This window comes from Rathayibacter sp. AY2B5 (assembly GCF_002931645.1).
Classification (GTDB): Bacteria; Actinomycetota; Actinomycetes; order Actinomycetales; family Microbacteriaceae; genus Rathayibacter.
On sequence record NZ_PSUE01000025.1, the window covers coordinates 1 to 49736 of the forward strand.

Genomic DNA, 49736 nt, shown 5'->3' on the forward strand with positions numbered 1-49736 from the left:
GAGAAGACCTGCGGTCGACCCTGGCGGCATCACCAGCACGCGCCGACAACGCCAAGCCCCTCCGAGCGGTCCGCTGAAAGCGTCCCGCAGATCGATCCCGATACGGGACGCGCGCCAGCACTGTGATACCTCGCGCCACGGTGACCGAACGACGTCGGAACCGACGAGGATCCGAGGCGTGAAGAACAGCAGTGACGGTGAGCACTACCTCCTCCTCAGGACAGCCCTCTGGGCAGACGCCACCGACGTCGTTGGAATCTATGGCAGCGAGCAGCGCGCTCGGGAAGCAGCAGGTTCCTCTACGGGACCCGATCGGTGGACGCTCGAGGAGTGGAGAGGAGACGTGCGCCGCAGCAGTCTCCAGCTCCAGGCCGCTACGCGCTCACGCTGACGCAATGGAGTTGCACGGCTACAGTCACGAAGGAGGGTCGCGATGCGGCGACCGCTGGGGAGGTCGCTGTGGGCGAATCGAATGATGGCCGCTTCAAGAAGCTGCCCGATCGGATCGAGCCGGCTCAGCAGACCGTGAGCGTCCCGGCCAGCGAAGACGACTCCACGACGCCACCGCAACCGCCGGCCGGCGTTCCTGACCTCGTGATCGCGACTCGCGTGGCGGACGCCGCCACGATGACCGGCCTTCTCCGCCGTACGGCGGGGCGCGTTGCACTGACGGTCGTCGTCGTCGCGGCCGGCCTCGTCACCGTCCTCGCCGCGCTCAACCTGCGCTTGTAACCAGACCAATCAGCCGTGAGCGAGGACGGCGCGTCCGACAGCGGCGCCTCTCGACTCGCCCACCGAACATTCCGGGGATCCCATGCTCAGAGCACTTTCGTCCACTTCCATGTTCTGGATCGGTGTCGCCGGGATTCTCCTGGGCATCGTCTTCGGCACGATCGTGCCGTTCTGGATCGCCCCCTACCAAGCCAACGGATCACCCACCGTCGAACAGATCATCAGCACCATCCCGGTCCTCACACGAATCGCGGAGGGCATCGGCTACTCGTTCGTCGCAGGAGCCTTCGTCGTTCGCCACTTCGAGAAGCGCGAACTCGTCGACGCTCGACGGTCCGTGCACTTCGTCGGCCGAGCAGCCCGGAAAGACGAGCAGTAGCCCCTCCGAGCAGTCCGCTGAAAGCGTCCCGCGGATCGATCCCCTTACAGGACACTCTCGGTCGCGAGTCGGTAGCTCCTCGTGGTGAGAGCCGCGTCACGCCTACTGTTCTCCCGTGGGAGAACTCAAGGTAACGAGCTCGGCGGCGGTCGAGGCCGCTTCACGTCGCGCCGAGGGGTGGATACGCCGTGGTTGAACGCCTGGACAGCTGGGACCCGAGCAGACTCTCGCCGGACCGGCAGACACCACCCCGCCAACGACGGTTGGTGAGACTGTCGATCGCGCTGGGAGCTCTAGCTGTCGTGGCGGCCGCGGTTCTGTGGGTGGGTGATCTGCTGTTCGGAGTGCATGGCCCTTCCCACTACGTCAGCATCACCAACGACACCGGAGCCTCACTCACCTGGTCCTGCTCCTGGTCCGATCTTCACCTCGCCGCCGGGGAGACGGGTCAGCTGCGCATCCTCGACCAGCCCGACCAGGACTACGGCTGCGTCCCACAAGCAGCGACCCCCTTCGTAGCGGCGGCGCACAACAACGACATCTGCCCGTCACTGACCTCTATGACCGAGGGAAGGCAGTTCACGGCAACCGACTTCGCGAAGACCTACCGCTGCCCGTAGCTGGATACGCGACCGGTGAACGATCCCCATGCGGGACGGTCGGATTACCGGGGTTGATCCGCCCCTCCGAGCCGCGGAAGCACGCCCTCTACGCGCGTGTCCCGTCAAGCAGTCTTATGTGCTCCTCCTCGCTGGCCCTCCGCCAGCCGTAGGGCGCGACAACCAGGTACGTCACGCCGCCCTCCTCAACTCGGAGTCGTCCGCCGGAAAGCCCACCGGTCCCCACCTCTTCATCGATCCACACGAGCAGCTGCGAAGTCCAGTCCGCAGCATCTCGCGGGGTGGCATAGATCCAGGGCTGATCATTTCCCGACGACGGCAACGCGATCCTGATCCGAGCCGTGTGACCGCCGACCTGCACAAGCCGAAAGTCGAGCAGACCAGCGACCAGCCGCACGTCATCGATCCGGTAGTCGTACTCCGAAACCGGATGACGCCGCCGCATCCCGACAGCCTCGAGCGCTGCGGCAAGCTCGGCGTCCAGCAACATGCGCTGATCCTCCCAGACGCCCGGCCAGCGATCCTCTTACGGGACGTAACGCCTTCCGTGGGATGGCTCAGTCGGCAGATGCCGCGACTGTCGGCGGTTCGAGGCCGAGTCCTTCGCAGAAGGGGCCGGTGGGCTGGCCCGCTCTGTTCGGGAAGACGCCGAGCCTGGTGTCCGCGAGGACGCAGACCGTCGGGTTGGGTACGTCGATGGGTCCACTTCCCGGGTAGGGCTCGTCGGGGACGGCGCTCCAGCTCGCTTCGCATCGTTCGAGGGCGGCGGCGACCCGCTCCGACAGTGGAAGCAGCTCGAATGTGTTGCGGTCATCGTCCACGAGGCTGCTCGTGCCGTGGTCCGCGCGGACGTCGGCGACGGAGTAGCAGTCGAAGCTCGTGTTCGCTTCGTCATTGCTGGCCTGCGTGACGGCAATCGCGGCGGCGCTGGTGCCGGTCGCGACGACGGCCGCGAGGCCGAGACCGACGAGGCGGCGGCGCTTGGTGGAGCGGTGGCGGGCAGCGATGTCGGTGAGGATGGTGGCGCGCATCCTGGTGAGCTGTTCCGTGGTCGGGCCGAGGTCGTGGGTCATCAGTTCTCCCTTTCAAAGGGGCGCAGGGTGGTGCGGAGTGAGGCCCGGAGCCTGCTGAGCCGGTTACGGATGGAACCGTGGGTGGAGCCGAGTGCTTTCGCGGCGTCGGCGTAGCTGCTGCCCTGCTCGATGCACAGGTAGTACAACGCTTGATCGGTGTCGGAGAGCTCGGAGACGGCTTCCTTGATCGCCGCGGCGAGCTGGCGCCTCGCGACTTCCTCGTCAGGGGTGCCGCGTCGATCCGGGTGCAGGGACAGGTCCGCGTCCTCGGTGCGGTTCCGTGCACGGGTCTTGGTTCGGATGAGGTTGAGGGCGGTGAACCGTGCGGTGGTAAGCAGCCACGGGAGGGCGGATGTGTCTACGATCGCGACGTCGTTGATCCGCGTCCACGTGGTGAGGAATACGTCTTGCACGACGTCTTCGGCGTCGGCGGGCGCGCGGACGATACTGAGGGCATAGCGGTAGGTCGTCGCCGCGTGCCGGTCGTAGAGCCGGCCGAACGCCGCCCGGTCGCCTCGGCGCGCGCCGTCCATCAGGGCGGCGTCATCGGTGCGCGCCGCAGCGTCTCGCGCGAGTGCTGCTGCTTCTGGTGGCGTGCTCATGCTCAGTGGTGTCCGATCCGAGCCGATCGTCTCAGACGAGATCCGCTTCGCAACTGTCCGGTCAACCATCCCCATACGGGACGCGCCCCGCACCTGCGTAACCGGCGACCAGCCCCCAGGACCTAGCCTCTGCCTATGCCTTCGCAGACATTCGATCGTGACGACCGCCGGCATCTAGCTCACGCGCTGCAGGCCGGCATGACGCACGGCAACATGAACACTTATCAGGAAACGTTCAACCTCAACACAACTGGCAATCTGCCTACTCGCAGCGCCGCGATCATCAGGCACATCTTCGAAAACGAAGCAGACACCGATCGGTACGTTCTGGATCTGCTCAACGCGCTCTACGTCGATCATCCTGCCTCCGAGTTCCGGATGGACTCTGACGCCTACCGCACTCTCGAAACCAGAGTGCTGAACCGCCACGGTGTCACGCGGACGTCTCAGGGGTACGTCCTGCCCGACCAGGGACAGCCGACAGCCGCAGCTCCCGCGTCCGCTGCTGAACCGGCGCCGCCCGCCACCCTTCCCCTCCCACCTCGGCCAACCGCTCCAACTGACCTCGATGCTCGCAAACGCGTAGCGGTGATCTACGGGCAGGATCAGAGGGCGCGGACGGCGATGTTCACCTTCTTGCGAGCGCTGCACCTGGTGCCGTTGGAGTTCGAGACGATCGTCAACGACTCAGGAGAGGGCAGCCCCTTCACCGGGGCCGCGATCGACTTGGCGTTCACTCGGGCTCAGGCCATCGTCGCGCTCATCACGCCTGACGAATGGGCGGCGCTTCACCCAGACCTCGGCGTGTCGATCCGACGACTTCAAGCTCGACCCAACGTGATCTTCGAAGCCGGGCTTGCTTTCGGTCGTGTTCCGAGCCGGACCATCATCGTCACCTACGGGGACAGTGATCTGTGGAGCGATATCGACGGTCGACACCGCGTGGCGATGGACAACTCCCCTGAGCGCCGACAGGCGCTTCGGGATCGACTGCAACAAGCAGGATGCCTCATCACCCACGTCAGCTCGGACTACCTGTCCGCCTCAGGTGGCGGAGATTTCTCCGACTTCGCACGTTTGAGGTGACGGTCGGCGCCGACCGCGTCGCCACGGCATTGCGGCTGGGGTGGGCCGAGCCTGCGCTTGCAGTCAACCAGCCGGGGTCGCGTCCGGATAGTGCGCTCAGGAGAGGTCGGCCGCGCCGTCTCCAATGAAGCGAACGACGGCCGTTTCTTGCATGTCCTGGGGCTGCCAGAACAGGTAGTACGCCTGATCTCGGCCCCGCACTCGGACAGTGACAACGAAGGCGTTTGCTGGGCGGATGAGCTTGTTGCGCAGACGCCAGTGCCCCGGATCGGCGGGGTCATCTCGTTCGAGGAGGTCAAAAATCTCATCGAACGCGTCCGCGAGGTCGGGATCCTGCGCATCGTATAGGGCGAACTGCGCTGTTACTCGCGGGTCCATCTTGAGGTGCATTCACTCATCCTACACCCGTTTGCCCCATTACCCCAGCTCCCACTTGCGGCGCGACGGTTTAGGGGTAAACTGGCACGCACAAGACGGTCCCAGAGCGGACCACACAGACACAGACACAGACACAAGAACTGAAAAGTAGGCGACCATGAGCACCCTCATCCAGGTCGACGGAAGGAAGCGCGTGAGCCTCGGCAAGCTTGCGCAGCACGGCCAGTACCTCGTGACCGAGGAGCCCGGTGGGCGCCTCGTTCTTGAGCCGGCTGTTGTCCTGACCGTCGCTGAACAAAACTTCCTCAACGACCCCAGGCTCGTTGCGGCCCTTCAGGAGACCGCAGATACGAGTACGGCAACCGATGGGCGGCCCGCGCGCCGTCACAACGCATCTAGGGCAGCCTGATCGCGATGCCAAAAGGCCGGAGTCCGCTCGGGCTCCGGCCTTCCTCGCCTAAGGCGCAAGCCAAAGCCAAAACACCTGCTCAGCGCGCGTCGAGGGTCGCTACCGTAGCTGCATGAGCGACGAGCCTGATGGAACTGACGCACCTGAAACGCTGACCGGATCGACGTCGAGCACGAGGGGTCCTCGTTCGGAGTCTCCGAAGCAGCGTTACCTCGACCAGCTCATTGCTGAGGACTACGACAGCATGGGCGAAGGCGCGCGCCGAGAGATGCTCGAGGACTGACCTCGGATCTCGTGCCTGCGCGTCGCGGGGTACCGTCGTAGCCAGCAATGTCCGCGGTCGAACCTAGGGTGGGAAAGTGAAACTGCTGCCCGGCGACTCCGCGGAACTGCGCAAGGCGCGGGGCGCGTTCTTCACGCCGCCTGCGATTGCTGAACACCTGGCCGAGTGGGCCATCCGTGGGGATGCGGGCGCGAGTGTCCTCGATCCCACCTGCGGCGAAGCGGTGTTCCTCATCGCCGCAGGCCAGGAGTTGAAGCGCCTCGGGCAGACCGCCGGCGACCTCGACAGCCAGCTCTTCGGCGTTGATCTTCACGAAGCGTCCCTCGTTGAAGCGATGACGCTACTGGAGGACGAGGGGCTGGACGGGACGCTGATCGCGTCTGATTTCTTTGCCGTGCAGACCCCAGACATGCTCGGCGCGACCGTCCCGTTCGTTGACGCGGTGATCGGAAACCCGCCGTTCGTGCGCTACCAGGAGCACGTGGGCGTGTCCCGGCGCCTGTCGGCGGAGGCGGCTCTGCGAGGCGGCGTCCGCCTCAGCGGCCTCGCGTCCTCATGGGCGGCGAGCCTGGTGCACTCGGCCGGGTTCTTAAAGCCCGATGGACGGCTGGCGATGGTTCTGCCGGCGGAGCTGCTGACGGTCGGATACGCCGAACCGATCCGCGCGTGGCTGCGGAGCCGATTCGAGCGCGTGAGCCTTGTGCTCTTCGAACGACTTCAGTTCGAGGGTGCACTGGCCGACGTCGTGCTCCTGCTGGCCGAGGGTCGCGGTGGTTGCGACTCGTTCTCGCTGTATCACGTCGACTCCGCCGACGACCTCGCTCAGCTCCGCCCGTACACGCACACGAACGTCACCCCGCCGACGTCGGGTAAGTGGACTGACATCCTCATCCCCAAGAAGCAGCGGGGCCTGTACCGCGAGGTCATCGGCAGCCACTTCTCCGCACTCGGTGACTACGGGCGCGTCGAGTTGGGTGCCGTCACCGGCGGCAACTCGTTCTTCGCACTGACTGAGGCGACGCGGCTTGAATACGGGCTCGCGGAGAGCCAGCTCGTCAAGATCAGCCCACCCGGAACTCGCCACTTCCACTCGTCCGTGTTCACCGCGAAGCACTGGCAGGAGCTGCGCGAGCGCGGTGAGCGCGTGTGGCTCTTCCGGCCCGCGCCCACCGACGACTCCGATGCGCGCCGCGCGTACACCGCCTACGGCGAATCCCTGCACGTCAACGAGGCGTACAAGTGCCAGATCCGATCGCCGTGGTGGCGTCCTCCGGTCGCGGCTCCGCCGGACCTCTTCTTCACCTACATGAGCCACAACTACCCGCGGCTGATCACGAACACGGCGAAGGTCGGGTTCCTGAACTCCATGCACGGCATTCGGCTCCACGCTGACGCTTCGGCGGACGCCGCGGCCGCGCTGCCCCTGCTGTGCTTGAACTCCGCGACCATGCTCGGCGCGGAAATCAACGGCCGCTCCTACGGCGGCGGCATCCTGAAAATGGAGCCGCGCGAAGCAACCAGTCTCCCCGTCCCCAACGCGAGCGTCCTGGCCGCCGCATGGGCGGAACTGAAACCGATGAAGTCGAAACTGGAGAAGCAGCTCGCCGCCGGTGAGTGGACCGAAGTCGCGAAGCGCGTCGACGCCGCAGTGTTGGGTACCGGCGTCGGACTGGCCGAGGCCGAGATCGCGGAACTCCTCGAAGCAGCACGGCAGCTTCGATCCCGCCGACTCAACCGAGGAGAGTGACCCCATCGCGGACATCGATTCCCCCGAAGACCTCGACGCGCCAGGAGATGTGGCTGACGCGCGGCGCGCATCCCGGGACCCTGCTGATCAAGCGCGAGTCGAGGCCCTGGTCGGGAATCCCGCCCAGAAGCTCCTCCTCCTCAAGGAGCGGATTCAGGACGAGCACATTCGCGAGTTCAGTCGCGTCGAGGTCGACTTCCTCGACCTGCTGTGGTCGATCGACACCTACCGGCGCGAACACGTCATCCCCCGCACCCCGCGAGCGGTCGGAGCCGCCGTCGACAAGGACGAAACCGGCGAAGGCCTCTACCGCAGCAAAGGCAACTGGTTCTCCGAAATCATGGCCCTGATCCTCGGCAACAAGACCACCAGCGTCCTCGCGTCCAGGAGCAAGATCGCCGGCTTCTCGCAGAACCACCAGATCGACATCGCCTGGCCCGACCGCGACACAGCAGTTTTACGCGATCCCCTCATCTGCTGTGAAGCGAAGCTCACCGGAGCACCTGGAGTGAAGGGCGGCAAGCCCCGCGGTGGTCTCGCCGACTGGACCAACCGGCGCAAAGAACTGAAGTTCCAGGCAACGGACCTGAAACTTGCTCGGCACAGCACCAGCATCCACAACTGGAACGCGTGGAGGAAGAAAGCCGATCCTCGGGTATACACCCTGTGGGCCGCGCGACTCGAAAGCGTCACCGGTAACCATGATGAGGCGAAGCAGTACGCCCGCATGGTGAAAGAAGCACAGATCTTGACCGCCACCTACTCCGATGGAGTGGGTATCTACGCATTCAAACCCGACGACCTCAACCAGCGGTACGTTCCGGTGACAGTTTCGACCGATGCCGCTGCCCGGGTTACGACCTTGGATGAAGTACTGGATGAAATTGCGGGGGAAATCAAAGAACGGATGGAGGAGCACGGCAACCGTGTCCCACCTCCCCGCCCGTCACAGCCTCCTCTCGCCATCGACATCTCAGACGACGACTCCGACCAACTTCCGTCGTCCTGACTGGTGTCGGGGGAGCGTGAGGGGGTCGCCCCTCACGGGCCGGCCCGGGAGGCCGGCCCGCACCGCTCACTGGCGCGACCTGGCGCTCGAAGCGTCGATGGTCCCGGCAAGGCGGCGGATGATTTGCAGGGCGTGAGCGTGCTGCTCGGCGGTGATTCCGACGCTCTTGGTCGGGGAGTAGTCGAGCAATCCGGGCGATCGGAGCCAGTTTGCGGCGACCTGCGCCTGTGGCTTCCGCAGGAGTCGGGCAGTCTGGCGGAGGTCGCGCAGGATCGGGTTGTTCCGCTGAGCGCTCATCAGGCGTCCGTCTCGGTCGTCGCAGGAAGGCCGAGGAGGTCGCGCACGCGCGCTTCCTGCTCCGGGGTGAGGGGCACGGTGTCTCCCGTGTCGGCGTTCCCGCCGAGGACCACGGCGCTCCCGTAGACGGGGCTGGGGTAGCCGAGGAGGTTGGCCAGGAACGTCGCGGGGCGGTTAATGGTGCTCCCGTTGATCATGCCCTCGTCATCGACCCATAGATCGATCCCGTGCTTGCAGCGGATCACGTCAAACCAGTGGCAGCCGATCGCCGCCTGCAACTCAGCGACGTGCGCTTCCTCTCCCGGGTCCGCAATGCTCACCGTCTCGAATTCATCGGCCGTGATGCGAATGGCATCCATCTCTGCTCTCCCTTACTGATCGTTTTTCTTTGCCTCTCCGGCGAGTGAAAACCAATTGAGTGGAGCTGGCGGAGTGCTGGCTCTCTCGGGCGAAATAAGGGAGCTTGCGACCGCGTCCGAGAGAGACGGCACGCAGCCGGCGGAGCGAAATAGGTTGAAACCGCGGAGAGGTGAAGAAAACAGAAAAAGAGCCGCGTAGCGGCTTCCTCTTGGCGGTGCTCCGTCACCGCTGCGCGGGCAAAGCTCGCGCCTGAAAGAGAAAGCCAGAGGAGCTGGACCGAACTTGCCAAGTTCTTACGTGGACTAGGCAAAGCCAGTGGCGGCTGAGTTCAAGCGCCTGTGTGGTGTCTCACGGGCCTACAGGTTCGAGCGGGAGACTCCATCCCTCGGGCTTGTCGACGGCCTGGCCGTCGCGGTCGGTGAACACGTAGAAGTAGAACGTCGAGAGCCGCTTGTCGTTGTTGCCCGACAGGGCGCCGGCCGAGTAGAGCCGGCTCGCCCACGACTCCCCCACGGCCGCCTGCGCCCATGCGGCGTACTCGTCAGTGTCGAGGATCTCTGAGTTCCCGACGAGGAGATTCGAGCCCTTCACGGACACGCTGACGAGCGAGAGTGCCGGGTCGACGCCGGAGTCGGGTTCGAGCTGCGCGGCTGGGCCGCGGTCCATAATGACCGACACCTCTGCACGCCGGTTGGTCAGTGAGCGACCGCGCAGGCGCGGGAGGCTCGACGCGCGCGCTCGCGCTGCGGCGATCGCCTGGGCGTCGGTCATGCCGGCGCCGGCTATCCGCTCCCCCGCGTCGGTGAAGAGGGTGCGCTGCATCGCGCGGATGTCGCGCTCGTGCTTGTTGACGATCTTGCAAACAAGTGCCGAAACCATCCTCGGATTTTACGGAGGAGGACGCGCGCCCCTCAGCCGAGCGTGGCACGCTGGCGACATGAGTACTCCCCGGACTCCTCGGACGCCGCTGGCGTGGACCGCGTCGATCGCGAACGGCGGGGTGTGGGGCGGGCTGTCGCTGATGTTCCTCGGAATCGCAGGCGAGCAGACCTACGCGGCGTTCAGCGGTGAGTGGTTCAACGTCCTGGGCTGGGTGCTGATCGTCGCCGTCGCCGTGGGCCTGGCGGTCGTCGGCGTGATCGAGAACCGGAACATTCGAGCGGGGAAGACCTACAAGCCGCGACCCCGCCGCTGACGGCCGTTCGGGCGCGCCTGGCCGTTCCGGGCGTGCGGCGAGCGGTCGAGGGGGCTCTCCTCCTCGGGGCCGGTCCGACGAGGGCCGGCCCTGCATGTTCGGTGGGTCACTCCCCCATCGGTCGGCCCTGGGGCAGCTCGCGCGCTCCAACGGACGGGAACGGCTGGCCTCCGTTGTACTGAGCTTCGAGCCTCGCCACCTTCTCCATCACCGCGTCATTGATGAACTGCGAGAGAGTGCGGGTGCCTTCTTGGACCTGGGTGTGTCGGATCGCGCCGCGTACTCGAGACGTGTCCACGGGGTCCTGGTAGAAGCTCACCTTGGGCGGGTACTTCGGCTTCGTCATCGGCTTCGCGGCCGGCGTCTCCTGCTGTTCGATCGCGGGGGCCGGCGGCGCCGACCGAGCCGGGCTGTCCTGCGGAGCCGGCGGCTCTGCTGCCGGCTCCGCAGCCGCGATCTGAGGCGGGGTGATGGGATTTGCTCCGGCCAGGCTGGACTTACGGGGTGCGGGGCGGTTCACGGGCGTTCTCCTTCGATGCTGGCCAGGTGGTCGGCGTAGATGGCGCCGAGTGCGGATGCTTCGGCGCTCCCCCACTCGTCCAGGCCGCGGGCGGCCTCGGTCGCGTCCGCGATGACGACGCGCTTGGGGATCGGCGGGAGTAGGACACTGAGGCCCCGGGCCTCCGCGGCGCTGCGCAGCTCTTCCAGCCACGTCGCGCCACTGACGGTGCGCTCTTCGTGCTGGTTGACGATGATTCCCGCGACGCGCAGCTCGGCGTTGTAGTAGCCGCGAACGTTCTCGATGGTGTCGAGGAGCTGCGCGAGCCCGTTGGTGCTCCACAGCTTCGAGTGGGTGACCACCACGACGCCCTGGGCGGCCGTCAGGCCGTTGATCGTGAGCTGATCCAGCGACGGGGCGCAGTCGATGAGGATCAGGTCGTAGTCGTCCGCTACGGCCGCGAGAGCGCGGCGCAGCCGCCCCTCTCGCCCCGCTCCGGCGATGACCAGCTCGTCGCGGACGTAACCGAGAGTGACGCCGGTGGTGGGCACGACATCGAGCCCCGGCCAGACCCCCGCCACGATGACGTCGCGCAGTGTCTCTGGCGCGCGCTCGCTGAGCGCGTCTGCCAAGCCTGCCTGGTCGTCTGCGACGCCCTCGGCGGCGGCCACGGCGGTGAGGTTGCCCTGGGGGTCGTTGTCGACCACCAACACTCGCTGTCCGCGCAGCACTGCGGCGCGGGCTAGATGGAACGTGGTGGTGCTCTTGCCCACACCGCCCTTCTGGTTGCAGAGGGCGAATATCTGAGCGGTCATGGTGGTACCTCCAATGAGGAACAGTACTGTTACCGGGAGCCTAGCGGCAATCCCGGTAACAGTACCATTCGGGTTAGTTTGCGATAAGGGCCGCGTCGCCAAGGATCGCGGCCTGCGCCTGCTGCGCGAGTGCCCACCGGTCGGCCAATGCGGCCTGGTCTTGGGGTGAGTAGTCGCCGTGCTCGGCCTGGTACTTGAAGTCCTCGTAACCGCGCTCAGCGAAAGCCAGCAGCGCCTCCACACCCGCGCGCAGATCGTCGGAGACGACGAGCGTCCGCGCGTCGTCGACGTCGATCGTCAACGGGTCGTAGAGGTTCGTCAGGCGCAGCACGTACCCGGCGGGCGTGAGGTCGACGTGCGCGCCGAACACGGTGCGCTCCTCGTTGTCCTCGAAGTCGACGCGCCCGAACGTCTCGCGCTCGCTTGTGGGCTCCCAGAGCTGCGGCTGAAGCCGCTCCCCCGTGTCGTAGGGGGTAAGTGCCGATGCGGTCATGGCGTGATCCTCTCTCCTTTTACTACTAATAGTACTATTCGAGTTATTGTGAGTCAAGCGCGAGCGGGGGTGAGGAACGCGACCAGCGCGGCGGCGTAGGCGGTGCCGTCGTCAGTGACGGGGAACCCGCCCGGGCCACCCTCCCCGGGGAGGGCGAGCGTGTTGCGGACGTGCGCGAGGATCGCCGCATCCGAGTCGGACTCGAACGACTCGGGCTCGTCCTGGCGGTGGGTGGCACAGATGAGCGCGAGCTGGTCGGCGCTCGCGCGCCCACCGTCGACGGTGGACGCGCTGCGGTCGGTCTGAGGCTGGTTCTTCATGATGCTCCAATGCTGGTAAAAGTACTATTTAGGTCGGCTGGGATGAGCGGTGCTATCCGAAGGCGCCAGCCCAGCACGCGGGGTGGGTACCCGAGATGAGCAGCTCGCGCTGGTCCGCCGGGACATCCGGCAGCACGTCCTGGATGGGCGTTCCGGTCCGGTAGAGCGCCGCCTGATTGGCGGTCAGCTCGACGCGGCTGGCCTCGCCGCAGAACATGCACTTGCGGGTGGTCACTGTTGTGGTGGTCATGTGGTCCTCCAAACCTTCTACCCCTAATAGTACTATTGCCGCCACCGGATGGCAACGGCAATAGTACTATTGGGCTCAAATTTCTTCGGTGTCGGCGTCCTCGTCGGCGGTCAGCGCGTCGGCCAGGGTGTGTGCAGCGCGCAGCACCCGGGCGGCGGTGCTCTTGATCGTCTCGGGCTCGCCGTTGCTCCAGTTGGCGACGTATCCGATGCTGTAGGCGCTGGTGTCGAGCCCGAGAATCCCAGCGACGACGTACGCGACGCTCTCGGCCTCGGTCTCCTTGATGCCGCGGTGCTCGATGTACTCTTCCTCGTCCTCCTCGGCGTGGAGGATGACGTGCGCGGCCTCGTGCAGCGCAGTCTTGGCGGCCTGGGCGGGGGAGAGGTTGGCGTCGATCACGACGCGGCACGTGCCGTCCGTGGTCGTGTAGCCGTTGGCCTCACCGGGGATGTTCTCGCGCTCGACGGTCCATCCCTCCTCGGAGAGGTAATCCTCGACGGCCGCCGTGATGCCGAGCAAGTCGTCACCCGTGAGCCGCTGTGCGAGCGCCTGGGGGTCGCCCGCCTCGGGGTCGATGAGGTCCGTCTGGCTGATGTCGAACACGGAGAGGATGGGGAAGAACCGAACGACCTTCTGCCCCTCCTCGTCGGTCGTCGTCTCCTCGCCCTCTGCGACGTCCTCGGCGGCTACCTTCTTCTGACGGAAGCCGAAGATTCGGATGCCGCGCTCGCCCTTCCGCACCTGGCGGCCGAGCGCCTGCCACTTGCGGAACCCGGCGACGCGGCTCGCGGTGGGCATCTGGCTGAGTATCAGAAGAACGTTGTTGAGCGAGTAGGAGTGGAACGCCTGCGCGAAGGTCAGGAAGCGCGTCCACTGCTCCGTGCCGCGCAGCTCCTCGACCTGCTCAGCGATCGACGCTTGCAGCGCCTCGGCCTGCTCGCGGCGCTCTTCGGCGGTCTTGGTGCTGGTGATCTTGCGGGCCATTTCGGTTACCTCCGTTGATGGTATTAGTACTGTTAGCTCTCGCTGTCCCCCACGTTTTTTTGCCGTGGAGGCGGTTTTCCGCCTTAGCAACCGGAGGGCGTAGTGCAACCCGGAGGGCGGCGGGGGAGAGAGTTTCGGCGCGAAATAAGGGAGCGCAGCGACCGCGTGCCGAAAGTCTCGGAGGAGCCGGTGGCGGAGCCACTTGAACGGAGCCCGTAGGTGGCTACGAGGGAGCGCAGCGACCGAGCCGCCGAAGGCTTCACGGCAAAGAAACGGCACCCGAAGGGTGCATTTAGTCGGCCGGCTCGCCGGCCGTCCCTCACGACGCGCAGCGTCGAGGCTCTATAGAGCAGCCGGCGCCGACCTGGCTTCGACGGCAGAGGCCCAAACCCAGAGCCGGCGGCTGGTGTCGCGGTCCTGCCACTCGACCATGACGGCTCGGGCGGTCCAGGCGATCGCGAAGCCCTCAACGCGAACGGGGGTGCCGGGGTAGCGGACCCAAGCCCAGACGGGCAGGGGAGTGGCGGCCCAGGTGGGCCGCTGCCGGGTCTTGTCCAACTCGTCGTCGGTCAGGCCGATGGGGTGGCCGCGGCCGGCCGTCTCTTCGATGCGTCGATCGATCTGTGCGCCGACGTGGCGCTCGTAGCGTCGGTTCGTTCCCACGCCGCCAGTAGAACATATGTTCGAACGCGTGCAATCGACGTCATGCGGCGGTCGAGGACCACCAGAGCGAGCCGGGGGCGAGCATGCCGGTGCGTCCCCAGTGCAGCGCCTCGCGGTGATCGCCGCGGCCGGCGGCGTCGCGGGGGTAGAGCGGCCAGACGCGCTCACCAGCGGTGCTGTCCTCGAAAAGGGGACGGCTCGACACGTGTCGGCGTCGCGGTCGTTGCCTGGGGGAGGAGGAGCGGTGGGCGAGCTCGGCTAGCCACCAGGCCCAGACTTCGCGCTCGACGTCGTAGCGGTGCGCTCGATCCTTCAAGGCTCCGTCGACGCCGATCGCGCGAGCGGCGGCGGTTCGGAGGTCACGCTTGGCCTGGGTCCAGCCGTTGGTGTGCTTGATGATCAGGCGGTGGGTGCGGAGGCGGGAGAGGGCTGTGGCGGCGGTGCGGGTAGTCACTCCCAGCAGCGTGGCGGCGGCGTCGACGGCGAGGGTTCCTTCTCGGCGCAGCAGCGCGTACGCCTTCCCTGCCAGGTGTCCGAGACCGCCGCGGGTGAAGAGGTCGTGCCGAGTGTCCGTGAGGTCGGCCTCGAGCGTGGTGAGGAGCATGGTTCGTTCGGTGAAGAGCGGCCCGGGGGGGCGGGGGTTATTAGTGGTTGTGACCGGACCTTGCAGGGAGCCTGTGGAAAAGTGTTCGGAGAGTCGCCATTCGCTGGCGTTGGATCCGTCTGCGCGGACGGCGAGCTGCACGTAGCCGTCCTCGCGCAGCGTCCGCAGGGCGCTGGCGGCCGTGGTGCGGCCCAGGCCGGCCAGGAGGGCGAGGTCACGGATAGATGCGGCGACGGTGCGCTTGCCGGTGTGCAGGGTGAGGTAGGCCAGGGCGGTGAGGATCGTCTTCTCCGACGTCGCCCGCTCGGTCCTGCCCCACCGGCCCGGGCTCACCCGGAACCGGTCGAGGAGGGCGCTGACGGCGCCGACGAGGCTGTCCAGCTCCGCCAGGTCGCTCGGCTCGCGCTCGGGCGGGAGAACGGCGTGCAGCGCCGCGTACTGGCGGGCCTTCTCCCACTGCCGCGCCAGGCGCTCGGCGGCCTCGTCGCGGGCGCGGGGCCGGCGGTGGCCGCGGCCGGTGTTCTTGGTGCGGTAGTGCTCCATCCCGGGAGCGGTGCGAGCGGCGTGCTCGACGTCGGTCAAGGACCAGCCGGCGTGCGCGGCGGAGAGCAGGCACATGAACGCGGTCCACGACGGATTCGCGCCGCCTCCAGGCGTGGCCATGTGGGCGGCGCCGGCAGCGCTGAGCGCTCGGTGCGTGTGGTGTGCGGTGGCGGTGGGTACTGGGGGAGTGGCGTCGACGCGCCGCGGCGGCCGGGACGCTTCGAGGGCGTCCGTGACGGCCTCGATCGCGGCCGCGGTGACGGTCTTGTCCAGCAGCTCCTCTGCGCGGCCGCGGAGGACGCTCGAGAAGCTGCCGTCGCGGTGCGGGGACAGCGGCGGGCGGGCGGCGCCGGTGCGCGGGTTGCGGAGCATCCCGTGGTCCAGGGTGCGGAAGTTTGCTCGAGCGGCGATCGCCAATCGGGCCACCAGCTCGGCCGGAGCGCCTTCCGCGAGAGCGACCCACAGGTGCCGGCCTCCGGTGCCGGAGGACTGGCACACGACGTGAGCGACCTGGTGCGCGTCGAGGACGGCAGAGAGGGCGTCGCAGTCGTCTGCGGCCTGCTCCATGAGGTCGGCGTCGACGCCGTGGGAGTCCTTGCCGTCGAAGTCGAAGCACAGCAGCCGGAACGCTCCGGCGTCGTCGGTCAGATAGATCGCCCACGGCGCGGCCGGCGCGACGGCGGAGACGGGGAACGCGGCCGGATAGGCGTTCTCGTCCAGGCGCCCGTAGGCGTCCGGACGCATCGTGCGCACCGCGGCACGGGGGCTCAGCCTGCGCGTCAGTGCCCAGGGCGCCGAGAAGGAGTCAACTTCGGCGTTTTGGGCGTGCGCAGACACAGCAATGTGGCTTACGATGAGGTCACTTCTCCTCCCTCGGGTGGGGATGACGAAGGCCCGGCCTGAGAAACCGGTACTTCTGGAACTGCTTCACACCTGTTAGCCCTGGTAAGCGAGGGTGTGAAGCGAGAGCTTCTAGGCCCGTCGCGTGAGCGGCGGGCCTAATGCGTTAAGTCGTGGTGATCGGCAACTCCTCGTTCGGCTCGGTCTCAGAGGTCCACCACACCGGCAGCCCCCGAGAATCGACCTCGATGCTCTCCACCAGCCGTTCGAAGAACACAGCCGACGACACGTTGGCGTGACGCGCGAGCTGATCGAAACGATCCTTCGCCGCGCGCTCAACCTTCCAGCCGGTCGCTACGGCGTCATTGAGCGAGCCGCGAGGTCGCCTGGGAGTAGCCATGCCTGGAAACATACCGCTGTCGCTAGCGATCGCGAGACGCGCTGCCCGGTGTGTCGCCGTCACAGGTCGAGCGAGCGTCGCGCGGCGACCACGAACGACGCGATCGAGTTGGGGTCGACGCGGAGGTCTTCGCCCAGATGGATCAGGAGCCCCAACCGGTCGAGCGCTTCGACTTTGAGGCGCACCGCGGACGGCCGCAGGCGAGTAGCGCGCGCCAGCAGCGCCGGCGATGCCGCCGTGTCCGCGAGGAAGCTCAGCACACGGGTCATGTCCGGCTCGACAAGCGTCTGGATAGCTCCAAGCGCATCAGTGCCGTTCCCGGGGCCAAAGGCCTTCGTGCTCATCATCGATGCGCCCCCAAATCTGTCAACGAATATCCGTGCGGGTACTGGGCCGACCCCGTTACGCCTTGCATGAATCGCGGGCTTGCGGGACGGGGGGCGCGCGCCGTGAGGCGATTCCGCACGCTCATTGCAGCAGCGGAAAGCGCCGAGACAACGGCGTTGGTTCGAGGAAGTCCCAGCGCCTGACTCACGCGCTCATCGCCAATCCATGTGCTGAGGATCAGCCGCGCAAAGGGGCGGACAGGCTTCGGCATAGTGGAGCGGATGACTCCGACTGTCCAGTCGGTCAGCTCTTGCCCCTCACGCGACCAGGCAATCCGATCCTCCTCATAGGAGCAATAGAAGGAGGTCGCGGCGTCGACGTCCCCTGGAACATTTCTGAGACCCATTACGCGGCCAAGGTTCGCGTAAAAGTCGATTGTTGAAACCTGCTCCGCCGACGTCAGCTCACGCCACCCATGCTTCTCTATCCACCGAATCGGTACTATTGCAAGACTGAAGAGAACGTAGAGGAAATCTTCGCTAGGCGCTTTCACATGGCGATGAGCCGAGACAAGTAGGTCGATCATCTCGAGCGCGCGATCTGACTGAAGTTCTCCGTCGATGAGCTCGTAGAGAATGAGCGCAGTGTCTACTGAGCGTTTTCTGGGATCCGACTTGATAGCGCCTGAACGGTGGAGCGTCCGGGCGATCGACGGGACAGCGAAGGACCGGTAGTAGCTGAGCATGAGACCGATCTGCGCGTCGCGAGGCAGATCGAACATCACGAGCTGACGGTAGGTGTCGGCCCATGCCTCGCGCGGCGCAGCCGCGAGCGCACGGAGCCGTGCGGCGTGCGATGCGTGCATGGAACCACCCCCCGTCTGGCCGCTAACGACCGGTGTTGTACGTGTTCAATGAACCATAATGTGTCCGTGTGGTCAAAACAGGTACGCGCCCTCGTGTCGAGGGTGATGCTCGCTGCAAAGCTTCCGCGACCCCTGACCGCGGAGAGCCTGCTCGCCTACATGGAGGACCTCTGCGGAAGAGACATCGTGTTTCGTGACACACCTCCTGCTCTCCTGCATGGGGGAGTGGTGAGCTACTGGCAGCGGACAAGTAGCAATAAGAACGTCATGTATATTCCCCACGACACGACGCGTCTACACCGCAAGCACAATCTGCAACATGAATACGGACACGTGCTGATGTGGTTCTTTCTCGATCAACAGGAGGTAACGATTGGGGTCGATCGGGAGGACCTAGCGGAGGCCATCGCAGACGCCCTCGCGAAGATACAGGCGGCCGACGCGCTGGACCAGTCAATGCAACGCAATATCGGTTTTGGCGGAACGCTATGGTGACCATTCTCGAGTGGGTCATCGTTGCAGCAAGCGCTCTTCCAGTCATCGCCCTAATAGCGACACGGAATGCCTTCAAATATCCTTTGTTGACGATCGGGTGCGTGGGCTTTGCGATACTCCTCGCTCTAAAGAATACGCTCCTTTACACAGGAGTCGATCATGCTTTAGGTGGTTACAACCGAGCCGTTCTACTAATGCATATGGCTGGACTGGTAGCAACCATCATCTTTGATGACATAATCATGCGTTCTGTCAGCTCTACGAACAATCGGATGCGTCGGCGGTTCACTGTCTACTCGCTTGGTCTAGCAGGCGCGTGTCTACAAGTGGAAATTTTCGCAGCCAGCAACTGGCCCGTTACTGATGTCGAACTCATCCACTATGACCACGAAACGTCGGCGCTCGCCTTCAAATCGGTGCTCTGGCTTTCTCTCATCATGACAGCAAGCATGGGACTCGTTGCCTGCCATAGGAATCTCCGTGTTCATTCCGGTTTCCATCGTCGGCTGCCTATCTACCTGATCGCCCTCGGTTGTCTCGGAGTGCTGCTGGTAACTCTGCTCGTTGCTAGAGGCTGGGTGGATTCGGACCACATCTCCAAAGGGACGGATCTGACCCTGTCACTGGCGGGCGGTGCCTTCCTCGCGGCCGGCTTCAGCTACGCGCCGATTACTGACCGGTGGCGGGCTCGTCAGCAGCACCAGCGCGAGCGATACCATTTGGTCAAACTGAGGCCAATCTGGACGGACCTTACGACACAAGTTCCGGCGGCGCGACGCCGAAACGGTGGTCCGGATGATGACTACAGCGAGCTGTACGGCTACCTCTCCGAGTGCGAGGACGCCCTACTGCTGCATGCGAATCTCTCTGGCGACCAGTACAGAGTGTTAGAAGAAGCCCGCGCCTACGTGCACGAACGACAGGGAGTACCTCATGACTGATTCCGAGTCAGGAGCGGGCACCCCCACGAGCCCGGGCGGGATCACCGTCTCGAAGGAGGAGCTGGCGCAGCGTCTGCGACTCGCAACCGACCGCTACGAAACCATGCACGGGCGTCAACCGTCCTGGGCCGTGGTGGAGGAACACGTCAAGGCCGCAGGGGTCGACCTCTCTCGCACCAAATGGCACTACATGCTGTCCGGCTCTCACGTCCTCGCAAAGGACATTGGCGTGTTTGAGGCGCTGGGCGATCTGTTTGACATTCCTTCCACCTTCTTCTATCGGGCCGAAGAAGATGTGCCGCCGCGTCTCCATGAGGCCATGCCGGCCATCCTCGACCTTCGGAGAAATCGAGTTCGAAGAGAAATGCGCTCTATCGGGGAGATTTCACCCGAAGCAGAGGCGGCAATGGAACGCATCCTTGCGGAGCTTGAAGCGGAATAAGCCAGCTACGGCGTGTGATTGCTCTTGATCCACGACGTGAAGCCGTTAAGGACTTCATCAAATCGCTCGGTGTCTATCGAGTACATGACCGACACCCCGCGACGTCCGCCGGGTGGAAGATGAGTACTCACGCGGACGATACCGGCACTTTCGAGCGTTGAGAGACAGCGCGAAAGTGATGCGTCGGTCATATCGACGGAACGTTTCAGATCTCCGAAGTACATGCCGGTTTCGCCCCACAATGCGCGGATGACTTCGCCGTTTTTCTTCGCCAGAACGGCTTGAGTCAACAGAACCTCCGGTGGCAAGGCAGGCACATCGGGGGCGCCGGGCTCGGAGGTCATCACAACATCATGGCGTATGGGGTCCCCGCCGAGACATCTTCGGGTATCGATGTGGAAGCAAGACTGCACTGAATGAGTTCAGGATGTCAACTCGTGCAATTATGACCCCATAGAGTGATATCTTCGAGGTGTGGGGGTGGCTGTCGCTCCTGCTCATCTCGCAGGGGGCACAACTTGGGTGGAGTTCACCAGCGGACCGTAGGTGAGCAGCGCGCACGCGCACTGCTGCTTGGGGTGTCCGTCTCGATCGCAGGACTCCTCTCTGCATGCTCAACACCCGCTGACCCTCCGGCGGCGGAGACCTCGCAAGCTCAGATGCCGACCGTCCTGGCCAGTCCTGACGCCACCGAGGGTTCGCCGGCGCCGGTCCCATCAGCGACCGAAGCGGCACCAGTCGACGCCGAGCCGGCGCCGGCTCTGAACGTCGAGGCTGACACTCTTGCGATCGCCACGGCCGCTGTCGCGGCATTCTGCCGCCCCTCCGTGGACTACGACATGTGGATCGCTGAGCTGTACCCGTTCCTCAGCCAGCAAGCGGCGGTCGCCTATGAAACGGTCGACCCGGCCAACGTGCCCTGCACGAGCCTCACGGGCGCTGCGACCGTCCGTGACGGCGACGGCGCGTTCACGATGCGCATCCTCGTGCCCACGGATGCAGGGGAGTACTCGGTTTACGTCCACCGCACCGACGAGGCAGGCCCCTGGGCCGTCGACCAGATCACTCCTCTGGCATCGGAGTAATCCAGTGGCGAAGGGGGGACTGGGGGTACTGGCGTTCGTCATGGTGCCGGTGGTGGCCATCGCGATTCTGTTGTACGTGTTGCTCTTCGGCGGCGCGGCTGTAGCCGCATGCCTGCCAGCCGGGGGACCGGTGAACGTGTCCGCGATCCCCGCGGACGCGAAGGTCGGCGCCTACGGGCACGACCAGCTCGTGAACGCAGCACTGATCGTCAACGCGGGCGCCGCGAAGGGCCTCGGCGCCGATGGGCAGACGCTCGGCGTGCAGACGGCGATCGGGGAATCCTCGCTGGTGAACATCAACTACGGGGACGGTGCGATCAACCCGGACGGGTCGGTTGCTGACTCGATCGGCTTGTTCCAGCAGCAGTCGAGCTGGGGCACCGTCGAGCAGCGCATGGACCCGACGACCTCGGCGGGCTTCTTCTACGACCGCCTCGTCGCGGTCGAGGGCTGGCAGTCGATGGAGCCCTCCATTGCGATCAACAAGGTGCAGCGCAACGCCGACCCGAACCACTACACGAAGTACCGCGCCGACGCCGTGGCGATCATGACGTACCTCAACGGCCTCGGCAGCAGCGCGACCGCACCCACGGCCACCACTGCGCCGGTGAGCGTCCCGTCGACGCCGACGAGCACCGCGACGTCGACGGCCGCGCCGGTCGGCGGATGCGTCCCCGTGTCCGGCGACGCGCAGGCACTCGCGGCCGGCCTCGTGACGGCGATGGAGGAGGGCCGGCTGCGGCTGCTCGAGGACCGCTACGCGCAGCAGATCCGCGACATGGCCGCCGGGACCGCCAAGGAGAACTGCGGCATCGACGTCCGCATTCTCCAGATCATCACGATCGCGCTCAACACGTTCGAGCACGTCGGCGTCTCGGACCTCAACCGCCAGTGCACCGGCTCCCTGCTCGGAGCGGGCACGGGCTCGTCGCACTGGATGAACGGCGGCGGCAACGCCGTCGACTTCTTCTCCTTCAACAACACCGCCACCACCGGCTGCGACGCGAACGCACTGCAACTGCTGACGGTCCTGGACCCGCAGGTACCCCAGGGCTCTCGTGCCGGCCAGATCCAGTGCCGCTCGACCACGTACCAGCACATCACCCAGTTCGGTGACACCCCGAACCACCTGCACTTCGACGTCGCCTACGCCGACGGCCCCCTCACCACCGGATAACCGGACCCCGTCGACGTCGCGACCGCGGCGGCGATCACCCCGCACCACCCAACACAGAAAACGGAGCACACCATGTCTGCACTGCTCGCAGCAACGACCGACATCCTCACCACCGCGGGCGCGCTCGGCGCGGTCGTCCCGGACCCGGGTCCCGGCGGCATGCCCCCCGGGTTCGAGGCCTTCACCACCGTCATGGGCTGGGCCAAGTGGGTCGGCCTCGGCGTCGCCGTCGTCGGCCTGATCATCCTCGGCGTCACCATGACCGTCTCCGCCCGCCGCGGCGAAGGCGGAGAGATCGGCGGCTGGCTCGGCCGACTCCTCGTGGGTGTGATCGTCATCTCCGCCGCGTTCACGATCGTCGGGTTCCTGATGGGCGCGTAGCGTCCCCGGGAAACCGACACCACCAACAGAAAGGCAAGGGACATCATGAACGACTCCGAACCGCGTAACCCATTCACCACGAAGGGCTTCATCGTCGGAGCCGCCATCGTCGGAGCACTCGCCGTCGCCGGCATCGTGCTCGGCGTGACGTCCCTGGACGCCGGGGGAGGCGGCAACACCGCCGCCACCCCCGGCGCCTCCACCCCCAGCTCGACCATTTCGGCGGACGCCGCGAGCGTGTGCGGACTCTCCGGATACGACGAGACCGGGACTCTCACCGCAGCACCGACGACGGAATGGACCATCGTCGGCACGATGGCCGCTCCGAACTCGGACACGGCCGGACCGGGAGCTACTGATGACGACGGCGTGCGACGCTGCTACGCCCACACCGTCGACGGAGCACTCTTCGCAGTCGCGAACCTGTGGGCGATGGGCTCCAACGCACGCTTGTCCGATCCCGTCATCGAGAAGCTGACCGTTCCCGGCCCCGGACGGGATGCAGCACTGGCGAGGGACGTGGCGCAATCGAACACGGGCCTGAGCGCTCAGATCGCGGGCTTTAAGACGCTGTCCTACAACGGAGACAGCGCGACGATCGACATTGCCTTCCGGCTCAACGACGGGACCCTCGCGAGTATCGCGACGGACGTTGCCTGGTCGGACGGCGACTGGAAGATGCAGCTCACCGATGAGGGCCAGTCGGCCTACAACCCGGTGCGGCTCCAGAGCCTCGGCGGCTACGTGCCATGGGCAGGTGTTGCATGAGCATCCTCGCCACCACCACCGCTCCGCCCGAATCGGAATGCGGCCTCCTCGACTTCCCCTGCAAGCTCAACGAGGGCATCGGCGACATCGTGTCGGTCGCCGCGAACGATGCGTTGCAGCAGTTCGTCAACAACATCATGGAGGGCTACGGGAAGGCCCTCGCCTCCCTCGGCACCCTCTGGGTGCGCGTACCTTCGCCGGTCACGGTCGTGGACCAGGGCGGCGGAGTGAACGGTGGCGGGACTCCGCCGCAGCCGGAGGCGTTCGAGACGATTCTCGGCTACGTGACGTGGGTGTCCGCGGGCCTGGCCGTCATGTCCCTCATCATTGCCGGAGTGATGATGGCCTCCCGGCGCCGGCACGGCGACGGCGAGGCTCACATGGGCCGTATCGGTGTGATCATCATGGCCGTGCTGCTGCTGTCCTCGGCATCAGCGCTCGTGACCGGGTTCCTGCCTCTGGCGATGCACCTCAACGAGTCCTCGAGCGTCGTCGGCTGGGTGCAAGGTCAGTTGCAGTGGTACACCGGCGGTATCGCGATCCTCTCGATCCTCGTCGCCGCCGGCCGCATGGTCTGGACGCAGCGCGCGATGCCGTTGCGCGAGCTCGCGGGATCGGTCCTGACGCTGATCGCCGTGGCCGGTGCCGGCCTCGTCGTGATCCGCCTCGCGACGTCCGCGGGAGATGCGTTCTCCGTCTGGATCCTCGATAACTCGACCGACTGCAGCGTGACCAACGGGGAGTCGAACTGCTTCGGCACGACGGTCGGAGCGATGATCGGGATGACGATGGCGTCGCAGAACTCCATCGGCCTGATCGGCCTGTTCCTGCTGGGCATGCTGGCGGTGTTCATGACCTACGTGCAGATCGCCCTGATGGTGTTCCGCGGCGCGATGCTCGTCGTCCTCGCCGGGATCTTCCCGATTGCCGCCGCCGCGACGAACACGGAAATCGGGCGGCAGTGGTTCAAGAAGGCGATGGCCTGGACTCTCGCCTTCATCCTCTACAAGCCCGCCGCCGCGATCGTCTACGCGATCGCGTTCCGGATGACCGGCACCGACCTGTTCAAATCGGACGGCACCGGCCTCTTCCAGATCGTCACAGGTCTCGCGCTGATGCTCATCGCGCTCGTGGCTCTGCCCGCGCTGATGCGCTTCCTCGTCCCGGCCGTCTCCTCGGTCGGCGGCGGCGGTGCGGCAGGCCTACTGCTGGGCGCCGCGGCGCTCTCGGCCGCAGGTGACGTCGCGACGGGCGCGATCCGCGCCAGCAACAACGGAGGCGGCGGCGGCGGGAACGGCGGCGGCGGAGGCGGCAACACCTCGTCCACGGACGGACCGTCCGGCAGCACGTCGACGCCGGGCTCGCCCGCGTCGTCGCCGGCCGCTGACCCGTCCGGGTCGGCGTCGACGGCCGGCAGCGGCGCCGGTGCTGGTGCCGGAAGCGCGGCGACGAGCGGTGCGGGAGCTGCCGCGTCGAGCGGCGCCGGGGCCGGGGCAGCCGCGAGCGGCGCCGCGGCCGCGGCCGGACCGATCGGCGCTGGTATCGCCGTCGCCACGAAAGCCGCGGAGGGCGCGAAGCATGCCGCGCAGGCCGTGAAGGCCGGCACCGAAGAGGCGACCGGCAGCAACGAGAGCGGGAGCTAACCCATGTCCAGCACAGCAACCGAGCCGATCAAGGCTCGCACCTATGGCAACTGGCGAAAGCCTCAGACCGCCGGCCTCGGTGGGCTCGGACAGCTCGCCACCCTCGTGATGTTCGTGGGCATCGTCGCCTCGATCATCGCGTCCATGTTCTCCGGCCTAGGTCCGGCACTCATCGTCGCCGCCATCTTCGGCGGCATCCTCCTGACCGTCTCGGTCAAGGACAAGCACGGGCAGAGCGCCCTCGGAAGGATGGTGGTCCGCGTGAACTGGTGGCGTACCAAGAGCAAGGGAGCGAACGTCTACCGCTCCGGTCCGATCGGCCGCGCGAAATGGGGCACGTTCCAGCTCCCAGGCCTGGCCGCACCCTCGCAGCTCACCGAGCACGAGGACTCCCACGGCCGCCGGTTCGCGCTGATCAGCACCCCGATGACAAAGCACTTCACCGTCGTGCTGGCGACGGAGCCGGACGGCGCCGCGCTGGTGGATCAGGAGCAGATCAACAACCAGGTCGCGGAGTACGGCATCTGGCTCGCCAACCTCGGAGACGAGCCCGGCATCGAGGCGGCCTCCGTGACGGTCGAGACGGCTCCCGACACGGGCACGCGCCTGCGCGGTGAGGTCGAGGGTTCGATGGACCCGGACGCCCCACTCTTCGCGCGAGCGATGCTCCAAGAGGTCGTAGAGACCTACCCGGTCGGATCGGCCACGATCCACGCCTACATCGCGCTCACGTTCACGGCGACCGCGCGGATCAACGGGAAGCGCCGCAATGCCAAGGAGGTCGCCGCGGACCTCTCCGCCCGCATCCCTGGCTTGACGTCTTCTCTCGCGGCGACGGGTGCGGGCGCAGCGCGGCCCCTGAGCGCGCAGGAGCTGTGCGAGGTCATCCGCACCGCGTACGACCCCGACGCGGCGCTCCTGATCGATCAGGCGCGCGCAGAGGGCGAGACGGCGGACCTGTCCTGGACCGACGTCGGCCCCGCGGGCGCCGAAGCGCACTGGGACTCCTACCGTCACGACGGAGCGGTGTCGACGTCGTGGACCATGACCGCCCCGCCGCGCGGCGTCGTCCAGTCGAACATCCTCGCCCGCCTGCTCGCACCGCACCGCGACATCGCCCGCAAGCGCGTCACCCTGCTCTACCGGCCCATCGATCCCGCTCGAGCGGCGGCGCTGGTGGAGGCGGACCTGAACGCGGCGCAGTTCAACTCCTCGGCCTCCACCAAGCCCACCGCCCGCTCCACGTTATCCACACGTTCTGCACAGGCGACGGCCGCGGAGGAAGCCTCCGGCGCCGGGCTGATGAACTTCGGCCTGATCGTCACGGCGACCACGCTGCAGCGTGGTCAGGAGCCCGAAGCGCGCGCCGCGATCGACTCCCTCACCTCAGCCGCCCGCCTGCGGATGCGGCCCGCGTTCGGCTCGCAGGACTCCGCCTTCGCCGCCGCCCTTCCGCTGGGGCTGGTCCTGCCTCGGCACCTGCGCATTCCCAACGAGATGCGGGAAATCCTGTGACGCACCCCGCCACCACCAGGACGGCACTGGACACACGTCCGGTGCCGTCCCGGCTTAACCCTCAGCCCTCACCCGTCTTTGTCGCCGTTCCGACCCTTATTGGAGGCCCCCAGTGAGCATCACCACCAAGCTCTTCTCCCGCCACCGCGACACCGAGCCCGTCGACGTCCCCGCCGACGTCGACGGGGACGAGCTGCCCACCGGCGCCGTCGACGTCGACCAGAGCGAAGAGGCCGGCGACGTCGACGCCCCCGACTCGGCCACGCCCACGGGCGCGGTCGGCTCCCCGTCGACTGACGCTGCCGCGTCAGCAACGGCGGACAGCCGGGCCGGGTCTCGCCGCGCTCGGAAGGTGCAGGAGGAGAGTGCCGCGGCCCGCGCCGCGGCCTCGCCGCTCGCCCGCGAGACGCCGTCCAAGCGGTCGCGGAAAAAGCGGGCGATCCCGCACCAGGGCGGGAAGCAGAAGACCGAGAAGGAATCGGCGCCGAAGCGACCGATGCGGCCGACGTCGACGGGATGGCTCGGCCGCGGCGGCGGACAGGTCGTCTCGATCCAGCCCGCCGATGAATTCCGCGCGACGACTGTGCAGGTGTGCGGCCTGTACCCATTCTCGGTCGGCACCGGCACGCCCATGATCGGCGTACCGCTGGGCAAGAACCTCACCACCGGGGCCTCCGTGTTGTGCGACCCGATTAGCTGGTTCCAGCGGGCGCAGCTCATCTCCAACCCGTCGATGTTCGTCCTCGGCAAGCCGGGTCTCGGGAAGTCCTCGCTGACCCGCCGCATGGCGACCGGGCTCGCCGGGTACGGCACCATCCCGCTGGTCCTCGGGGATCTGAAGCCCGACTACGTGGACCTCATCCGCGCGATGGAAGGACAGGTCATCACCCTCGGCCGCGACCGCGGCTACCTCAACATCCTCGACCCCGGCGAGGCGACCAGCGCGGCAAAGCGCCTCCGAGACGACGCCGACCAGGCGCTGGAGCAAGCCGCGGAGCTCGACGCCCGCGGCGGCGACTCCAAGGAGCTGCACCTGCGTGCGGTGAAAGCGCAGCGCCTCGCCGCTCAGGTCCTCGCGGACGCTCACGGCCGCCGGCACACGATGATCGCAGCGCTCCTGACGATCCTCCGCTCTCAGCCGCCCACGGACCGGGAGGAGACGATCATCGACCGGGCGTTGAAGTACCTGGACGAGCACCACGAGGGCATCCCCGTCCTCGCGGACCTGCTCGCCGTGATCCAGGCCGCGCCGGACGAGATTCGACAGGTCGCGCTCGACCGCAACGACCTCAAGCGGTACAAGGAAATCACCGAGAACCTCGAAGCGTCGCTCATCGGCCTCACCTCCGGTGGCCGGCTGGGCGAGATCTTCTCCCGCCAGACGACGACCCCGATGCGGCGGGATCGGCCGGTGGTCTACGACGTGTCCTCGATCGATGACTCCGAAGGCGACCTCCAGGCGGCGATCCTCCTCGCGTGCTGGTCCGCGGGGTTCGGGACGGTCAACGTCGCCGCGGCGCTGGCCGATGCGGGGATCGAGCCCCGCCGGCACTACTTCGTGATCCTGGACGAGCTGTGGCGGGCTCTGCGCGCGGGCAAGGGCATGGTCGATCGCGTCGACGCGCTCACCCGCCTCAACCGTGCCCGCGGTGTCGGCCTGGCGATGATCAGCCACACCATGTCCGACCTCCTCGCGCTTTCCAGCGAAGAGGACCGGATGAAGGCCCGCGGCTTTGTGGAGCGCTCCGGCATGGTCATCTGCGGCGGCCTTCCCGGTGCGGAGATGCCTCTGCTCACGTCGGCGGTGCCGCTGTCCGCGAAGGAGCAGGAGATGCTCACGAGCTGGCAGGACCCGCCGGCCTGGGATGGCGTCTCCGGGAAGGAAGCGGACCCGCCCGGCCGTGGCCTGTTCCTGATCAAGGTGGGCGGCCGTCCCGGCATCCCCGTCCGCGTCCACCTGACCGCAGCGGAGAAGGACGTCAACGACACCAACAAGCTCTGGCACACCACGAGCCGCGCAGGCCGCGCGAACGAGCCCCTGGCGACCGATCCGGTCATGGTGGAGATTCTGCCGTGAGCGTCCTCGTCGCCCTCGGCGCGAGCTGCGTCGCGCTCGGCGCGGCCGGCGCCGCGATCGTCAGCGTGATCGCCGCCCGCCGTCAGGGGGCGGCGGAGCGCGACCGGTTTCTGCTCACGGGCTGCTGGACCGGGGTCGCCCTCATGGCGGGCTTCGTCGCCTGGGACCAGTGGGACCGGGTGATCGCATGAGCTGCACGTCGACGGTCGTCTACGACGGCTACCTCTGGGGCTGCTCGATGACGACGACGCTCCCGCACACCGACCACATGACGGACCTGCCGGTCGAGTACGTCGACAACGGCCAGGCCGTCCTCACCTGGGGCACCAGCCGGCAGGCGACCAGCGACGACACGACGGCCCCCTACGACGGGCCGATCTATGAGCGATGCGAGCCGCGCAGGTTCCTGCCGGCATCTGTTCCGTTGCTCGAGCGGGCGATGTCGTGATCGCCGCCCGCGCCGGGGGTGCGCTGCTGCGGGGTCCGCTCGGCCAGGTCGGCGCGGTCGCCGGGCTCCTGGCTGTCGCGGTCCTCGTGGCCACGGCCGCCACCCTCGCGTTCACCGCGCAGGTGCAGCACGCGATCCCCGCCCAGACCACTCTCACCAGCCCAGCACCGACCGAAGGAGTTGCACCATGAGCCTCACGAACAACCGCCGGAAAGAGCCCGGGAAGGCCAGTAACGGCTTCGGGGTCGCGTTCGCGGCCGGCGGTGTCCTGATCATCGCCCTGGCCATCTACATCGCGGTCCGCGTCGGGTCCCAGGTCGACGGTGTGAATCCCGACATGGACACCGACCCGTCGAACTTCTTCTCCGTCGTGGTCGACGTGTTCCGCGGCCGACTCGTCTGGCCGGGCACCGCGACCCTCATCGTCGCCGGGATCGGCGCCGTGGTCGTCTTCTTCGGCACCCTGTTCCTGATCGCGAAGAACGGCGGGAAGAAGAACCGGACCCCGATCGACTGGACCGCCCGCCACACCGCCACCTCCGCGGAAATGAGCCACATGCGCGGCAAGGAGGCGAAGGAGAAGTCGGCCCGACTGGGCGTGACCGACTCGTTCGGCGTCCCTCTGGGTGACCTCCTCAGCGACGGTCGACCTATCTACGCCTCGTTCGAGGACATGGTGCTGCTGCTCGCCGGCCCCCGCGTAGGCAAGTCGACGTCGTTCGTCATCCCCGCGATCGTCAACGCTCCCGGGTCCGTGGTCACGACCTCGAACAAGCGCGACGTGCTCGACGCGACCCGCGACCTCCGCGCAGCACGGGGGCAGGTGTGGGTGTTCGACCCGCAGCGCGTCGCGGTCGAGCCGCCGTCGTGGTGGTGGAACCCCCTCTCCTACGTCACCGACGACACCAAGGCAGCGAAGCTCGCGCAGCACTTCGCGTCCGGATCCAGCGAGGTCGGCGCCCGCTCGGATGCGCACTTCGAGCCGTCCGGTCGCGAGCTGCTGGCAGGCTTCCTGCTCGCCGCGGCCCTCGATGGCCGCCCGATCACGGACGTCTACGAGTGGACGACGAAACCCGGCGACGAGACGGCCGGAGACATCCTGGCCTCGAGCTATTTCCCGCTGATGGCCAAGAGCTTGCAGGGCGCGACGCGGTTGGAGCACCGGGAGCGCGGATCGGTGTACTCCACTGCCCGGCGCATGGCGTCCTGCTTGAAGGACTCCGGGACCCGCCAGTGGGTGAACCGCACCGGCGAGAACGACACCCGGCCGGAGTTCAATCCCGGCGCCTTCGTCCGCTCCACCGGGACGCTCTACAGCCTGTCCAAGGAGGGTGCCGGCAGCGCCGGCCCCCTCGTCCTCGCCCTCACCGCCGCGACCGTCGAAGCCGCGGAGGAGCTGGCCGCGGTGTCGCCCGGCGGCCGGATGCAGACCCCGATGCTCGGCGTCCTCGATGAGGCGGCGAACGTCTGCCGCTGGCGCGACCTGCCCGACCTCTACAGCCACTACGGCTCCCGGGGGATCCCGATCATGTCGGTGTTCCAGTCCTGGTCGCAGGGCGTGAGCGTGTTCGGGAAGGAGGGCATGGACAAGCTGTGGTCGGCCGCGAACGCGAAGATCTACGCCGGCGGAATCTCGGAGACGGGGTTTCTGCGGATGGTGTCAGAGCTGATCGGCACCTACGATCGCGAGACGACCTCCGCGAGCATGAACAAGGGCGTGCGCTCGACCACCAGCGCGTTGAAGCGCGAACTGATCCTCGACGTCGCGGAGCTCGCGAACCTCCCCACTCCCAAGAAGGGGCGCAAGATCGGGCGGGCGATCCTGATGTCCTCGGGCTCGCGTGCCGCGATCCTGCGCACGGTGCCGTGGTTCGACGGCCCCAAGCCGCTCGTGGCCGCGATCAACGCCTCCATCGCGAACCACCGACCGGGCGCAGCGCCGACACCGACGCCGCCGCCGGCCCCGGAGCAGGGACACGGCTTCACGCCGGTGACGGGCTCATGAGCGAGGACTTCTACGGGGGCGTGGACGACGAGGCCGCGCCCGCGTCAGCGGCCGACGAGGCGACGAGTGCCCCGGAGAGCGAAGAGCCCACGACGCATTTCGGGTCGGCGGATGAGTTCGTGCGCAAGCAGCTCATCGGCACCTACCGGCGCCGAGTAATGGCGCAGGGCTCCGGTGCCGGTCTGCGGTGGAAAGCAGCCTGGTGGGAGGCCAAGGAAGCGCAGCAGCGCATCGAGGCGCTGTGGCGGGCGTGGGAGGCCGCACGCGCCGACCCGAAGGCCGGGATGAGCGCGTGGTGGATCAACCACTGCGACCCACACATGAGCGTCCTTCTCTCTGCGGACGGCCCATTCGCTGACTCGACGGACGAGAACCGGATCGGTGAACCGCTGCCTTACACGGCGCCGGTAGAAGGCACTTTCCCGTCCGATCTACAACCGCCGCTGTACACGCAGCGCCCATCCAGAGAAAACGCCTGAGAGGCGCTCTGAGGACGTAAGAAGGGGAGCACCGTCCGGTGCTCCCCTTCTTCGTTCTCGACGCTCCGGCTAGCGGCTCAGGTCCGCGCGATCGGCGCCCTGCCCCTGGCCACGACCGCGCCGCGTCTGAGGGACGGTGCTCATCGGAGCCTTCGACGTCACCGCGGCGCTGGGCGGGGTGGCGTGCGCGCTGTCGGCGCTCATCCGCGCCTCGATGACGTGCGGGGGGACTCCCTTGGCTTCCATCGCCTGAATGGTCGACTGTCGACGCTCGGCACTGTCGTAAGCGATCTCTCCGGCCTCACGCGACGCTGACGCGCGCGGATCCGTCGCGGGCGGCGCCGACTCCGTGGACGGGCCTCCGGTGCCCTGTGCGGCCTCCTGGCGCTCTGCGGGGGCGTCGTCGCGGAAGAGCTGTGCCTGAGCGCGCGCGTCGGAGGCCAGCTCGCGCAGCTCGTCAGGAGTCGCGTTGGCGGTGCCACCGGCGGCCGCGTCGCGGTCGTAGTCGCTCGCGCGCGCTTCGAGCTGCGCAGCCATCTCCGCGCGCCCGTTGTCGACGTCGGACGCACCGGGGGTTTCTCGAGCGGCCTCCTGGTTGCGGGCGTCGTTCGCGCGGTCGAGGCGGTCGGCTTCCGCGATCAGTAGTTGTGCCTCCGTAACCTCCGCTCCCGCTCGAGCACGCTCGGGAGCTACCGTGTCCTTCCACTCCTCGACCAGCGCGGCTCGTGCAGCAGCGACGGCCGCGGGGTCCGCGGTGCGGAACTCTCCGTCGTTCCAGTCGATCGACGTCTGCACGCGGTAGTCCTGGAACCCGGCCGGGTCGGTGTCGCGCTTCCATTCCTCGGCCGCGGAGAGTTCGAGGGTGCCGGCGTCGCCCGCGAGCGCCGCGCGGTAGTCGGTGATCAGAGCGCGCTCCGCGTTCACGTCCGGCTCTGCGCGGCCGCGTATGTCCATGGTGAGACGGTCGTCGTCGTGGCGGTGGTAGTGCTCCGGCGCGGAGTTGGTGGCCCATTCCTTCGCCCGGTCCAGCTCCGACTTCGCCTGACCGGCGGCGTCGCGCAGCACGGCGGTGTCGACGCCGTAGCGCTCGAACACTTCGCGCTGAACGACGGCCGACGCGCGCTCCGCGATCGGGTCGTGGTTCTTCCACGCCTGCGCCGTCTCCGCGACCTTCGAGATGTCTTGGATGCTCGCCTTCTCCCACCAGTCGGGCCGGTCCACGACCTGCAACGTCGCGCGTGCAGCGCCGCGCTCGGCGTCGAAACGGGCCGACAGCTCGCGCGCCTGCGCGGCGGAGCGTGCCTGCGCGTCGCGAGCCAGCTCCTCGCGCAGCCGGGCGAACTTCTCGCCCATCTGCATCGCGATGGTCAACGCGATCCGGACGTTCTGACCGACCTCCTGGCCTACCTCGTCGTCGTCACTCATGACTTCCTCCCCTTGCCTTGGTGAATCGTCTATCGGCCACGGTCGCCGCGGTCCTGGTCAGGTCCCTGCCGAGACTGTCGGGCGCGGTCCGCGAGCATCGCTTCCTCGCGCTCCCGGTCAGCCTTGGTGAGCTTCGTGGGTACGGGACTGCCCGACCCGAAGTTGGTCTGGGACAGCCGGCGAACGTCTTTGAGCTCCTCCGGGAGCGCCTGCCAGGCCCGCTCGTTCTCCGCGACCTTCTCGGCCTTCACGACGACCTGGTAGCCGTCGCGAACAGCGGACAACTGACCCCGCAACGTCTGCGACAGCTCGCGCATCCGTCGCGCATCACCGGCTGCCTTATGAGCCGACGCGACCGCGTGCGTCAAGCGCGCGAACTGGTTCAGCAGCAGCAGCTCCGCGGCTGCATTCTTCTTATTCCCCGCCGCGGCCATGATCAATGCGGAGTACGCCGCCGTCGAGGGCATCATCGCGGGCCGCGGGCGCGTCTCGTGCGCCCGCAGGTGCGCCGAGCGGGCGAGCGATCGCGCAGCGTCCGCGAGCGGTCCCGGGGTGGGCTCCATGCGCCGGGACCACGCCGCGTAGGCGCCGGCCGTCTCGCGCGCAACGTGCGCCCACGTGGCCCTGTCGGAGGGGTCCACGGACCTGATGTAGTCGTGCAGCCGGTCCATGTCCGCGGCGTACGCCTCGAACAGCTCGGGGGCCGGCTCCGCCGTCTCCCGGCCAGGGTTGACCGGCGTGTACTGCCAGGGATTCTTGGCTGTCGCGCGCCATTCGGATGCCGCATCCGACGCGGACTCCGGCTGGTCCGGCCAGCCCTTCCGCAGCTCCGGCAAGGTCAGGTCGCGAGCGAGCCGGCCGCCGCCGTGCCAGATCGCCTTCTCGCCGTTCGTCGGCCGCAGCGCCACCGAATAGCCGGCGATCACATCGTCACGACCCGTCGCGAATCGAGGGCGCACCAGCACCCCGCCCTGACGCAGACGACGAACGAACTCGCTCTCATCCTGGGACGCGGACGAGGCCGCGCGTACGGCGCGCTCGAGGCGCTGCATGTCCGGCTCGACGTGCCCGCGACGTGCAGCGGACTCACGCGCTCCCGGCCGCACACCGCGCTCCGGGAACTCGCGCTCCGGCGCCTGGTAGACCTGCAACCCGTACTCGCGCTCCAGCTCACGGCTGATCGTCTGCGACCGCTCGTAGTCCTTGTGCACCGACGCTTTCGTGCCGTCCTCGCGCACCAGCGACACGGCGATGTGTACGTGGTCGTTGCCGTTCTTCGACAGCCCGTGACGCACCGCGACCCAGCGGCAATCGGCCTTGCCGATGTCCTCGCCCGCGAAGCCCATCCGCTGCACGAAGTCGGTCGAGATTCGGCCCCACTGCTCGTCTGTGAGCTGGCCCTCCTCGGCCGCCAGCGACAGCGAGCAATGCCACACATCAGCCGCCACGCGATCCTTCACGATCGCGCCGGCCGAGTCCCGAACCGCCTCGCCGTTCTCGTCGGTGCGCACCTTGTTGCGCGTCACCTCGACGCCGAACAGCTCCCGCGGTCGGTCCAGATCCGCAGCGATCGCCGCAGCCGCAGCGCCATCCAGAACCTCATGCCCGTACTCAGCCATGATCGCGGAATCCCCCGCGATCAGGTGCTGCTCCTCGTGCTCGTTCGTCTTGCCGGGACCAACGAGGTAGCCCATCAGTCCACGCATGCGCGTGCCGCGCGTGATGTTCGTTCTCACCGTCCACCGAGCCGGTCTGCCGTCGCCTCGATCAGGCGTCGCACCCGCCGGTACTCCTCCGCAGCCTCAACAGCCTCGGCCGGGAACTGGCCCGTGCTGTTCGCGAACCGCGCGAGCTGGTTCATGTTGTCCGACGTCTTCTGCAACAGCTTCGACGCCCGGAACAGCTCAGCAACCACCAACCGCCACTCCGTGTCCGTGCGCACCTGGGCGTTCATCGCGGACTCGAACAGCAGCCGCGGCACCGTCACTTCCAGCACCTCGGCACGGGCGCGCAGGTGCGCGTCCTCCTCGGGCGTGACCGACACCTCGTACCGCTTCGACCGCGCAGCGACACCCGGCACGTTCGCGCGGCGGCGCCGGCCGAACAACCGACCCTCTCGTGACGACTCCGACACGACCCTCACCGTCCTTCCGGCCCAGCGCAGCGAACCCGCCCCCAGGCGGGGACCATACGACCAGTATGCGCCGACCCGGCCGCGCAGCGGAAGGGGCGCAAGCGGTTTACCACGGGTAAACCTATAGCTTGCTCCACAAACCATCTTCGCACCGAGCGCGACTTGGGTGTAACTCGGGTCCGAAGGACACCCGAGCGTCTCGGCTGGCGAAGCCGAACCCGAGACGCTTGAGTCCGCGCCTTCCGCATGACGGCGGCGGCGGCGGCTAGCCTTTCCGCATGAGCGACCACACGAGGAACCCTGACGACGCCGCCGACGCCGCCCGCCGACTGCTCGAACAGAGCGTCGAGAAGCGCGTCGAGGCGGTCCGCACGATCGTCTCCGCAGCCAACGACACCGACACCGCACGCGCCACCCTCAGCGACGCGCAGAACCGACACAGCAAGGCGTGGGCGGACGCCCTCGCCGCCGGATGGTCGGAGAAGGAACTCCGCGCAGCAGGAGTGCCGCGACCCGAGCAGACTCGCGCTCGCGTCACCCGCGCGCGACGCACAACGTCGGCGGAGGGAATTCCCGCCGATTCGACCGAGAGCGACAGCTCCGCGTCCATCGAGAACGCTGCATGACCGACAACGACTCCGCCGCGCTCCACGGCCAGGTCCGCGCCTGGGCGGAGGGGGCCAACCCGCTCACGGCCGCCGTCGAACTGCTGATCCGATCGGGCCTCGTGTACGCCGGAGCACCGTGGGTGAAGACCGACAACGCCTGGCACACGAGCGCAATCGACTTCGACCGCCTCGGCTACGAAATCGGAGCGCTCAGCGGAGGCGAACAGCGCGTCGCGCGGATCGCGTCGTCGCTCGGTCAGGGTGTCCCTGTCGACCTCCGCGAGGACGTCGCCGGGCTCGACCTCGAACACACGCGACTGGTCCTCGCGGCGATCGCGCACGCCGCCGGACTCGGAGAGCCCGGCACGACGATCCAGACCGTCGACGGAGTGCCGACAATCGTCCCCCATGACGCTCTGGCGTCGTGGCCGAACGAGTAGGTCGATCGCGCACGACGACCGCCCTCGTCGAGTAGCAAGCCCCCGCTCGAGCAGTCACGCTCGCGGGGGCTTCTGCCTTCCCGCGACGTGCGCGCAGGCTGCGGTCCGGCCGTCCATCCGACGCTTCACTCTTGCCTGCGCCGGCCGACCGTCAAGAGCGCTGCGCGTCCCTCCGGGATACCCCTCCGGGGCACTCCTGACGGCCACCCGCCTCCGGCATCGCGCCGCTTATCGGATGGATGGCCTCAGAGAATGCTCCCCTCGGGAAGAGTTCCGATCAGCGGCCCCTGCCGGACGCTCACCGGAGCGCTACATCGCGTAGGTGATGACGACGGATGAGAGCTTCCGCGACGTTCACGTCCACCGACGACGTGTGCACGGCCCTCCTCGCCTTCGTCGGTTCGATCGCCGCCGGCGGACACTCCGAGTCGATCGCTATTCCCGCGCTGCGCGTGGATGGGCAGGTCATGGAAGTACGGATGACGGTGAACGCCAACAGCGCGTTCGTCGTCGTCCCAGTCGATGCCGACGCGCAAGACGAGCGCGCCCTTCTGGCAGCCTCAAAGTCGGTAGTCAGCGAGCTGCGCAAGCGAAGCGCGGCCAGCCGTCAGGATGCCGAGCGGCGCTGACAGGAGTTGCTCGACTCGCTCCGCTCACGCTCACCGTCTCGGCACTTCGTGTCTAAAGTGGCGGTGCGGTTGAGAAGTGGGGACCTCGACGCCGCGCGCGGCAGACCGACGAGGGGTCGTCGGTGTCGCTCTGCTCTCGGCCGCGTCACACAGCGCGGCCGAGAGCACCACTCGCCGGCTGCTGCTCAGGGCCGTCAACCCTCCTCCCGTGGGCACAGTCGGCACCTATGGTCGGGCATGTACGGAGTGCCGTTCGCTCCGGCCCCAGTGCTCCCGGCTCGGATGCGGCTCGGCCCCTGAGCCGGGAGTAGCGGCCCGGCCCCGCGTCGGGGGATGCCGGGTCGGGCCGCTTCCCAGGGGAAGAAGCCGCACCCGAGCGAAACGACACCAGGCGTAACGTGCGGTGGTTATGCTCCGCGCATGATCGACTTCAGCTCCGCCGAGATGGCGACAGTCGAGTACGTCGAGGACCAGTGGCGCCTCACGATTCTCGACGGGACCGGCACCACGTTGGCCGAGACCGGGCTTCCGCTTTTCGGCCCCGAGAACTTCTTCGTTCGCGCCAGCTCTGACCGGCCGGCGGGCCTGGATTACGTGGGGCCGTTCTTGAACAAGCGCGGCCTGTACTACACCCAGTGGACCGGTCGCGGCCGAGACGGATGGAGCACACAGCTCCACTACTGACGAGCACACGTTGCGCGGGCAGACGTCCAGGATGATGAGCACATGTCGCGCAACACTGAGCCGTTGGCCGGTCAAATGGTCTGGCTCGTCCGCTGGATCCAATCGCGTGACGGCTGGTCGCACGAGACCATCAGCGGCGCTTTTCAGGAGCGCACCGACACGTGCTGGCGCGTCTGGGTGAACGAGGAGCTGCGCGAACTTCCCTCACAGGACTGGTCCCCCTACAAGCCGTGACGCCGACGGTGGTCCACGCTCAGCTGTGGTCAGTGACGGATCGCGGAAGCGCGCCAGCCTTCGTCCTTGACCCAGCGGAACCCAATCCAGCAAGTCTGCGGCTCCGGCGCGTCTGCGGCCGCGTCCAGGGCGACCCGAAACGTGGCAGGTGTCGCGCCGTCGATGATCGTGAACTCCGAATCGCGGTCCGCGAGCGCCCCGCACGCATCGCGCAAGCCTGCACTGTCTGACTCGGTGTTCGCGGGAAGAAGCTTCGCGATCGCCGGATCATCGTTCAACACGGGCACGAGCTCGTACACCAGCTCCTGGCCACTCCCCGACGGCGGCACCGCTCCCGACGTCGAGTCATCGAGCGACCCGACCGCAAACATGAAGACAGCGACGACGCCGGCCAGCACCGACGTCAGCAGAACGAGTAGGACCACGGTGACGCCACGATGGTGCCGCGGCGGTGAAGGAAGATCCTCCGCCTCGTCGTACGCCCCCACCGCTTCCCCTCCGCCGACAGGTCCTCCCGACCCCGGCTCACCAGAGATACCAGACCTGAACGACCAACCATCACGCACTATCCCCATCGCCCTCCCCCGTTTGGCTGATGCTCGGCAGATCACTCAGGAACCGATGTGTATGATTCCGCATGGATTGAGCGGGGACCTGGACCGCCGATCTTTGGCTTGTGACGCGAGAGCGCCAAGCCCGCCGGCGGGGGTGCGCCGACCCGAACGGCGCGCCCTCAGCCGCGCCACGATGCCAAGCTCGGTTCATCAGCTCGATGGCGTGGCGTCCGATCGGCGTCAGGTCGACCACGACTCGTCTTGGCGTGGCCGTGCCGGCCTGCCAGGGTCATGGCCATGGAGATCACAGATGATGTCGAGCGGGCCGAATGGCTTGGGCTGCGCATGCAGCGAGAGCGAAGCTGGGCACGAGTCGGCTCGGTCGCCGGATACGGGTTCGAGGCGTACGCCCGTGTCCTTCACCCTCGACCTGACGGCGATGACATTTGGGAACGCCAGCGGTGGGCGGACGTTGCTGCTACTGCCGGCAAGGTCATGCACCCGCTCGTCCAGTGGGAACGGCTCCTAGGCAGGGACGAGCCGCGCGGCGGCACAAGTGACGTCGGACGACTCGATCCGCAAGTACTCGCCGCCCTCGCACCCATCCTCAGTTCGGCGACCACTACGCCCGGCGATGCGCTCGCGGCGTACTGGGTCGGTGGGACCGGCCAGAACCTCCTCGGCAGGCCGGTCAGCATTGACCGATACGACTACATACTGGCCGCCACGAGCATGGCGGAGCTTGCCGAACCCGGATGGGGTCCCGAGATTGGCCTCCGCGGCGAGGAAGCGCCGCAACTACTCTGGCCTGAAGATCACGCCTGGGTGCTCGCCACCGAGATCGACTGGGACTCCACCATCGTCGCCGGCTCGCACACGCTCGTAAGCGCGATCCTCACTGACGGCCGATTCGAGGCCTTCCCCGTCGATGAGGACTCCGACCTGTCGTGGAACGGTGACACGATCAACCGTCCCAAAGTCCAGGAACCGTCCTAGGAGAGCGCGAAGGACAGCGATCGCGACGTCAGTGAGTGATTGAGGCCGCCTGCCATCCGCTCCGAGTTCGAGTCGTCGCATCGTTCTACGGTGCAAGCGACGCCTACCGATCGGGAGGCCGAAGGTACGCGGACAGGGTGAAGGCGGGCGGCCCATGGGTCACCCGCCTTCACACTCGCGGACGCGGAGCGCCTCTTGCGGTGACCCTACGGAGCCAGGATGTAGGACATGCCCACGACGTCCTGCACAGTTCGCGTGTTGTAGACGCCAGGTCCGGCGGCACCGTTCATCTCGGTGATGTTGATGTAGAGGCCGTCAGCGCGCTGCTCGACGGAATCGACCCAGGCGACGTGACCGTAGGTGGGGTCCGCCCCCTGCACGCCGGGCTCGAAGACGACGATGCTGCGAGCCTGAGCATCCAGGACGGTAGTCCAGCCGTTCGCGGCGGCGCTGGTGTCCCAGTCGAGGGCGTTGCCGTAGATGGCGGGACGCAGCCCGGTCGCCTCGAAGAACTTTTCCTTCGCACCCCATGTGCACTGACCGGCAGCGCCGCTGTTCGCTCCCTCGGTAACGCCAGTGGCGCGGCCGGAGTCAGCGACGGCGGTGGTTGTCTGAGTTGTGGTGTCCGCGAAGGCCGGCGCGGCGCCCACGATCGGGACTGCGACGGTGAGTGATGCTGCGAGCAGGCCCGCAGCGATGCGGGACCGGCGGAAGCCGTGTCCCGGGTGGTTCTGACGGTTGGCCGAGCTGGTGTCGAATTCGTTGCTCGTGCTGGTGCGCATGATGTACTCCTTCGTCTCTTCTTGCTTCCCTTGAACACCCTCCACGCTGCCACTCATACGGCTCCCATCACCGAAATGGAGGAAGCGGCCACGTAGCGCCCACCTCCCACCCAGGCGCGAAGCAGCGCCCGCCACGCACTGCGAGCGACCGCACCGGAGGGTGACGGGGGCTCCGTCTAGCTGAGGTACACCCCAACCGGACGTCAGGCACCATGGCCGAAGCGCGTCCGAATAGGGCCGTGTCGGACCTTGTCTGACACTTGCCCCTGCGGCTCTTAGACTTCAACTGGACAAGTAGGGGTCGGAGGCGGCATGTCGGGTCAGAGGGTCGGGTACGTGCGGGTGAGCACGTTGGATCAGAGCACGGTGCGCCAGCTCGACGGCCTGACGCTGGATCGGGTGTTCGAGGACAAGGCCTCCGGCAAGGACGTGAACCGTCCGCAGCTCGAAGAGATGATCGGGTTCGTCCGCGACGGAGACACGGTGCTCGTGCACTCGATGGACCGGCTCGCAAGGAACCTAGAAGACCTCCGCCGGCTCGTGCGCCGACTGACGGACAAGAAGGTCCGGGTCGAGTTCGTCAAGGAACAGCTCACCTTCACTGGTGAGGACAGCGCGATGGCGAACCTGCTGCTGAACATGATGGGCGCGTTCGCAGAGTTCGAACGCGAACTCATTCGGGAGCGTCAACGCGAGGGCATCGCTTTGGCCAAGCAGCGCGGCGTCTACCGAGGCCGCGCCCGCTCGCTTACCCTCGCGCAGGTCGCGGAGCTGCGCGAGCGGGCTGGTGCCGGCGTGCCGAAGACGACGTTGGCAAAGAAATATGGCATCAGCCGGGAGACGGTGTACGCCTACCTTCGCGCCTCGACATCGGCGCTACAAGCGTCTGAAGAGTGACGGGGCGCTGACATGGTGAGCACTGTCGGAGTCGTTCATGGCGCGGGAGGAAGCTGATGACAACACAGATGTTCCCTGGCGAGATCGGGTCGATGCCGGAATTGGGTTCGTCCGCGATTGCGACGTTCCGGCCCGCAACAGAGCTTCCGACTCCTGTGCGGTTTGTCGACGGCTTCGATCTCTTCGTTCAGTTCCTGCAACGCCATGGCGTGGACCCAGAGAGCCTTGCTGGTGACGTGTCGGGAGTGTGGCTCTTCCTGGCCAAGCATCCGACCGCCTTGACGACGCCAGAGATTGCCGACGCCGCAGCCCGGTTCGTCGGGAACGTGATCGCGGTGGTGCATCCCGCGGCGACCTGGCGAGTCACCAACGAGCCGGAAATCGGGACGAACGTCCGCTCCATTCCGGTCGCCGCCCTCGTGCGAACCATGGTGCAGCGTCCCGAGCAGCGGGAACCGTTCCTCGAGATGCTGTCCACCTGGGATCAAGAAGACCTCGACGACCGCGAAATCACCGCGCTCGCTCACGATGTCACTCCACCGCCGTTCACGGTTCCACCGGTTCCGTTCCAACGCGCCGCCTTCCCTCCCATCGAGTTCCGCGACGACAACGGCCACGTCATCGAATACGGGCAGCGCTGGCCCGACCACCACCCACCTGACGACGCGTACTCCCGCGTCTCCCACCCAGAACGCTTCGCACCCCTACGCCATGACGTCGACGCCCTGGCCGACTACCTCCACCGCTGGTACTCCGTCGACGTCCGCCACCTCGACCACGACGGGACACAGCAGATCCGGTTGCAGCCTCGCGCCGGAACCCCGATCACCGTCACTGCAACCGACGAATCAGTCCAAGTGGAAGCAGGCGTCTTCTTCCGCGCCACCCTGCCGAACTGCTCCTGCGATGCCTGCGACGAATCAGCAGAAACCGCCGCCGACCGCCTCGAAGAAGCCGTCCTTTCCATCGCCGCGGGCGGCTTCCGCGAGACGTACCCCCTCGGAAGTCGCCGGTGGCTGCACACCCAGCTCCACGCCGTTGACGGCAGCGGCTACACCGGCAGCAGTGGCGCCCCCGACAGAGACCTCACCACCGACGACCTCGAACACGCCACCACGACCCTGCGCCAACTCGACAACGGCTGGTGGCCCGCCTGGCCCCTCCGCACCCCCAACTCGCCAGACCGAACAGGCGACGACGAAACGACGAACGACCGAACCTGACGAGCGGCTCCAACTGCTTCGTTAGACGCCCCGCCACCTGGCTCCCCACCGGACGGGTCGCCACCACCCGTCCTCTGAACCCACGTTCGCGTACGAATCGCATGGCTAGCCTGGCTGAGTGGACTTCATCGGGTTGGCGCCCCAGCACTTTGACACCGCGCTCGGCACGGTACTGACCACAGCCGTGCAGGCGCAGGGCTGGAGCGCACAGAAGGTAGCCGTGTTCGCACGGCTCCGACCGCGCACCGTCCGACGCATCCTGACCGGCAAAACCTCGGCCGGCACCGTACAACTGCACCGCCTCCTGCAAGTCCTGCAACTCGACCATGACGCCACGATGCGCACCGTCTACATCGAAGCGCGAGTCGCGCAGCTGGCCGCGGACACCGAAGCAGCCGAGGACCGCGACCGCCCCCGGGACATGCTCGGATGATGACCGGCAACGACCTCGCCGTTCTTCTCAACCCCTTCGTCATCACCGGGGTCGTCGTCCTCGTCGCGATGATCCTCGGTGGGCCGTGGCTGCGCGAGCGGTACATCTTCCGCGAGCTCAACCGCGACACCGGCGTCACCCGACACCAGCCCACCGCCCTTTTCACCCCAGGCCGGGCCGGCAATCCGCCGCTGGTGTATTTCCTGGAACTGCACTACGCCGAACGCCTCGACACAGTGCTGATGCTGCACCGCGTCGGCGCCATCGCGAGCCTCCACGACGGCTCCATGACCATGCACGACCGCGCCGGACGCCTCCTCACCCACCTCAGCGCGCTCGACGTCGCCTACTATCGCCGCCTCAACGACACAGCCCCGCAACCACCCAACCCGGGATAGACAAGCCGGCCTGGCGCTCGGCCTTCCCTGCCCCGTTTCACGCCCCCTCAGCGGAATCACCACCGGACAGGTCTAACGAGACGGCCCCGCCCGCGCCACGCCGCGGCGGCGCACGCAACTCGCGTGCGACCGGTTGACGACCCCCTTACGGGACGTCGTTCTACCTAGCGCTGCGCATCCGCAGACGATCGACGGTGACGCCGACCGCGACGGTGACTGCGGCGGCGACCAAGCCCCACCCCAGCCCGAGCGTGAATGTTCCCCTGCTCGGGTCAGCCCAGTTCTCGATCTCCGGGCGTCTGGCGAAAGCAGAAGCATTGAGCTGGGTTGCCACGAAGGCGACAACAAGAGTCACCAGCGCAAACACCACCAGCGAAGCCAGAACCCACAACAGGAGCTGCCGACGTCGACTCCGCGCGTACCCTCGAACAGTCATGTGCTGAGCGTACGAACTGGACCGCCGCGGCGCACTAGCCGCAGTGCAAAACGTCAACGATCAGCCGGTCATCCTCCGCCTCGCGCCGGAGGCGCAAGGCGTCCGGTGGTCGATCCCCTATCGGACGCTCACTAGACCAGCTCCGTCGGGACGACGCGAGCGCTAGTCTCCTCGCCGTGATCATTGATCTAAAGCCCGGCGACGCGCGGTGGGCGACCGCCCTTCCCGTCCTCCGCGAGCTGCGCCCCCATCTCACTGACGAACTGCTCGAGCTGGTACTGCGAGAAGGCGCGCCCCAAGGTCTCCGCTTCACCGCTCTACTGCAAGACGATCGCTGCGTGGCTGTCGCCGGCTGGCGAGTAGTCGTCAACACGAGCGCCATCAGGAAGCTCTACATCGATGACCTCTCCACCGCCGCCGCCGAGCGATCCCACGGCCACGGCGCGGCACTCCTAACCGCGCTGGCGGAGCGCGGTCGGGAACTGAGGTGCAGCGCGATCGAGCTCGACTCCGGCGTGCAACGCTTCGAGGCACATCGCTTCTACCTGCGCGAACGGATGGACATCACCGCCCATCACTTCGCTCGACGGCTCGACCAGTAAGAGCAACGGGCGTCCTCCCCGCACCGTTCAGCAGGGGACCACTACCGGACGCCGAATGGTAGTAGGTAGTTTCACCATCCGGACGACGATCCCCTTACGGACACCATCAGCAGTCAAACTTGCGCCGGATCGACCGCTCTTTCAGGTTGATCAGCGCGCTGGGTGCGGCTGGTTAGGGTGGGCGCATGCGTACGTGGGATTTCTACCTCTCGGGTCAGGAAGTGGTCTCGAACGCTTGGGGCTCGGAGGTGACGCAACAGTCCGCGCTTGACGTAGATCTCCTCGAGGGGCTTTTGCGCGGACCGAATCCGGAGCACGAGGATGTGGAGGTCGCAGTGCCGCTCGCCCGGGTCATGCACGATGAGTACGAGGCCTACGGCACCGGTGGATGACCGCTCAGCAATGACGACTCGCGCCTGCTCATCCGCGCATTGAAGGCGGTCCTCATGCGGCTCGGTATCGACACTTTTGATCCGCCATTCCGCGACTTCGAGACGTTTCGCAAGTACTGGAATGCGCATGATGGGTACGGCAGCTGGCAGGCCAGGCGGAGCATGCTTGACGACCAGCTCGGCGCGCTTCACGAGACGCTCGACGCCCGCGAGACGGACTCGCTCGCCGGAGCGCTGGCCGATCCCATTTCGCCGCGGAAGGCCACAGGCTGGCAGCGTGTCGACGAGGAGCTAAACGAGATGCGGCGACACTTCCGGGAGGCTCGGTCGGAGCAGGACTACTCAAACGTTGGGAACGACGCGGTGGCCGCGCTCGAAGCCCTTTCCGCGGCCTCCTACGAGCACATACGTCATGGCGAGCCTGACGCCGATGAGCCGCCGGTCCCCAACACAAAAGCGCGTCTTGGGCGAGTGATCGACGTCGAACTACCCGGGTCCGAGAACGCCGAGCTGCGCAAAGTCGTCCGCGCAACCATCGAGCTCGCTCAGGCCACAAAGCACCGCAGGAACGGCGACCGGCGTTCAGCGGGTATGGCGGCAGACGCGGTATTACTCGTCGTGAATCTGGTCCGACGACTTCGGTGATCTGCGCCCCTGCCCTCGTGTCGATCGCAGGTCCTCACGCCAGCAGCCGTCATCTTCTTCGGTATCTTCTCCCCATGACTTCACCAGCCACGAGCGGCTCATGGACAACGACGGACGCATCAGGTGTGACGACAAGTGGAACGTGGGAGGAGACGGCAAGTACGCCAGCGCCACCTACGGCAGCAGGGAACCTAACCAAGTTGCAGCGGCTCCTAGCAGCCGTCAAGTGGGTTGCGGCAAACGCGAAGACGCGAGCGTTATTCATTCTGGTGGCGCTGGTCGTCGTCGTATATCTGCTCTCGCAGCTGGCCCAGGTGCAATTGGCGTTTGTGCATCTGGCGTTCGTCGCCGCGGGACTGGTGTTCTGTAAAGAGGCTCTTGCGACGATGGCTCGCGCGTCAAAGCTCACACCGCAGCAAGTGGCATGGTTTGAAGACCTCGCAGCGCTGTGCTCACTGTTCGCAGCAGTGTTTGGTGCCCCTGCCGTTGTCGCGGGGCTCATCGAGTTGGCCAACAAGCAATAGTGCGCCAGTGTCATTGCACACAAGAGCCCTGTCGTTCGTAGGCTGAGCCCATGTGTGGTCGTTTCGTCGTCAAAGACTCCACGGCGGCTCTACTGCCAAACCTCGTCTCGGGCGACTTCGGGGGTCTGCGGCCGAACTACAACGTGGCGCCGACGTCGCCGGTGACCGTCGTGCGTGAGCGCGACGGTGAGCGGTCGGCGCCGGACGCGCATTGGGGGTTCGTGCCGGTGTGGGCGAAGGACTTCAAGAAGCAGCGGCCGCAGCCGATCAACGCGCGGATCGAGACGGTCGCAACGTCCCCCATGTTCCGGAAGGCATTCGCGACGTCCCGGGTGCTGATCTCGGCGGCCTCCTACTACGAGTGGACGGTGACCGAAACGGGGAAGCAGCCGCACTTCATCTACGAGCCCGACGCGGCCCTCGCGATGGCGGGCGTCGTGTCGGCGTGGCCGGATCCGTCGAAGGCGGAGGACGAGCCTGAGAAGTGGCGGCTGTCGACGGCGATCATCACCCGCGACTCGCATGTGGCGCCGGGCGAGGTCTACGACCGGGTGCCGGCGTGTATCACGCCGGACGGTTACGACGACTGGCTCGGCGGGCACCTCGACGTCGACGCTCTGATGCAGCTGCTCGACCGGGAGTCGTACGCGGTCGCGCATGACCTCGAGCACCACGAGGTGTCCCGCGACGTGAACAGCGTCCGCAACACTGGACCCCACCTGCTCGACCCTCTCCCGCCTACTGCCTGCGCCAATTGAGTCCTCGGTCCCGTTGACTTCGGAAATATGGCACCCGCGCTCTCAACACCTGTCAGGCTGACGGCATGGATGGGTTCGAGTTCACGGTTGCGTTACTACACGAGCTTCTGTGGCCGCTCGTTGTGGCAGGCATCGCGTTGTACTACCGGACGTCCATCGTTGAGCTGCTACGCCGAGTGACGCATTTCAAGGCTCCCGGGGGTGGAGGGCACTTTTACTGACGGGATCGAAAAATCCGATGAGAGCGCCGATGACGCCCTCGACCTGGCCGGCATTCCCATCACGGATGTGCCGGAGCCGATCGAACCGCCGATCTCGGTAGATGACCCGTCAGGGACGATTCTGCGAGAGTGGCAGGCCATCCAAGTCCTGCTCACGCGGCTACTCACGGAGAATGCCGACGTAGGCAAAACCCTTCCGTCAAGCGCAACGCGTAACGGGGGCTCGGTCCTGAAGCTGCTCCAGCACAGGCGTCTCATCGAGCCGAACACGTTCCTCTCAGCGAATGGTCTCCTTGAACTTCGCAACAGGGTCGCTCATGGCGAGTACACGCCGAGCGGTGCTGAGGCGTTCGCTTACGCCCGTACTGCCGAGAAGCTTCGCGGCTACCTGGATTATCGGTTGGACCACGATCGGGCGCACGGGCGGGGTATGGACGAGTAGGCGTCTCGCCTTCGCGTTCCAGCGCGTAATGAGCGTCCGCCCTGGGATGCGATGAGCCAACTGGTGGGCGTGCTAGAAACGAGCGACCGCCTTTACCTAGTTGGAGACTCCCTATGGCACAGAAGCTGACTCTCATCGATGACCTGGACGGCTCTGCGATCGAGGGTGATGGTGGAACCGTCGCCTTCTCGATCGATGGCGCGAACTACGAGATCGATCTGTCGGCGGAGAACGCCGCCGCGCTGCGCGACGTGTTCGAGAAGTACGTCGCCGCCGGCCGCCGCGTGCGCCGAGACGGCAGCTCCGGGTCCTCTACTCCCGCTCGCCAGAAGAGCGACCCGGAGCGGTTGAAGGCGATTCGGGAGTGGGCGGCCGAGAACGGCCACGAGGTCTCTCCTCGTGGCCGCATCTCAGCGCAGGTACAGGAGGCATACGAAGCCGCGCACTAGCCACGCCTCACTGACGGCTCCTAGCTTCCGCTAGCGGCGCTTTCCGAGCCCGGGGGCTCCTCCGTGCACGAAGGGCAGATGCTTGGAGCGAGGTGTGGTCGATGGTCGATCGAAGGGGTCGCTCCAGCGGGCGCGGTCCGCTTCGCGGCGGGCATTGCGTGCCGCCTCGTAGATCTCGGACGACTGCGCGGCCGCCGCCTTCCGACTCTGGTAGGTCGCCTCAGCGACCTTCCGTGCCGCGCACCATTCGGAGTAGGTGGCGAATCCGCTGCGCTCGTAGAGCTGATACTCGGTCAGCGGGCGCTTCTTCGTGGTGGGATCCGCGGACCACTGTGACCGGGCGGCCTTCGCCGGAAGCAGTCGTCGTGCGGTGGCCTCGTCGGCATCATCGAGCGAACTGCTCGGACCTTTGACGTGGATCCCGATGTCGTGAAGAAGAAGGACGACTTGAAGGGACGGGAGCTTCAGCTCGACGGCAAGTTCGTGGACGCGAATCTTCATGAGCCTCGAATCGAGGTCGCCACCGCTTCGGAGTCGGGTGGGCGACAAACTACATCCACTCGCAAGAACGTTCGATCAGCGACACGCCGTGACTCGTACGTAATTTCGAGAGCGTATGGCGGCGGGTGCGGACGTTGCGCCCCTCCCCCCTGCGTGTCGAAGCCTGCCGCTCAGCACAGAGAGCACGAGGCCCCGCACCCGAAGGTGCGGAGCCTCTTGGGCCTAGAGCCCTAGCAACCATCTCCCGACCGTCAACACGATCTGGACGACTGCCGAAACAGCCAACCTCACCGTGAAGCGTGTCCGCGGAGAGGCGCCGCAGTGAGCGCACGTCGTGCCTCTCATGCTGTCCTCCGTAGAACTGGTCGAGTTCACGAAGGACGGTGGCGCCTGGTTTGGCAGGGTCACCCGCGCTCCACGGCCGAGGCAGTGGATAACTCGCGACACGCCCGGGGGTGCGCCGTGGGTTTGTGGATAACTTGCTGCCGCGTAGTATTTCCGGTAGTTCTTCCGGGAAATTCCACTTCCCAAAACGTTCACCGACTGGCGAACAGACGAAGCTCAGGCCGTTCCACCGGTTCTGAGCTTTTTGTCTGTCCGGGGGCGCCGAGCCCGACCTGCTCTCGACGTCCTGAGGTCCATCATCCCAGATCGCCCGCGGTCGCGCGGCGCTCAGTGGCGATCTGACGAACGATTTCTGCAGGGTCGACCGAAAATGCGTCCTCAGCCGTAGGTATCGCGCGGACCACGCCCTGGAATCGACCTGGAGCCCTTTTCCCAACCATCGCCGGCGAGCGTGTCTCACTTAGTCCGACGAGTAAGCCGTCAGCGCAGCAACTGCACGGTGGCGCCTGCGGCGACATCCTCCCCCTCGATGGTGGCGAACCCGGTGACGGTGCCGATCGCGTCGGCGCCGAGCGAGGAGTCCGGGAACCGGGCGACGAGGGAGGCGCCGCGGTCGGTGACGTGGGTGGCGTCGTAGTTCGCTTGGGTGGCGCTCTCGAACTCGAAGACGAACGCCTTCGTATCTTCGTCGGAGAGGCGGACGCCGAAGTGCTTCACGGTGGCGCCGTCGGCGCCGGTGAGCTCGATGCCGTAGGTGAACCATCCCACCGGCTGTGGCAGCTCGAGCGGGTCGCCCAGAGTGAAGGTCGCGGTGATCCCGGAGGGGTCGGCGGCGACGTGAACGGCCAGCAGCTCGCGGGGCGTCGGGGTGCTCATGCGCTCACCCTAGAACCGCCCCGGCCCCGTGGACAGGTCCAGGGTCCGGTGGGAGGGTGGGCGCATGTCGAAGCCTCGGACCAAGCTCGCGCGTGCTGCGCTGATCAGCAACGGCATGGTGTGGTTCGGGCTGTCGTTCATGCTCTTCGCGATCGCCGGCGAGCAGACCTACGCGGCGTTCACCGGTGAGTGGTTTAACGTGCTCGGGTGGGTGCTGATCGTCGCCGTGGCCGCCGGCCTGGCGGTGGTCGGGGTGATCGAGAACCGCAACATCCGGGCGGGGAAGAAGTACAAGCCGCGTCCTCGCCGCTGACTACCGCCCGAGCGCGCTTGGCCGTTCCACGTGCGTGGCCGGGGGGTCGAGGGGGCTCTCCCCCTCGTGCGGGCCGGCCCGTTTCGGGTCGGCCCGCGCACGCGCTCAGAGGGTGAGCGTGTGGAGGATCAGGGTGGTGGAGCCGATGGGCTTTCCGAAGTCGGTGTAGTCGAGGGTCGCGCGACGGTTGCTGATGAGGTCGAGGGCGATCAGTTCCTCCTCGGACTCATCGGTCATGTCGCCCGGCTCCTCGTCCCATTCGCGGAGGACCTGGCGGTCGGCGTCGAGGACTTTCCACAGTCCCCAGACGTGGGCGATGGGGCCGGTCGTCTCGTATTTGAAGACGAGGGCGGTCGCGGTGGGCCAGCCGTAGGCGGCCGCGGCGACGATCAGCGCTCGCGCTGCGGCCGCGGTCGCGTCGGCGTCCCCGGACGCGGCCGCGGCGTCGACGGCGACCTCGGCGGCGCGCAGCGTCGGGTCGTCCTGGTACGGGTCGAAGCGGTGGGCGGGGCGGGGTGCGGTGGTCGTGGTGGTCATGGTGGGGCCTTCCTGTGCAGCAGTGGGAG

At 66.9% G+C, this 49736-nt stretch carries 70 protein-coding genes; 42 read left to right on the forward strand and 28 right to left on the reverse strand.

Features of this window, described 5'->3' with window-relative positions; genetic code table 11:
- Positions 1-459: 459 nt before the first annotated feature.
- From C5C30_RS13915 to C5C30_RS13925, 3 genes are all read left to right on the forward strand, one after another.
- Positions 460-732, forward strand: a complete 273-nt coding sequence (locus C5C30_RS13915) for a hypothetical protein (RefSeq protein WP_104227086.1) — start codon at positions 460-462, stop codon at positions 730-732.
- 109 nt (positions 733-841) lie between these two features.
- Positions 842-1111: a hypothetical protein gene (locus tag C5C30_RS13920; RefSeq protein ID WP_104224259.1), complete on the forward strand. Its 270-nt coding sequence runs from the start codon at positions 842-844 to the stop codon at positions 1109-1111.
- Positions 1112-1455: 344 nt separating this feature from the next.
- Positions 1456-1731: a hypothetical protein gene (locus C5C30_RS13925; RefSeq protein ID WP_146078503.1), complete on the forward strand. Its 276-nt coding sequence runs from the start codon at positions 1456-1458 to the stop codon at positions 1729-1731.
- Between the two features lie 88 nt (positions 1732-1819).
- Here C5C30_RS13925 and C5C30_RS13930 read toward each other — a convergent pair whose 3' ends face one another.
- The 3 genes from C5C30_RS13930 to C5C30_RS13940 form a co-directional block, all read right to left on the reverse strand.
- A complete protein-coding gene (locus C5C30_RS13930; protein ID WP_104223337.1) occupies positions 1820-2221 on the reverse strand; it encodes a hypothetical protein in 402 nt (133 codons plus the stop codon).
- Between the two features lie 67 nt (positions 2222-2288).
- On the reverse strand, positions 2289-2804 hold the full coding sequence (locus C5C30_RS13935) for a hypothetical protein (protein WP_104263426.1): 516 nt from the start codon (positions 2802-2804) through the stop codon (positions 2289-2291).
- Positions 2804-3475 (reverse strand): RNA polymerase sigma factor, encoded by a 672-nt coding sequence (locus tag C5C30_RS13940; protein WP_181065556.1) that lies wholly within the window; start codon positions 3473-3475, stop codon positions 2804-2806. The genes C5C30_RS13935 and C5C30_RS13940 overlap by 1 nt, the downstream gene beginning before the upstream one ends.
- A 66-nt stretch (positions 3476-3541) precedes the next feature.
- Here C5C30_RS13940 and C5C30_RS13945 point away from each other — a divergent pair, with 66 nt between their 5' ends.
- Positions 3542-4492, forward strand: a complete 951-nt coding sequence (locus C5C30_RS13945; RefSeq protein ID WP_104263459.1) for a TIR domain-containing protein — start codon at positions 3542-3544, stop codon at positions 4490-4492.
- A gap of 96 nt (positions 4493-4588) precedes the next feature.
- Here the strand turns inward: C5C30_RS13945 and C5C30_RS13950 are convergent, their stop codons facing one another.
- Complete coding sequence (locus C5C30_RS13950; RefSeq protein ID WP_104263428.1) at positions 4589-4882, reverse strand: hypothetical protein; 294 nt, start codon at positions 4880-4882, stop codon at positions 4589-4591.
- Positions 4883-5027: 145 nt separating this feature from the next.
- Between C5C30_RS13950 and C5C30_RS13955 the strand changes: the two genes are divergently transcribed.
- The 4 genes from C5C30_RS13955 to C5C30_RS13965 all read left to right on the forward strand — a co-directional run bounded on the left by C5C30_RS13955 (position 5028) and on the right by C5C30_RS13965 (position 8318).
- The gene (locus tag C5C30_RS13955; RefSeq protein ID WP_104263429.1) at positions 5028-5279 is read left to right on the forward strand and encodes a hypothetical protein; all 252 of its coding nucleotides are present in this window, start codon (positions 5028-5030) and stop codon (positions 5277-5279) included.
- Between the two features lie 112 nt (positions 5280-5391).
- Positions 5392-5562 (forward strand): hypothetical protein, encoded by a 171-nt coding sequence (locus tag C5C30_RS17770; protein ID WP_181065555.1) that lies wholly within the window; start codon positions 5392-5394, stop codon positions 5560-5562.
- Between the two features lie 76 nt (positions 5563-5638).
- On the forward strand, positions 5639-7309 hold the full coding sequence (locus tag C5C30_RS13960; protein WP_104263430.1) for an N-6 DNA methylase: 1671 nt from the start codon (positions 5639-5641) through the stop codon (positions 7307-7309).
- Positions 7310-7358: 49 nt separating this feature from the next.
- The gene (locus C5C30_RS13965) at positions 7359-8318 is read left to right on the forward strand and encodes a hypothetical protein (RefSeq protein ID WP_104263431.1); all 960 of its coding nucleotides are present in this window, start codon (positions 7359-7361) and stop codon (positions 8316-8318) included.
- A gap of 66 nt (positions 8319-8384) precedes the next feature.
- Here the strand turns inward: C5C30_RS13965 and C5C30_RS13970 are convergent, their stop codons facing one another.
- From C5C30_RS13970 to C5C30_RS13980, 3 genes are all read right to left on the reverse strand, one after another.
- Entirely contained in the window at positions 8385-8615 is a 231-nt protein-coding gene (locus C5C30_RS13970) for a hypothetical protein (RefSeq protein WP_104263432.1), read from the reverse strand.
- Positions 8615-8974 carry a DUF3846 domain-containing protein gene (locus tag C5C30_RS13975; RefSeq protein ID WP_104263433.1) on the reverse strand — a complete coding sequence of 120 codons (360 nt, stop codon included), beginning with the start codon at positions 8972-8974 and terminating at the stop codon, positions 8615-8617. Before C5C30_RS13975 ends, C5C30_RS13970 begins: the two co-directional genes overlap by 1 nt.
- Positions 8975-9323: 349 nt before the next feature.
- The gene (locus C5C30_RS13980) at positions 9324-9854 is read right to left on the reverse strand and encodes a hypothetical protein (protein WP_104292760.1); all 531 of its coding nucleotides are present in this window, start codon (positions 9852-9854) and stop codon (positions 9324-9326) included.
- Positions 9855-9912: 58 nt separating this feature from the next.
- On the opposite strand from C5C30_RS13980, the gene C5C30_RS13985 reads away from it, so the two are divergent.
- A complete protein-coding gene (locus C5C30_RS13985; protein WP_104263435.1) occupies positions 9913-10170 on the forward strand; it encodes a hypothetical protein in 258 nt (85 codons plus the stop codon).
- 106 nt (positions 10171-10276) lie between these two features.
- Here the strand turns inward: C5C30_RS13985 and C5C30_RS13990 are convergent, their stop codons facing one another.
- From C5C30_RS13990 to C5C30_RS17405, 11 genes are all read right to left on the reverse strand, one after another.
- Positions 10277-10690: a hypothetical protein gene (locus C5C30_RS13990; RefSeq protein ID WP_104263436.1), complete on the reverse strand. Its 414-nt coding sequence runs from the start codon at positions 10688-10690 to the stop codon at positions 10277-10279.
- Positions 10687-11484 carry a ParA family protein gene (locus C5C30_RS13995; RefSeq protein ID WP_104263437.1) on the reverse strand — a complete coding sequence of 266 codons (798 nt, stop codon included), beginning with the start codon at positions 11482-11484 and terminating at the stop codon, positions 10687-10689. The genes C5C30_RS13990 and C5C30_RS13995 overlap by 4 nt, the downstream gene beginning before the upstream one ends.
- Before the next feature lie 73 nt (positions 11485-11557).
- Positions 11558-11977, reverse strand: a complete 420-nt coding sequence (locus tag C5C30_RS14000) for a hypothetical protein (protein ID WP_104263438.1) — start codon at positions 11975-11977, stop codon at positions 11558-11560.
- Positions 11978-12030: 53 nt separating this feature from the next.
- A complete protein-coding gene (locus C5C30_RS14005) occupies positions 12031-12297 on the reverse strand; it encodes a hypothetical protein (RefSeq protein WP_104263439.1) in 267 nt (88 codons plus the stop codon).
- A 52-nt stretch (positions 12298-12349) separates the two neighbouring features.
- Positions 12350-12547 (reverse strand): hypothetical protein, encoded by a 198-nt coding sequence (locus C5C30_RS14010; RefSeq protein WP_104263440.1) that lies wholly within the window; start codon positions 12545-12547, stop codon positions 12350-12352.
- Positions 12548-12622: 75 nt separating this feature from the next.
- Positions 12623-13531, reverse strand: a complete 909-nt coding sequence (locus C5C30_RS14015) for an ArdC-like ssDNA-binding domain-containing protein (protein ID WP_104263441.1) — start codon at positions 13529-13531, stop codon at positions 12623-12625.
- 342 nt (positions 13532-13873) lie between these two features.
- The gene (locus C5C30_RS14020; RefSeq protein WP_104263442.1) at positions 13874-14194 is read right to left on the reverse strand and encodes a hypothetical protein; all 321 of its coding nucleotides are present in this window, start codon (positions 14192-14194) and stop codon (positions 13874-13876) included.
- Between the two features lie 40 nt (positions 14195-14234).
- Positions 14235-16085 carry a hypothetical protein gene (locus C5C30_RS14025; RefSeq protein ID WP_374953064.1) on the reverse strand — a complete coding sequence of 617 codons (1851 nt, stop codon included), beginning with the start codon at positions 16083-16085 and terminating at the stop codon, positions 14235-14237.
- 262 nt (positions 16086-16347) lie between these two features.
- The gene (locus tag C5C30_RS17400) at positions 16348-16581 is read right to left on the reverse strand and encodes a hypothetical protein (RefSeq protein WP_146076972.1); all 234 of its coding nucleotides are present in this window, start codon (positions 16579-16581) and stop codon (positions 16348-16350) included.
- A 59-nt stretch (positions 16582-16640) separates the two neighbouring features.
- Positions 16641-16928 (reverse strand): hypothetical protein, encoded by a 288-nt coding sequence (locus C5C30_RS14030; protein ID WP_104263444.1) that lies wholly within the window; start codon positions 16926-16928, stop codon positions 16641-16643.
- Positions 16925-17692 carry an oxygenase MpaB family protein gene (locus C5C30_RS17405; protein WP_146076971.1) on the reverse strand — a complete coding sequence of 256 codons (768 nt, stop codon included), beginning with the start codon at positions 17690-17692 and terminating at the stop codon, positions 16925-16927. Before C5C30_RS17405 ends, C5C30_RS14030 begins: the two co-directional genes overlap by 4 nt.
- 147 nt (positions 17693-17839) lie before the next feature.
- On the opposite strand from C5C30_RS17405, the gene C5C30_RS17410 reads away from it, so the two are divergent.
- The 3 genes from C5C30_RS17410 to C5C30_RS14035 are packed head-to-tail and all read left to right on the forward strand — an operon-like array spanning position 17840 to position 19651.
- Entirely contained in the window at positions 17840-18268 is a 429-nt protein-coding gene (locus tag C5C30_RS17410) for a hypothetical protein (protein WP_146076970.1), read from the forward strand.
- Positions 18265-19209, forward strand: coding sequence for a hypothetical protein (locus C5C30_RS17415; protein ID WP_181131588.1), 945 nt, complete (start codon positions 18265-18267; stop codon positions 19207-19209). The genes C5C30_RS17410 and C5C30_RS17415 overlap by 4 nt, the downstream gene beginning before the upstream one ends.
- The gene (locus C5C30_RS14035) at positions 19202-19651 is read left to right on the forward strand and encodes a hypothetical protein (RefSeq protein ID WP_104263445.1); all 450 of its coding nucleotides are present in this window, start codon (positions 19202-19204) and stop codon (positions 19649-19651) included. Before C5C30_RS17415 ends, C5C30_RS14035 begins: the two co-directional genes overlap by 8 nt.
- A 5-nt stretch (positions 19652-19656) precedes the next feature.
- On the opposite strand, the gene C5C30_RS17420 is transcribed toward C5C30_RS14035, so the two are convergent.
- The gene (locus C5C30_RS17420) at positions 19657-19995 is read right to left on the reverse strand and encodes a helix-turn-helix transcriptional regulator (RefSeq protein WP_146076968.1); all 339 of its coding nucleotides are present in this window, start codon (positions 19993-19995) and stop codon (positions 19657-19659) included.
- A gap of 315 nt (positions 19996-20310) precedes the next feature.
- Between C5C30_RS17420 and C5C30_RS14040 the strand changes: the two genes are divergently transcribed.
- The 12 genes from C5C30_RS14040 to C5C30_RS14100 all read left to right on the forward strand — a co-directional run bounded on the left by C5C30_RS14040 (position 20311) and on the right by C5C30_RS14100 (position 31229).
- Positions 20311-20736, forward strand: coding sequence for a hypothetical protein (locus C5C30_RS14040; RefSeq protein WP_104263446.1), 426 nt, complete (start codon positions 20311-20313; stop codon positions 20734-20736).
- A gap of 136 nt (positions 20737-20872) precedes the next feature.
- Entirely contained in the window at positions 20873-21913 is a 1041-nt protein-coding gene (locus tag C5C30_RS17775) for a hypothetical protein (RefSeq protein ID WP_181065710.1), read from the forward strand.
- A gap of 72 nt (positions 21914-21985) precedes the next feature.
- Entirely contained in the window at positions 21986-22294 is a 309-nt protein-coding gene (locus C5C30_RS14050; protein ID WP_104224227.1) for a hypothetical protein, read from the forward strand.
- A 45-nt stretch (positions 22295-22339) separates the two neighbouring features.
- Positions 22340-23062 (forward strand): hypothetical protein, encoded by a 723-nt coding sequence (locus C5C30_RS14055; RefSeq protein ID WP_104263447.1) that lies wholly within the window; start codon positions 22340-22342, stop codon positions 23060-23062.
- The gene (locus C5C30_RS14060; RefSeq protein WP_104327946.1) at positions 23059-24705 is read left to right on the forward strand and encodes a hypothetical protein; all 1647 of its coding nucleotides are present in this window, start codon (positions 23059-23061) and stop codon (positions 24703-24705) included. Before C5C30_RS14055 ends, C5C30_RS14060 begins: the two co-directional genes overlap by 4 nt.
- Positions 24706-24708: 3 nt before the next feature.
- Positions 24709-26220 carry an SCO6880 family protein gene (locus C5C30_RS14065; RefSeq protein WP_181067941.1) on the forward strand — a complete coding sequence of 504 codons (1512 nt, stop codon included), beginning with the start codon at positions 24709-24711 and terminating at the stop codon, positions 26218-26220.
- A 496-nt stretch (positions 26221-26716) separates the two neighbouring features.
- Positions 26717-28297, forward strand: coding sequence for an ATP/GTP-binding protein (locus tag C5C30_RS14075; protein WP_219812664.1), 1581 nt, complete (start codon positions 26717-26719; stop codon positions 28295-28297).
- Positions 28294-28488 (forward strand): hypothetical protein, encoded by a 195-nt coding sequence (locus tag C5C30_RS14080; RefSeq protein WP_104263449.1) that lies wholly within the window; start codon positions 28294-28296, stop codon positions 28486-28488. The genes C5C30_RS14075 and C5C30_RS14080 overlap by 4 nt, the downstream gene beginning before the upstream one ends.
- Positions 28485-28745 carry a hypothetical protein gene (locus C5C30_RS14085; RefSeq protein WP_104263450.1) on the forward strand — a complete coding sequence of 87 codons (261 nt, stop codon included), beginning with the start codon at positions 28485-28487 and terminating at the stop codon, positions 28743-28745. Before C5C30_RS14080 ends, C5C30_RS14085 begins: the two co-directional genes overlap by 4 nt.
- Complete coding sequence (locus tag C5C30_RS14090) at positions 28742-28936, forward strand: hypothetical protein (protein WP_104263451.1); 195 nt, start codon at positions 28742-28744, stop codon at positions 28934-28936. Before C5C30_RS14085 ends, C5C30_RS14090 begins: the two co-directional genes overlap by 4 nt.
- Positions 28933-30750 (forward strand): type IV secretory system conjugative DNA transfer family protein, encoded by a 1818-nt coding sequence (locus C5C30_RS14095; RefSeq protein WP_104308533.1) that lies wholly within the window; start codon positions 28933-28935, stop codon positions 30748-30750. Before C5C30_RS14090 ends, C5C30_RS14095 begins: the two co-directional genes overlap by 4 nt.
- The gene (locus tag C5C30_RS14100) at positions 30747-31229 is read left to right on the forward strand and encodes a DUF4913 domain-containing protein (protein ID WP_104333967.1); all 483 of its coding nucleotides are present in this window, start codon (positions 30747-30749) and stop codon (positions 31227-31229) included. The genes C5C30_RS14095 and C5C30_RS14100 overlap by 4 nt, the downstream gene beginning before the upstream one ends.
- Positions 31230-31298: 69 nt before the next feature.
- Here the strand turns inward: C5C30_RS14100 and C5C30_RS14105 are convergent, their stop codons facing one another.
- The 3 genes from C5C30_RS14105 to C5C30_RS14115 are packed head-to-tail and all read right to left on the reverse strand — an operon-like array spanning position 31299 to position 34698.
- Positions 31299-32654, reverse strand: a complete 1356-nt coding sequence (locus C5C30_RS14105; protein WP_104263454.1) for a hypothetical protein — start codon at positions 32652-32654, stop codon at positions 31299-31301.
- A gap of 29 nt (positions 32655-32683) precedes the next feature.
- Positions 32684-34390 (reverse strand): relaxase/mobilization nuclease domain-containing protein, encoded by a 1707-nt coding sequence (locus C5C30_RS14110; RefSeq protein WP_104263455.1) that lies wholly within the window; start codon positions 34388-34390, stop codon positions 32684-32686.
- Complete coding sequence (locus C5C30_RS14115; protein WP_236553717.1) at positions 34387-34698, reverse strand: plasmid mobilization relaxosome protein MobC; 312 nt, start codon at positions 34696-34698, stop codon at positions 34387-34389. The genes C5C30_RS14110 and C5C30_RS14115 overlap by 4 nt, the downstream gene beginning before the upstream one ends.
- A 368-nt stretch (positions 34699-35066) precedes the next feature.
- On the opposite strand from C5C30_RS14115, the gene C5C30_RS14120 reads away from it, so the two are divergent.
- The 5 genes from C5C30_RS14120 to C5C30_RS14140 all read left to right on the forward strand — a co-directional run bounded on the left by C5C30_RS14120 (position 35067) and on the right by C5C30_RS14140 (position 37383).
- Entirely contained in the window at positions 35067-35414 is a 348-nt protein-coding gene (locus C5C30_RS14120; protein ID WP_104263456.1) for a hypothetical protein, read from the forward strand.
- Positions 35411-35836: a hypothetical protein gene (locus tag C5C30_RS14125; protein WP_104263457.1), complete on the forward strand. Its 426-nt coding sequence runs from the start codon at positions 35411-35413 to the stop codon at positions 35834-35836. The genes C5C30_RS14120 and C5C30_RS14125 overlap by 4 nt, the downstream gene beginning before the upstream one ends.
- Positions 35837-36171: 335 nt before the next feature.
- Positions 36172-36465, forward strand: coding sequence for a hypothetical protein (locus C5C30_RS14130; protein WP_104227097.1), 294 nt, complete (start codon positions 36172-36174; stop codon positions 36463-36465).
- A 420-nt stretch (positions 36466-36885) separates the two neighbouring features.
- Positions 36886-37149, forward strand: coding sequence for a hypothetical protein (locus C5C30_RS14135; protein WP_104227096.1), 264 nt, complete (start codon positions 36886-36888; stop codon positions 37147-37149).
- Between the two features lie 42 nt (positions 37150-37191).
- Entirely contained in the window at positions 37192-37383 is a 192-nt protein-coding gene (locus tag C5C30_RS14140) for a hypothetical protein (RefSeq protein ID WP_104227095.1), read from the forward strand.
- Positions 37384-37412: 29 nt separating this feature from the next.
- On the opposite strand, the gene C5C30_RS14145 is transcribed toward C5C30_RS14140, so the two are convergent.
- Entirely contained in the window at positions 37413-37871 is a 459-nt protein-coding gene (locus C5C30_RS14145) for a hypothetical protein (protein ID WP_104227094.1), read from the reverse strand.
- A 363-nt stretch (positions 37872-38234) separates the two neighbouring features.
- On the opposite strand from C5C30_RS14145, the gene C5C30_RS14150 reads away from it, so the two are divergent.
- Positions 38235-38933: a hypothetical protein gene (locus C5C30_RS14150; RefSeq protein WP_146078502.1), complete on the forward strand. Its 699-nt coding sequence runs from the start codon at positions 38235-38237 to the stop codon at positions 38931-38933.
- Between the two features lie 206 nt (positions 38934-39139).
- On the opposite strand, the gene C5C30_RS14155 is transcribed toward C5C30_RS14150, so the two are convergent.
- Positions 39140-39715, reverse strand: a complete 576-nt coding sequence (locus C5C30_RS14155) for a CHAP domain-containing protein (RefSeq protein WP_219812207.1) — start codon at positions 39713-39715, stop codon at positions 39140-39142.
- 312 nt (positions 39716-40027) lie between these two features.
- On the opposite strand from C5C30_RS14155, the gene C5C30_RS14160 reads away from it, so the two are divergent.
- From C5C30_RS14160 to C5C30_RS14175, 4 genes are all read left to right on the forward strand, one after another.
- Positions 40028-40612, forward strand: coding sequence for a recombinase family protein (locus tag C5C30_RS14160; RefSeq protein ID WP_104227091.1), 585 nt, complete (start codon positions 40028-40030; stop codon positions 40610-40612).
- A gap of 56 nt (positions 40613-40668) precedes the next feature.
- Positions 40669-41835 (forward strand): DUF6226 family protein, encoded by a 1167-nt coding sequence (locus C5C30_RS14165; RefSeq protein WP_104227090.1) that lies wholly within the window; start codon positions 40669-40671, stop codon positions 41833-41835.
- 118 nt (positions 41836-41953) lie between these two features.
- Entirely contained in the window at positions 41954-42268 is a 315-nt protein-coding gene (locus tag C5C30_RS14170) for a helix-turn-helix domain-containing protein (protein ID WP_104227089.1), read from the forward strand.
- Positions 42268-42666: a hypothetical protein gene (locus C5C30_RS14175; RefSeq protein ID WP_104227088.1), complete on the forward strand. Its 399-nt coding sequence runs from the start codon at positions 42268-42270 to the stop codon at positions 42664-42666. The genes C5C30_RS14170 and C5C30_RS14175 overlap by 1 nt, the downstream gene beginning before the upstream one ends.
- A gap of 160 nt (positions 42667-42826) precedes the next feature.
- Here the strand turns inward: C5C30_RS14175 and C5C30_RS14180 are convergent, their stop codons facing one another.
- Positions 42827-43102: a hypothetical protein gene (locus tag C5C30_RS14180; protein ID WP_146076966.1), complete on the reverse strand. Its 276-nt coding sequence runs from the start codon at positions 43100-43102 to the stop codon at positions 42827-42829.
- A gap of 176 nt (positions 43103-43278) precedes the next feature.
- On the opposite strand from C5C30_RS14180, the gene C5C30_RS14185 reads away from it, so the two are divergent.
- The 7 genes from C5C30_RS14185 (at position 43279) to C5C30_RS14215 (ending at position 47135) form a co-directional block, all read left to right on the forward strand.
- Positions 43279-43704 (forward strand): GNAT family N-acetyltransferase, encoded by a 426-nt coding sequence (locus C5C30_RS14185; protein WP_104333968.1) that lies wholly within the window; start codon positions 43279-43281, stop codon positions 43702-43704.
- Between the two features lie 185 nt (positions 43705-43889).
- Positions 43890-44096: a hypothetical protein gene (locus tag C5C30_RS14190; protein ID WP_104333969.1), complete on the forward strand. Its 207-nt coding sequence runs from the start codon at positions 43890-43892 to the stop codon at positions 44094-44096.
- A 54-nt stretch (positions 44097-44150) separates the two neighbouring features.
- Entirely contained in the window at positions 44151-44741 is a 591-nt protein-coding gene (locus tag C5C30_RS14195; protein ID WP_104333970.1) for a hypothetical protein, read from the forward strand.
- A 269-nt stretch (positions 44742-45010) separates the two neighbouring features.
- Positions 45011-45265: a hypothetical protein gene (locus C5C30_RS14200; RefSeq protein ID WP_104333971.1), complete on the forward strand. Its 255-nt coding sequence runs from the start codon at positions 45011-45013 to the stop codon at positions 45263-45265.
- A gap of 50 nt (positions 45266-45315) precedes the next feature.
- On the forward strand, positions 45316-46023 hold the full coding sequence (locus C5C30_RS14205; RefSeq protein ID WP_104333972.1) for an SOS response-associated peptidase: 708 nt from the start codon (positions 45316-45318) through the stop codon (positions 46021-46023).
- Positions 46024-46224: 201 nt separating this feature from the next.
- Positions 46225-46686: a hypothetical protein gene (locus tag C5C30_RS14210; protein ID WP_104333973.1), complete on the forward strand. Its 462-nt coding sequence runs from the start codon at positions 46225-46227 to the stop codon at positions 46684-46686.
- 113 nt (positions 46687-46799) lie between these two features.
- Positions 46800-47135 (forward strand): Lsr2 family protein, encoded by a 336-nt coding sequence (locus tag C5C30_RS14215; RefSeq protein ID WP_104333974.1) that lies wholly within the window; start codon positions 46800-46802, stop codon positions 47133-47135.
- A 30-nt stretch (positions 47136-47165) separates the two neighbouring features.
- Here C5C30_RS14215 and C5C30_RS14220 read toward each other — a convergent pair whose 3' ends face one another.
- Both C5C30_RS14220 and C5C30_RS14225 read right to left on the reverse strand, forming a co-directional pair.
- The gene (locus tag C5C30_RS14220; RefSeq protein ID WP_104333975.1) at positions 47166-47636 is read right to left on the reverse strand and encodes a translation initiation factor IF-2 N-terminal domain-containing protein; all 471 of its coding nucleotides are present in this window, start codon (positions 47634-47636) and stop codon (positions 47166-47168) included.
- 825 nt (positions 47637-48461) lie between these two features.
- On the reverse strand, positions 48462-48857 hold the full coding sequence (locus C5C30_RS14225) for a hypothetical protein (RefSeq protein ID WP_104333976.1): 396 nt from the start codon (positions 48855-48857) through the stop codon (positions 48462-48464).
- A 64-nt stretch (positions 48858-48921) separates the two neighbouring features.
- Here C5C30_RS14225 and C5C30_RS14230 point away from each other — a divergent pair, with 64 nt between their 5' ends.
- Positions 48922-49170 (forward strand): hypothetical protein, encoded by a 249-nt coding sequence (locus tag C5C30_RS14230; RefSeq protein ID WP_104233598.1) that lies wholly within the window; start codon positions 48922-48924, stop codon positions 49168-49170.
- Between the two features lie 105 nt (positions 49171-49275).
- On the opposite strand, the gene C5C30_RS17780 is transcribed toward C5C30_RS14230, so the two are convergent.
- Positions 49276-49736: hypothetical protein (locus tag C5C30_RS17780; protein WP_219827805.1), on the reverse strand; the 461-nt coding region annotated here is incomplete at its 5' end.

Coding starts and splice junctions, on each gene's coding strand:
- C5C30_RS13920 (WP_104224259.1), top strand. CDS start 842: ATGTTCTGGATCGGTGTCGCCGGGATTCTCCTGGGCATCGTCTTCGGC.
- C5C30_RS13930 (WP_104223337.1), bottom strand. CDS start 2,221: ATGTTGCTGGACGCCGAGCTTGCCGCAGCGCTCGAGGCTGTCGGGATG.
- C5C30_RS13935 (WP_104263426.1), bottom strand. CDS start 2,804: ATGACCCACGACCTCGGCCCGACCACGGAACAGCTCACCAGGATGCGC.
- C5C30_RS13940 (WP_181065556.1), bottom strand. CDS start 3,475: ATGGTTGACCGGACAGTTGCGAAGCGGATCTCGTCTGAGACGATCGGC.
- C5C30_RS13945 (WP_104263459.1), top strand. CDS start 3,542: ATGCCTTCGCAGACATTCGATCGTGACGACCGCCGGCATCTAGCTCAC.
- C5C30_RS13950 (WP_104263428.1), bottom strand. CDS start 4,882: ATGCACCTCAAGATGGACCCGCGAGTAACAGCGCAGTTCGCCCTATAC.
- C5C30_RS13955 (WP_104263429.1), top strand. CDS start 5,028: ATGAGCACCCTCATCCAGGTCGACGGAAGGAAGCGCGTGAGCCTCGGC.
- C5C30_RS17770 (WP_181065555.1), top strand. CDS start 5,392: ATGAGCGACGAGCCTGATGGAACTGACGCACCTGAAACGCTGACCGGA.
- C5C30_RS13970 (WP_104263432.1), bottom strand. CDS start 8,615: ATGAGCGCTCAGCGGAACAACCCGATCCTGCGCGACCTCCGCCAGACT.
- C5C30_RS13975 (WP_104263433.1), bottom strand. CDS start 8,974: ATGGATGCCATTCGCATCACGGCCGATGAATTCGAGACGGTGAGCATT.
- C5C30_RS13980 (WP_104292760.1), bottom strand. CDS start 9,854: ATGGTTTCGGCACTTGTTTGCAAGATCGTCAACAAGCACGAGCGCGAC.
- C5C30_RS13985 (WP_104263435.1), top strand. CDS start 9,913: ATGAGTACTCCCCGGACTCCTCGGACGCCGCTGGCGTGGACCGCGTCG.
- C5C30_RS13995 (WP_104263437.1), bottom strand. CDS start 11,484: ATGACCGCTCAGATATTCGCCCTCTGCAACCAGAAGGGCGGTGTGGGC.
- C5C30_RS14000 (WP_104263438.1), bottom strand. CDS start 11,977: ATGACCGCATCGGCACTTACCCCCTACGACACGGGGGAGCGGCTTCAG.
- C5C30_RS14005 (WP_104263439.1), bottom strand. CDS start 12,297: ATGAAGAACCAGCCTCAGACCGACCGCAGCGCGTCCACCGTCGACGGT.
- C5C30_RS14010 (WP_104263440.1), bottom strand. CDS start 12,547: ATGACCACCACAACAGTGACCACCCGCAAGTGCATGTTCTGCGGCGAG.
- C5C30_RS14015 (WP_104263441.1), bottom strand. CDS start 13,531: ATGGCCCGCAAGATCACCAGCACCAAGACCGCCGAAGAGCGCCGCGAG.
- C5C30_RS14025 (WP_374953064.1), bottom strand. CDS start 16,085: ATGCGTCCGGACGCCTACGGGCGCCTGGACGAGAACGCCTATCCGGCC.
- C5C30_RS17400 (WP_146076972.1), bottom strand. CDS start 16,581: ATGGCTACTCCCAGGCGACCTCGCGGCTCGCTCAATGACGCCGTAGCG.
- C5C30_RS14030 (WP_104263444.1), bottom strand. CDS start 16,928: ATGATGAGCACGAAGGCCTTTGGCCCCGGGAACGGCACTGATGCGCTT.
- C5C30_RS14035 (WP_104263445.1), top strand. CDS start 19,202: ATGACTGATTCCGAGTCAGGAGCGGGCACCCCCACGAGCCCGGGCGGG.
- C5C30_RS17420 (WP_146076968.1), bottom strand. CDS start 19,995: ATGACCTCCGAGCCCGGCGCCCCCGATGTGCCTGCCTTGCCACCGGAG.
- C5C30_RS14040 (WP_104263446.1), top strand. CDS start 20,311: ATGCCGACCGTCCTGGCCAGTCCTGACGCCACCGAGGGTTCGCCGGCG.
- C5C30_RS14050 (WP_104224227.1), top strand. CDS start 21,986: ATGTCTGCACTGCTCGCAGCAACGACCGACATCCTCACCACCGCGGGC.
- C5C30_RS14055 (WP_104263447.1), top strand. CDS start 22,340: ATGAACGACTCCGAACCGCGTAACCCATTCACCACGAAGGGCTTCATC.
- C5C30_RS14060 (WP_104327946.1), top strand. CDS start 23,059: ATGAGCATCCTCGCCACCACCACCGCTCCGCCCGAATCGGAATGCGGC.
- C5C30_RS14065 (WP_181067941.1), top strand. CDS start 24,709: ATGTCCAGCACAGCAACCGAGCCGATCAAGGCTCGCACCTATGGCAAC.
- C5C30_RS14075 (WP_219812664.1), top strand. CDS start 26,717: ATGCGGCCGACGTCGACGGGATGGCTCGGCCGCGGCGGCGGACAGGTC.
- C5C30_RS14085 (WP_104263450.1), top strand. CDS start 28,485: ATGAGCTGCACGTCGACGGTCGTCTACGACGGCTACCTCTGGGGCTGC.
- C5C30_RS14095 (WP_104308533.1), top strand. CDS start 28,933: ATGAGCCTCACGAACAACCGCCGGAAAGAGCCCGGGAAGGCCAGTAAC.
- C5C30_RS14100 (WP_104333967.1), top strand. CDS start 30,747: ATGAGCGAGGACTTCTACGGGGGCGTGGACGACGAGGCCGCGCCCGCG.
- C5C30_RS14105 (WP_104263454.1), bottom strand. CDS start 32,654: ATGAGTGACGACGACGAGGTAGGCCAGGAGGTCGGTCAGAACGTCCGG.
- C5C30_RS14120 (WP_104263456.1), top strand. CDS start 35,067: ATGAGCGACCACACGAGGAACCCTGACGACGCCGCCGACGCCGCCCGC.
- C5C30_RS14125 (WP_104263457.1), top strand. CDS start 35,411: ATGACCGACAACGACTCCGCCGCGCTCCACGGCCAGGTCCGCGCCTGG.
- C5C30_RS14130 (WP_104227097.1), top strand. CDS start 36,172: ATGAGAGCTTCCGCGACGTTCACGTCCACCGACGACGTGTGCACGGCC.
- C5C30_RS14135 (WP_104227096.1), top strand. CDS start 36,886: ATGATCGACTTCAGCTCCGCCGAGATGGCGACAGTCGAGTACGTCGAG.
- C5C30_RS14140 (WP_104227095.1), top strand. CDS start 37,192: ATGTCGCGCAACACTGAGCCGTTGGCCGGTCAAATGGTCTGGCTCGTC.
- C5C30_RS14150 (WP_146078502.1), top strand. CDS start 38,235: ATGGAGATCACAGATGATGTCGAGCGGGCCGAATGGCTTGGGCTGCGC.
- C5C30_RS14155 (WP_219812207.1), bottom strand. CDS start 39,715: ATGCGCACCAGCACGAGCAACGAATTCGACACCAGCTCGGCCAACCGT.
- C5C30_RS14160 (WP_104227091.1), top strand. CDS start 40,028: ATGTCGGGTCAGAGGGTCGGGTACGTGCGGGTGAGCACGTTGGATCAG.
- C5C30_RS14165 (WP_104227090.1), top strand. CDS start 40,669: ATGACAACACAGATGTTCCCTGGCGAGATCGGGTCGATGCCGGAATTG.
- C5C30_RS14175 (WP_104227088.1), top strand. CDS start 42,268: ATGACCGGCAACGACCTCGCCGTTCTTCTCAACCCCTTCGTCATCACC.
- C5C30_RS14180 (WP_146076966.1), bottom strand. CDS start 43,102: ATGACTGTTCGAGGGTACGCGCGGAGTCGACGTCGGCAGCTCCTGTTG.
- C5C30_RS14190 (WP_104333969.1), top strand. CDS start 43,890: ATGCGTACGTGGGATTTCTACCTCTCGGGTCAGGAAGTGGTCTCGAAC.
- C5C30_RS14195 (WP_104333970.1), top strand. CDS start 44,151: ATGCGGCTCGGTATCGACACTTTTGATCCGCCATTCCGCGACTTCGAG.
- C5C30_RS14205 (WP_104333972.1), top strand. CDS start 45,316: ATGTGTGGTCGTTTCGTCGTCAAAGACTCCACGGCGGCTCTACTGCCA.
- C5C30_RS14215 (WP_104333974.1), top strand. CDS start 46,800: ATGGCACAGAAGCTGACTCTCATCGATGACCTGGACGGCTCTGCGATC.
- C5C30_RS14220 (WP_104333975.1), bottom strand. CDS start 47,636: ATGAAGATTCGCGTCCACGAACTTGCCGTCGAGCTGAAGCTCCCGTCC.
- C5C30_RS14225 (WP_104333976.1), bottom strand. CDS start 48,857: ATGAGCACCCCGACGCCCCGCGAGCTGCTGGCCGTTCACGTCGCCGCC.
- C5C30_RS14230 (WP_104233598.1), top strand. CDS start 48,922: ATGTCGAAGCCTCGGACCAAGCTCGCGCGTGCTGCGCTGATCAGCAAC.